General features: G+C 36.5%; 52 protein-coding genes, 1 pseudogene and 1 other annotated feature. Of the genes and pseudogenes, 11 read left to right on the plus strand and 42 right to left on the minus strand.

Features of this window, described 5'->3' with window-relative positions; genetic code table 11:
• Positions 1-864: 864 nt before the first annotated feature.
• The 10 genes from HMPREF2810_RS07665 to HMPREF2810_RS07715 form a co-directional block, all read right to left on the minus strand.
• A complete protein-coding gene (locus HMPREF2810_RS07665) occupies positions 865-1,299 on the minus strand; it encodes a RusA family crossover junction endodeoxyribonuclease (protein WP_002402491.1) in 435 nt (144 codons plus the stop codon).
• An 8-nt stretch (positions 1,300-1,307) separates the two neighbouring features.
• Positions 1,308-1,607, minus strand: a complete 300-nt coding sequence (locus tag HMPREF2810_RS07670) for a MazG-like family protein (RefSeq protein ID WP_002372047.1) — start codon at positions 1,605-1,607, stop codon at positions 1,308-1,310.
• Positions 1,608-1,910: a hypothetical protein gene (locus HMPREF2810_RS07675; RefSeq protein ID WP_002368214.1), complete on the minus strand. Its 303-nt coding sequence runs from the start codon at positions 1,908-1,910 to the stop codon at positions 1,608-1,610.
• Positions 1,907-2,767, minus strand: a complete 861-nt coding sequence (locus HMPREF2810_RS07680; RefSeq protein ID WP_002402489.1) for a helix-turn-helix domain-containing protein — start codon at positions 2,765-2,767, stop codon at positions 1,907-1,909. The genes HMPREF2810_RS07675 and HMPREF2810_RS07680 overlap by 4 nt, the downstream gene beginning before the upstream one ends.
• Complete coding sequence (locus HMPREF2810_RS07685; protein ID WP_010715320.1) at positions 2,767-2,967, minus strand: hypothetical protein; 201 nt, start codon at positions 2,965-2,967, stop codon at positions 2,767-2,769. Before HMPREF2810_RS07685 ends, HMPREF2810_RS07680 begins: the two co-directional genes overlap by 1 nt.
• 4 nt (positions 2,968-2,971) lie before the next feature.
• Positions 2,972-3,613, minus strand: a complete 642-nt coding sequence (locus HMPREF2810_RS07690; RefSeq protein ID WP_002402487.1) for a putative HNHc nuclease — start codon at positions 3,611-3,613, stop codon at positions 2,972-2,974.
• A 4-nt stretch (positions 3,614-3,617) separates the two neighbouring features.
• Positions 3,618-4,352: an ERF family protein gene (locus HMPREF2810_RS07695; RefSeq protein ID WP_002402486.1), complete on the minus strand. Its 735-nt coding sequence runs from the start codon at positions 4,350-4,352 to the stop codon at positions 3,618-3,620.
• Positions 4,345-4,662, minus strand: coding sequence for a hypothetical protein (locus HMPREF2810_RS07700; RefSeq protein ID WP_002402485.1), 318 nt, complete (start codon positions 4,660-4,662; stop codon positions 4,345-4,347). Before HMPREF2810_RS07700 ends, HMPREF2810_RS07695 begins: the two co-directional genes overlap by 8 nt.
• 195 nt (positions 4,663-4,857) lie before the next feature.
• Positions 4,858-5,196: a hypothetical protein gene (locus HMPREF2810_RS07710; RefSeq protein WP_002402484.1), complete on the minus strand. Its 339-nt coding sequence runs from the start codon at positions 5,194-5,196 to the stop codon at positions 4,858-4,860.
• A 36-nt stretch (positions 5,197-5,232) separates the two neighbouring features.
• Positions 5,233-5,442, minus strand: coding sequence for a hypothetical protein (locus tag HMPREF2810_RS07715; protein ID WP_002378465.1), 210 nt, complete (start codon positions 5,440-5,442; stop codon positions 5,233-5,235).
• A 54-nt stretch (positions 5,443-5,496) separates the two neighbouring features.
• Here HMPREF2810_RS07715 and HMPREF2810_RS07720 point away from each other — a divergent pair, with 54 nt between their 5' ends.
• Complete coding sequence (locus tag HMPREF2810_RS07720; RefSeq protein WP_002357001.1) at positions 5,497-5,685, plus strand: YegP family protein; 189 nt, start codon at positions 5,497-5,499, stop codon at positions 5,683-5,685.
• Positions 5,686-5,710: 25 nt separating this feature from the next.
• Here the strand turns inward: HMPREF2810_RS07720 and HMPREF2810_RS07725 are convergent, their stop codons facing one another.
• The 3 genes from HMPREF2810_RS07725 to HMPREF2810_RS07735 are packed head-to-tail and all read right to left on the minus strand — an operon-like array spanning position 5,711 to position 6,970.
• Positions 5,711-6,433 (minus strand): Rha family transcriptional regulator, encoded by a 723-nt coding sequence (locus HMPREF2810_RS07725; RefSeq protein ID WP_002387270.1) that lies wholly within the window; start codon positions 6,431-6,433, stop codon positions 5,711-5,713.
• Between the two features lie 22 nt (positions 6,434-6,455).
• Positions 6,456-6,767 (minus strand): hypothetical protein, encoded by a 312-nt coding sequence (locus tag HMPREF2810_RS07730; RefSeq protein ID WP_002403885.1) that lies wholly within the window; start codon positions 6,765-6,767, stop codon positions 6,456-6,458.
• 11 nt (positions 6,768-6,778) lie between these two features.
• The gene (locus HMPREF2810_RS07735) at positions 6,779-6,970 is read right to left on the minus strand and encodes a hypothetical protein (protein WP_002383936.1); all 192 of its coding nucleotides are present in this window, start codon (positions 6,968-6,970) and stop codon (positions 6,779-6,781) included.
• 295 nt (positions 6,971-7,265) lie between these two features.
• Between HMPREF2810_RS07735 and HMPREF2810_RS07740 the strand changes: the two genes are divergently transcribed.
• The 4 genes from HMPREF2810_RS07740 (at position 7,266) to HMPREF2810_RS07755 (ending at position 10,241) form a co-directional block, all read left to right on the plus strand.
• The gene (locus HMPREF2810_RS07740) at positions 7,266-7,607 is read left to right on the plus strand and encodes a helix-turn-helix domain-containing protein (protein WP_002387267.1); all 342 of its coding nucleotides are present in this window, start codon (positions 7,266-7,268) and stop codon (positions 7,605-7,607) included.
• A 4-nt stretch (positions 7,608-7,611) separates the two neighbouring features.
• The gene (locus HMPREF2810_RS07745; protein WP_002387266.1) at positions 7,612-8,262 is read left to right on the plus strand and encodes an ImmA/IrrE family metallo-endopeptidase; all 651 of its coding nucleotides are present in this window, start codon (positions 7,612-7,614) and stop codon (positions 8,260-8,262) included.
• Positions 8,263-8,357: 95 nt separating this feature from the next.
• Positions 8,358-8,987, plus strand: coding sequence for an SHOCT domain-containing protein (locus tag HMPREF2810_RS07750; RefSeq protein ID WP_002387265.1), 630 nt, complete (start codon positions 8,358-8,360; stop codon positions 8,985-8,987).
• Positions 8,988-9,092: 105 nt separating this feature from the next.
• A complete protein-coding gene (locus HMPREF2810_RS07755; RefSeq protein ID WP_048942184.1) occupies positions 9,093-10,241 on the plus strand; it encodes a tyrosine-type recombinase/integrase in 1,149 nt (382 codons plus the stop codon).
• A gap of 36 nt (positions 10,242-10,277) precedes the next feature.
• Here HMPREF2810_RS07755 and comGD read toward each other — a convergent pair.
• The 12 genes and pseudogenes from comGD to HMPREF2810_RS07815 form a co-directional block, all read right to left on the minus strand.
• A pseudogene (comGD, locus tag HMPREF2810_RS07760) lies at positions 10,278-10,712 on the minus strand (competence type IV pilus minor pilin ComGD); the annotation flags it as partial.
• Positions 10,709-10,984 carry a competence type IV pilus major pilin ComGC gene (gene comGC, locus HMPREF2810_RS07765; RefSeq protein ID WP_002366896.1) on the minus strand — a complete coding sequence of 92 codons (276 nt, stop codon included), beginning with the start codon at positions 10,982-10,984 and terminating at the stop codon, positions 10,709-10,711. The gene comGC and the pseudogene comGD, both read right to left, overlap by 4 nt.
• Complete coding sequence (comGB, locus tag HMPREF2810_RS07770) at positions 10,984-12,030, minus strand: competence type IV pilus assembly protein ComGB (protein ID WP_010715323.1); 1,047 nt, start codon at positions 12,028-12,030, stop codon at positions 10,984-10,986. Before comGB ends, comGC begins: the two co-directional genes overlap by 1 nt.
• Entirely contained in the window at positions 11,987-12,955 is a 969-nt protein-coding gene (comGA, locus tag HMPREF2810_RS07775) for a competence type IV pilus ATPase ComGA (protein WP_010715324.1), read from the minus strand. The genes comGB and comGA overlap by 44 nt, the downstream gene beginning before the upstream one ends.
• Before the next feature lie 241 nt (positions 12,956-13,196).
• A complete protein-coding gene (locus tag HMPREF2810_RS07780) occupies positions 13,197-14,525 on the minus strand; it encodes an APC family permease (RefSeq protein ID WP_002396609.1) in 1,329 nt (442 codons plus the stop codon).
• 290 nt (positions 14,526-14,815) lie between these two features.
• The gene (gene rlmN, locus HMPREF2810_RS07785) at positions 14,816-15,889 is read right to left on the minus strand and encodes a dual-specificity RNA methyltransferase RlmN (protein WP_002356987.1); all 1,074 of its coding nucleotides are present in this window, start codon (positions 15,887-15,889) and stop codon (positions 14,816-14,818) included.
• A gap of 124 nt (positions 15,890-16,013) precedes the next feature.
• On the minus strand, positions 16,014-17,843 hold the full coding sequence (locus tag HMPREF2810_RS07790; RefSeq protein WP_002419701.1) for an ABC transporter permease: 1,830 nt from the start codon (positions 17,841-17,843) through the stop codon (positions 16,014-16,016).
• Positions 17,833-18,582, minus strand: a complete 750-nt coding sequence (locus HMPREF2810_RS07795) for an ABC transporter ATP-binding protein (protein ID WP_002419702.1) — start codon at positions 18,580-18,582, stop codon at positions 17,833-17,835. The genes HMPREF2810_RS07790 and HMPREF2810_RS07795 overlap by 11 nt, the downstream gene beginning before the upstream one ends.
• A 117-nt stretch (positions 18,583-18,699) precedes the next feature.
• Entirely contained in the window at positions 18,700-19,401 is a 702-nt protein-coding gene (locus tag HMPREF2810_RS07800; RefSeq protein WP_002419703.1) for a GntR family transcriptional regulator, read from the minus strand.
• Positions 19,402-19,531: 130 nt separating this feature from the next.
• Positions 19,532-21,955, minus strand: coding sequence for a DNA translocase FtsK (locus tag HMPREF2810_RS07805; RefSeq protein ID WP_002419704.1), 2,424 nt, complete (start codon positions 21,953-21,955; stop codon positions 19,532-19,534).
• 171 nt (positions 21,956-22,126) lie between these two features.
• Complete coding sequence (locus tag HMPREF2810_RS07810) at positions 22,127-23,338, minus strand: NAD(P)/FAD-dependent oxidoreductase (protein WP_002419706.1); 1,212 nt, start codon at positions 23,336-23,338, stop codon at positions 22,127-22,129.
• A gap of 28 nt (positions 23,339-23,366) precedes the next feature.
• Entirely contained in the window at positions 23,367-24,272 is a 906-nt protein-coding gene (locus HMPREF2810_RS07815) for a prenyltransferase (protein WP_002419707.1), read from the minus strand.
• 121 nt (positions 24,273-24,393) lie between these two features.
• Between HMPREF2810_RS07815 and HMPREF2810_RS07820 the strand changes: the two genes are divergently transcribed.
• Positions 24,394-25,374 carry a polyprenyl synthetase family protein gene (locus tag HMPREF2810_RS07820; RefSeq protein ID WP_002360015.1) on the plus strand — a complete coding sequence of 327 codons (981 nt, stop codon included), beginning with the start codon at positions 24,394-24,396 and terminating at the stop codon, positions 25,372-25,374.
• 79 nt (positions 25,375-25,453) lie between these two features.
• On the opposite strand, the gene cydC is transcribed toward HMPREF2810_RS07820, so the two are convergent.
• The 8 genes from cydC to HMPREF2810_RS07860 form a co-directional block, all read right to left on the minus strand.
• The gene (gene cydC / locus HMPREF2810_RS07825) at positions 25,454-27,220 is read right to left on the minus strand and encodes a thiol reductant ABC exporter subunit CydC (RefSeq protein ID WP_002364246.1); all 1,767 of its coding nucleotides are present in this window, start codon (positions 27,218-27,220) and stop codon (positions 25,454-25,456) included.
• The gene (gene cydD / locus HMPREF2810_RS07830; protein WP_010715325.1) at positions 27,217-28,950 is read right to left on the minus strand and encodes a thiol reductant ABC exporter subunit CydD; all 1,734 of its coding nucleotides are present in this window, start codon (positions 28,948-28,950) and stop codon (positions 27,217-27,219) included. The genes cydC and cydD overlap by 4 nt, the downstream gene beginning before the upstream one ends.
• 4 nt (positions 28,951-28,954) lie before the next feature.
• Positions 28,955-29,968 carry a cytochrome d ubiquinol oxidase subunit II gene (cydB, locus tag HMPREF2810_RS07835; RefSeq protein WP_002419710.1) on the minus strand — a complete coding sequence of 338 codons (1,014 nt, stop codon included), beginning with the start codon at positions 29,966-29,968 and terminating at the stop codon, positions 28,955-28,957.
• Entirely contained in the window at positions 29,965-31,383 is a 1,419-nt protein-coding gene (locus HMPREF2810_RS07840) for a cytochrome ubiquinol oxidase subunit I (RefSeq protein ID WP_002356974.1), read from the minus strand. The genes cydB and HMPREF2810_RS07840 overlap by 4 nt, the downstream gene beginning before the upstream one ends.
• A 665-nt stretch (positions 31,384-32,048) precedes the next feature.
• On the minus strand, positions 32,049-32,912 hold the full coding sequence (locus tag HMPREF2810_RS07845; RefSeq protein WP_002419711.1) for an AraC family transcriptional regulator: 864 nt from the start codon (positions 32,910-32,912) through the stop codon (positions 32,049-32,051).
• Between the two features lie 84 nt (positions 32,913-32,996).
• A complete protein-coding gene (locus HMPREF2810_RS07850) occupies positions 32,997-35,078 on the minus strand; it encodes a DNA topoisomerase III (RefSeq protein WP_010715326.1) in 2,082 nt (693 codons plus the stop codon).
• 130 nt (positions 35,079-35,208) lie between these two features.
• Entirely contained in the window at positions 35,209-35,574 is a 366-nt protein-coding gene (locus tag HMPREF2810_RS07855; protein ID WP_002356966.1) for a DUF1033 family protein, read from the minus strand.
• A 97-nt stretch (positions 35,575-35,671) separates the two neighbouring features.
• Positions 35,672-36,241, minus strand: a complete 570-nt coding sequence (locus HMPREF2810_RS07860; protein WP_002356965.1) for a TetR/AcrR family transcriptional regulator — start codon at positions 36,239-36,241, stop codon at positions 35,672-35,674.
• A gap of 132 nt (positions 36,242-36,373) precedes the next feature.
• Here HMPREF2810_RS07860 and HMPREF2810_RS07865 point away from each other — a divergent pair, with 132 nt between their 5' ends.
• Together HMPREF2810_RS07865 and HMPREF2810_RS07870 are read left to right on the plus strand one after the other, a co-directional pair.
• Complete coding sequence (locus HMPREF2810_RS07865; RefSeq protein ID WP_002362073.1) at positions 36,374-36,889, plus strand: YbhB/YbcL family Raf kinase inhibitor-like protein; 516 nt, start codon at positions 36,374-36,376, stop codon at positions 36,887-36,889.
• Between the two features lie 16 nt (positions 36,890-36,905).
• Positions 36,906-38,144, plus strand: coding sequence for a multidrug efflux MFS transporter (locus HMPREF2810_RS07870; protein WP_010715327.1), 1,239 nt, complete (start codon positions 36,906-36,908; stop codon positions 38,142-38,144).
• 178 nt (positions 38,145-38,322) lie between these two features.
• Here HMPREF2810_RS07870 and mnmA read toward each other — a convergent pair whose 3' ends face one another.
• From mnmA to HMPREF2810_RS07895, 4 genes are all read right to left on the minus strand, one after another.
• Complete coding sequence (gene mnmA, locus HMPREF2810_RS07880) at positions 38,323-39,447, minus strand: tRNA 2-thiouridine(34) synthase MnmA (protein WP_002362075.1); 1,125 nt, start codon at positions 39,445-39,447, stop codon at positions 38,323-38,325.
• A gap of 225 nt (positions 39,448-39,672) precedes the next feature.
• The gene (locus HMPREF2810_RS07885; RefSeq protein WP_002356959.1) at positions 39,673-40,017 is read right to left on the minus strand and encodes a DUF1831 domain-containing protein; all 345 of its coding nucleotides are present in this window, start codon (positions 40,015-40,017) and stop codon (positions 39,673-39,675) included.
• A gap of 67 nt (positions 40,018-40,084) precedes the next feature.
• On the minus strand, positions 40,085-41,230 hold the full coding sequence (locus tag HMPREF2810_RS07890; RefSeq protein ID WP_002366913.1) for a cysteine desulfurase family protein: 1,146 nt from the start codon (positions 41,228-41,230) through the stop codon (positions 40,085-40,087).
• A 156-nt stretch (positions 41,231-41,386) separates the two neighbouring features.
• The gene (locus HMPREF2810_RS07895) at positions 41,387-42,361 is read right to left on the minus strand and encodes a ribose-phosphate diphosphokinase (RefSeq protein ID WP_002362076.1); all 975 of its coding nucleotides are present in this window, start codon (positions 42,359-42,361) and stop codon (positions 41,387-41,389) included.
• A 212-nt stretch (positions 42,362-42,573) separates the two neighbouring features.
• Between HMPREF2810_RS07895 and HMPREF2810_RS07900 the strand changes: the two genes are divergently transcribed.
• The 3 genes from HMPREF2810_RS07900 to HMPREF2810_RS07910 are packed head-to-tail and all read left to right on the plus strand — an operon-like array spanning position 42,574 to position 45,102.
• Entirely contained in the window at positions 42,574-43,323 is a 750-nt protein-coding gene (locus HMPREF2810_RS07900; protein ID WP_002425953.1) for a metal ABC transporter ATP-binding protein, read from the plus strand.
• The gene (locus tag HMPREF2810_RS07905; RefSeq protein ID WP_010715328.1) at positions 43,320-44,189 is read left to right on the plus strand and encodes a metal ABC transporter permease; all 870 of its coding nucleotides are present in this window, start codon (positions 43,320-43,322) and stop codon (positions 44,187-44,189) included. Before HMPREF2810_RS07900 ends, HMPREF2810_RS07905 begins: the two co-directional genes overlap by 4 nt.
• Entirely contained in the window at positions 44,176-45,102 is a 927-nt protein-coding gene (locus tag HMPREF2810_RS07910; protein ID WP_002356954.1) for an Mn/Fe ABC transporter substrate-binding lipoprotein EfaA, read from the plus strand. Before HMPREF2810_RS07905 ends, HMPREF2810_RS07910 begins: the two co-directional genes overlap by 14 nt.
• A 54-nt stretch (positions 45,103-45,156) precedes the next feature.
• Here the strand turns inward: HMPREF2810_RS07910 and HMPREF2810_RS07915 are convergent, their stop codons facing one another.
• The 5 genes from HMPREF2810_RS07915 to HMPREF2810_RS07940 form a co-directional block, all read right to left on the minus strand.
• The gene (locus HMPREF2810_RS07915; protein WP_010715329.1) at positions 45,157-46,695 is read right to left on the minus strand and encodes an ABC-F family ATP-binding cassette domain-containing protein; all 1,539 of its coding nucleotides are present in this window, start codon (positions 46,693-46,695) and stop codon (positions 45,157-45,159) included.
• A 369-nt stretch (positions 46,696-47,064) separates the two neighbouring features.
• On the minus strand, positions 47,065-48,258 hold the full coding sequence (locus HMPREF2810_RS07925; RefSeq protein WP_010715330.1) for an amidohydrolase: 1,194 nt from the start codon (positions 48,256-48,258) through the stop codon (positions 47,065-47,067).
• Between the two features lie 14 nt (positions 48,259-48,272).
• Positions 48,273-49,106 carry a MetQ/NlpA family ABC transporter substrate-binding protein gene (locus HMPREF2810_RS07930; RefSeq protein WP_010715331.1) on the minus strand — a complete coding sequence of 278 codons (834 nt, stop codon included), beginning with the start codon at positions 49,104-49,106 and terminating at the stop codon, positions 48,273-48,275.
• Positions 49,107-49,124: 18 nt separating this feature from the next.
• On the minus strand, positions 49,125-49,805 hold the full coding sequence (locus HMPREF2810_RS07935) for a methionine ABC transporter permease (protein ID WP_002381703.1): 681 nt from the start codon (positions 49,803-49,805) through the stop codon (positions 49,125-49,127).
• A gap of 18 nt (positions 49,806-49,823) precedes the next feature.
• Positions 49,824-50,894 carry a methionine ABC transporter ATP-binding protein gene (locus tag HMPREF2810_RS07940; RefSeq protein ID WP_002366919.1) on the minus strand — a complete coding sequence of 357 codons (1,071 nt, stop codon included), beginning with the start codon at positions 50,892-50,894 and terminating at the stop codon, positions 49,824-49,826.
• 85 nt (positions 50,895-50,979) lie between these two features.
• Positions 50,980-51,230 (minus strand) — a binding site (T-box leader).
• Positions 51,231-51,530: the final 300 nt, after the last annotated feature.

The raw sequence follows: 51,530 nt of genomic DNA on the forward strand, positions 1-51,530 counted from the left end.
TTCGCTTTTGTTTGTCGAAAATCTACTTCTTTTAACAATAGAATCAAGTGAAATCGCTCCTTTTAAGGTATAATAATTTATAATAAACATATCATCATTTAAGAATTGCCTAGCGGAAACTAAGTAGCTTTTTTTATTTATCCAAATATATATAAGAAATGCTTATTCTTTGCTCATCAACGACTCTATATGATATAAATTATACTAAGAATACTATTCCAATAGCTATTCACTTCTCAGCCAGTCGGCGGAAACCGACTGGCTATTTATTTATCAAAATATTCATCATCTTTCACATCATCTTTATTCATTTGATATTTTCCATCTAATAAATATTTTTGACATAGAAAGTATTTTCAAATCTATTTTTCAATGGTATAATCACTTTAACTTTCTTGGGGATTTTATTTATGAAATAAATTTCCTCCTTTTCTACATTAACTTCTGGTAAACAGTTAATAGTAGTACACGTCTCTGCAAGAGATTTATTGTCGATTTTTAATCGGCTATTTAATAGCACTTTATTTGGGGAAAGTGCTAACTCACACCTAAAGAACAACTGGCGGAAAACAGTTGTTTCTACCACATAAGTCAGCTAGTGGTCAGCTGGCTTTTTTTGTTGCCTTAAATTTCATAGTAATGTATTATTAATTGTCTCTATCTGAGATGAAAATGTATCTATAACTAGCTAGCGGAAACTAGTTAGTTTTTTTATACTATTTTTGTTGGTTTTAAAACTACTTAGCCTTTTTATATAAATGTGAACGTCGAATAATTGAATATTAAATTCTTTAAATTTAATCATCTTCTTTACTCGCTTTCTAACCGAATAATTCTCTTTGATCTGTTTACCCGTTTTACCCACTACACTTGTTCCTCCAAACTTGTAATTTCTAGTTCTGTTCGTGGTCGCATACTGTACAACTTTTGGCAAACCATCACAGCAATTTGACCATCGTTTTTATATAAAATACCTTCGGCAGCATCAGTGACTGCTTTGAAATAGTTGTCCAAGTCAGGTTTCTTATCGCAATATTTTCGCTCTAATTCCACTTCTAAGCGTTTCTGTTTATTACTTAAGGCAGATTTAGGCGGATGGATGTAAAACGTCACATGTGCGGAAATTGGCCCTTTTTCAATCAACTTTGCTCTTGATTTACGAAAATAATTCTTTACTTGATTTTTGTATTCTTTCATCGCTCGATCTTCGTAAGTTTGAACATAATTTCCACGCCTTGCAAATCTCGGGCGACTTTGTGGCTTGGGCTCAATCGGTAGAATAATTCGCATCTCTTCCACCTCGAACCTTACAAATCGGCTTCTTTGACGAATACTCCGTTTACCATTTTTCCTTGGCGGTTTTTAATTTCGCTATATGCTTGATTTAAGCATTCATATAAATCCATGTTATTTTGCATAGCGAGAATAATTAACGTCACAACCATATCCCCGATACCATCTCTTAAGTCGTTTTCGTTGTTTCTTGCCAATGCAGCGCCAACTTCTCCGACTTCCTCAATCACTTTTAGCATTTGCTTTTCGGGTTCCGCTTTATCTAAACGCTTTTCTTTCGCCCATTCTTCCACTAATTTAACTAATTCATTCATCTAAAATTCCTCCCCGAAATCTAATTCACGTTTTAGCTTGCTGTGAATCGATTCTAGCTCTTTTTTGTATTCTTTGACTGTTTGTATTGTTTTACCACTAGAAAGCACATAATCGCGTTCTATTGCGACGAGAGCCTTACTTAAATTGCCATAATAACCAATCAAAGCGAGTGATTCTTTTTGTGTACCGTCTTTATCAGTCAAAATGGTTAACTCTCCGTGTTCGTTTCGTCTCGCTTTATTTACGATTACTTGCTTATCATCACTAGTAATTCGATAATCAAGTACTCTCATTTCAATCATGACTTGCCCTCCAAAAATTCTTTTATTTGCCTATCAAGTTCAGCTTGCTTTTCTGGTGATAGTTTTTCCTCTTCTTGTTTTGGTTCATTTACCCAATCTGGTAATTGCTCTTGTCTAACTGGAGGATTCGTATATCTTGCTTGCGTTGTCGTTTCAGACAAGTCGTATTCATCGTTAAAACGTTCATCACGTATCCAGCGGAACAATTCTTGTGGATGATACCAGTCGTTTAATTTGATATACTTAAGATAAGCTTTGTATCCTGTTTTAAACCGTTCGAAGTCTTCATCTGACTTAATTTTCTTTAAGAATTGCTCTTTGGCTTTTTTCTTATTGGTTTTCTTCGGATATGTTTTCCAAACTTTTTCAAATAATTCAGACATGGTTGAACTTTGTTCAACACTATATATATTCTTTGTATTATTCTTTGTATTATTATTTAATGTATTATTCTCTGTGAAGTTTTCTTCACTAGGGGTAGTGAAATTTTCTTCATTCCCCTCCTGATGATTTTTTCCATAGGTGATGAAATTTTCTTCACTAGGGGTGTAAAATTCTGTATCAGTTGGATACGGTAAGATATAGATATGTCTCCGATCTACCATTTTGCTGTTTGGCTTATAAAAAATTTGTATTTTTATATAGTTTCTTTCTTCTAACTGTTTCAGCCATGAAATAATTGTTCGCTTGCTAACGTTATACAGATTTGCAAAATATTGATTCGTTGCCCAACAATAGCCTTTTTCATTTGCTAATGCCGTTAGCTCTCCATACAATAATTTTGCATTCCCATTTAAGTGGTTATCATAGCGAACAATCGCTGGGATAATGGCGTAATATCCTCTATGTTCATTCACTAGTTATCCTCCTCATCAACAACGACCGTATAAACATATTTATGCTTAATTTCTCCGTTAACGACTTTTTTTATTGTTTGTGTTTCAATAGCTATTCCTTTACCATTTCTTGAACCGATATAGACAAATGCTAATAGTTCAAAAAATAGTTTTTGACTCGATGTTAATTGCCTGTATTCTACAAGTAATTCCTTTACCAAACTGTTAACCTCCAATGTTCAACTTCTTACGTTCTTCAACGTTTAGTTTTACTGGTTTAATTTGATATTTGTTTAAAAAGTTCTTAGTTCCTATCTGATGTTCTTCTTGATGATGTTGACGGCAACCAGCGTAAAAAGTAAATGTTTCGTGATTAATCTTTTGACGATTTCGCCCCATACCGACTACCTCGATATGACAAACATCGGCATGTTTTCCACAAATACAACACTTACGATATTTTAGGCAGTAATAAAACCATTTGTTATTTTCTAGCAAGTATTGGTATCTCTTTTCTAGTGGTACATCGTTTTTCAAAATAAATTCGATTAAAAAACTAATCCATTCTGTTGCCTCATGTCGTGTAGCCTTACTGTGTTCAAAATACACACCGTTTTTAGCTTCGTAATAATACTTTAGAACTTCCTCTATCCATTTGGGTTCGTCATAACTCCAACGAGCTATATCAGCTATTAAAACGTGAGAAAGTGCATTCTGTTTTTGAGACATTTGTCGATTATCTAATAGTTCAACTTTTACTAAATTGTCATCGTTGTTAGCTAGGAGTTTGAGGAAATTCGAGTTGATCTCATCCTCAAACTCAATCGCCAATTTATTTCCTTTGTGTTTTATGATTTTTCCAATCATTCAATCACTTCTTATCTTCTTGAACCTTCTGCCTAGATTCATAAAAATTTATCCACTTCGCAAGCAATTTAGAAATAACACCATAATCATAAGCACTATATTCTTCAAATGCTTTTTTAGGATTCAAATCAGAATCATTTATAGCTAACGATTTCACAGCTTCAAATTCTTGCCCTGCCAGCTCGGCTACTCTACTAATTGATGCGTTCAACATATCAATTTGCCGTTCAGTAATTGCAGTATTTTTCAGCTGTTCTTTTTGGTATTTATCAGGATCATCATCATCTGTTGCGATATTAAAAAATTTCAATAAAAAATATTTTTCCGCATACGTTAGTGCTTTTCCTACACCCTTTTCTCCTTCAATATCTACTCCTTGGCTATACCATGAACAAGCAACAATCTCAGAAGGATTATGAATATTAATCCATGTCATCATTAACTCTAGCTCTGTAAAATACGTTGTACGTTTTTTGGCTACAGGCTCTTTCTTTACTTTATCCGCTTTCCATACCTCATCTTGTGATTCCCGAACTTGATGAGCAACAATTTCTGGCTTCAAAATTAATCCAACTTGATTTATGACTGTATTTAATGCGGATAGTACATCGCTTGACCCCACATAGCTGTATTGCTGGCCACGTTTACTTTTTTGAATATATGGTGCTTTTTGTCTCACATACGCTAATTTTTGATAAACATTCAACTCAGAAAAATCTGTTTTGGTTGCTTCAGCCATTCAATAAGCCCTCCTTATATCTTTTTCCTGAACTCACATATTCAATTAAATACACGTTTTCTTCGCCTAATTCTTCTATCAAATCAACGATTGTATCTTGTGTAGCAATTTTTTTACAAGTGAGTACTGGTTGTCCTGTATAAAGACATTTCATTGCAAAAGTTAGCTCAAACACACCGTCTTCATCAGCAATTTCATTTCCAAAACAATCAGTAGTGTCCACTGGATCATCTTCATAGGTTTCCTTATATAGTTTTTCAGTCGGCTCTGTTAAATATCTATCTAGTGTATTTGCTTCTCTACGATTCATTCACAAAACCTCTTTTCTGTGTTACAATTTTTCTAGTATAATTTTGTATGCGACTATTTGCTTGGCGGCGTAGTCGCTTTTTTCATCATGCAATCCCCCTGCGCTCTTTTTGTTGCGCAATGTATAATTGACTTTTTTGTTGCTTGTACCATAAATCAGCTAATCTTTTTGCTTGGTTTAACTTTTCTTTTCTAGTCATTTCAACTCACCTCGAAAAACCTTCGATAATATATCCATCAAATCGTTTGGATTATCTGTGACAAAAGTATGTGTATTTTTAGTCGTAGTTTCTGTTGCAATACCGTACATCTCCTTTAATAAACGATGTTTTGGACAATCACAATCTGATTGTTCCAGTTTTTCTTTTGTTAGTGTATATTGGCTATGTGCAGCAATGGCTACTATCGTGCCTTTTCCAACTTGAGATATTGCCATCTCTCCTTTTAAATCGATAGCTGCCAAAGATAAACCTACATCTTCTTTCTGGCATTCTTTTGCTAGTTTTTTAATTAATTTTTGAATTTTATCGTTCATTTTGATATACTCTCCTTAGTTCATTTTGTATGTGTCCTAATCGTTGGCAGACGATTGGGGCTTTTTATTTTGTCTTTTTTGAAAATGCTGATACTCCGCTTCATCCCAGTTGAAAAACCAACGGATAAAAAGAGGTACACTTATTGTTGCCAACACTGGAACTGAAAAGTGGCTTTTCAATAACACACCTAGCGCAATCATCAATAATAATGCGCCTATCAATCGTGCTTCACGTATTGCTTTCATATTTACCCTCCTATAATTTTTTTGATATAATTCAGTTGAAAGCGGGGTGTCAAAATGTTTTTTGTAATAAAGAAAGCTTCTAATAAAAAATACTATTTTGTAATTAAAACCGAAGAAAATGAAGTAATCGCATCAAGCAAGACTTATTACTATAAATCTTCTGTTTTAGAAATTATTGAATCCATCAAAAGTGATATGGATCAAAAAGCTATTATTGTTGACACTACTTTTAACTGGGGATAAGTTAAGGCTTATCCTTTTATCATTACTATCCTATTTCTTTAAACATATCTCCATTATCATTAGCCATATCAATTCTTGCTTGTAATTCTAAGTTAGGCTTCCATCTAGGAATTAGAGCTACAGCCTCTTCATATCGAACTTTTGGAATGTCTACATAAGATGCTACATCGAATAATGCTTTCAATTGTTTATAACAATTACTAAAGGCTGATTGCTTAATACTTGAATCCTGATAAGCCAATGTTTTTTTGCCACCTAATACTTTGATAACAGTTGATGAAACTAGTCCTTGTATCTTTCGTTGTTGGCTTCTATTAATTGTTGTTTCTGTTTCTAGCTTATCTAAACGTTGATTTACAAGAGTCAATCCACGTTCATGTTTTAACGCAGCTTCTAATAACAATTCTGTGTTATTAATCGGTAAGTTTGATTGAGTTTTAAGCAGTTCCTCCATTTGGTTAAAAGCTTCAATGTATTTCAGTTTAAACTTAAGAGCTTTTTGACCAGTGAATCCCATTGCTAGTAGCGTGAATCCGTCACGGTTCATAATGATTTGTCTATATTTTTGTTTGTTTTGTGGATGAATATAGCTATCTTCGTAAAATAGCCCTGCGTAATTTTCCGCAACCCCCTCTTTTAAATCATCAATCGCTGCTAAAACATCACGATGATTTTTATTAAACGTTTCTGCGACTTGCAAACTAGTTGTTACTGCTTGTTGGTTTTTCATAATTACTAAGTTGTCCATTGTTTCTGTATCGTCCTTTCCTTTAATCCCAATGATTCATGATGTCATTACAAATTTTTATAGCTTCTTTAGCAGGCCAGTATCTTTTTCCCTTGCTAGTACCAGGCTTTCTTTTTTCGATCATTTGCATACGTTTGTCTTTTACAAAATTTTGTTCAACTTCAGGAACAGACATTGAATACATAGACGATAATTGTTTGATGTCTAAATACTCAGCACGTTCATTTAATCCTTGACTAGCTTCATTTATGACTTGCTCAAACATTTTTCTCAGGATTTTTTCAATAATGTTGTATAGAAAGTTTTTTGAAGATGTATCTAGAAAATTTTCCATTCTAAACACTCCTATCTAATTTTGTAGTATTCAATAATAGCCGTTAGTGTTTCGTGAGCCTTTTTACTTTGATTTTTACCAGAAAGATAGTCGTTTAGATCTTGCTTATGAATATTGAAATACGTGGCTACAGATGTTAATGATATTTTCTTATCATCAAAGTACTCACGAATTTTCGCTCTGCCCGCTGTTGTGTCTGGCATATTAGTTTCTCCTTTCTTTAGTATTTTTTGTAAATTAATTAGATAGAATTTATAAAACTATTGACTTATGTATACAAATATTCTACAATCAGAACATAGTTAAATAAGCCTATAACAAAACCTTTATTATGCACTCGGTCGCCAAACTTAATGCTGTAAGGTATGTTTTTAGTTTGCTTTTTTTCTATCCAATTAACTTACAAGAATTATTATATACATTTTTTCTACATTGTCAACCATTTTGTAGATTTTTTGTATACATATTTTCTTTGTATTTCTAGAAAGGTTGATATAAGTGGATTTATACGAAAAAATAAAATTACTTGCTAGCGAAAAGAAAATGTCAATAAGACAATTAGAAGAAACATTGGGATTTGGAAACGGGGTAATTAATAGATGGCGTAAGAATACTCCTGGTTCTGATAAATTAAAAAAAGTTGCGGACTACTTCAATATATCTGTAGATTATTTACTTGGACGAACTGATAATCCAAATTCTAATAACTTAGAAGAAGATGAAATTACAACTTTCTTCCGTGTAAATACAGAAGATTTAACCGAATCCGAAAAAGATCAGCTCAGAGAAGAATTAAAAGAGTACTTAGAATTCATGAAATCAAGACTTAAAAATAAATGATTGGATGACCCCTATGTATTTAGACTACGATACTTATTTTGAATATCATGACCAGACATATATTATTATTGAAAAAGTTGCTAATTACTATGGAATTGAACTAAAAGAGTTAAGATGGAAACACTACAAAGATTATATGATTGACGTAGAAAATGTTGACATAATTCCCTATAGTTTCGGTGATGTTTCAAGAAAAATATTTTCAGGAAACATAATAAAATTTCACGATAAATGCGGAATTTCCTATAATCCAACAATGGTTAAAGGAAGGCAAAATTTCTCAATACTTCATGAATCTGCACATTATTTTTTTGATATGAATAAGGAATGCAAGTCTCAAAGTTTTTCAGATTTAATTACTGGAAAAGGATACACTAGCGAAGATGAACCAAAAGAAATAAGAGCTAATATATTTGCATCCCTTGCTTTAATAAACAATGAAGCATTGAAAGAATGTTTAAAAAAGCAAATGTCTTTCCGTCAAATTTGCGAAGAATTTGAAATGAGTGCTGCAGCACTACACGTAAGGTTATATGATTTCTTAACAAAAATATTCTTATTAAATCCATGCTTAGCAAGATCAGCTATTAATCAATATAGATATAACTATAATTCAACAAAATTAATCAGTTATATAAAAATGTGCTTGTGCTGATGAACTACAAAGAATTATTTTTGCGTAAAAAATCTCGTGTAAGGACACAGACTTAAAACTTATCTTGAAGTTTGTTGATAAAACTAACAACAAAAATGGAGGAATATAGTATGTTTTTATTTGGAAATAAAGAAGAAAAAAAGGTAAAGAAAGCAGAAGAAAAGCAAATAAAAGAATATTTTAAAAATAATCATGATATTGTAATAGGCGGTATTTATTTTAATGATTCAGACAAAAAAATATTTATCCCAAAAAGTATTTCTGAATCAAGAAAACAACAAGTTATCAACTATGATGATTTGATTAGTTACACAGATATTTTTGTTGGTGGCAATATAAAAAAACATCACGGAATAACTCGTGCAGTTGTTGGTGGCGTTTTAGCTGGTCCTGTTGGGGCTTTAGTTGGTGCTGGAACAGGTGGAAAAGAATTTACTTCCATTAAGCAATTAGGAGTTATGTTACATCTTCCTAATAATCAGACAGTAAAATATATGTTAATCACAACTGAAACAAAAACTGATTCTATGATTGGTAAAGGTTTAATGGATAAATACAACGAATTAATTGCAAAACTGGACCAAATACTAAAAACTAATTCAAGTAATAAAGATAACACTGTATTATCTTCTGCAGACGAGATAAGAAAATTTAAAGCCTTGTTAGATGATGGCATTATTACAAAACAAGAATTTGAAATAAAAAAACGTGAATTGTTACAATAAAAATAACGCACCCTCTCCGGCTAAGAAGTTAGTGCGTTAAAAATAGAACCAAAATAGGCTTATTTTGTTACGCCTATTTTACCACAAAGAAAAGGACGTGAAAATATGGCGAAACTAAATTGGTCCAAAAAATACAAATATGTTTTTTCTTACTCAAATAAAAAAGGAACTTTTTGGGGATATCGCTATCCTTATTACAACTCTCTAAAACACCGAAAAGAAGCTAGCAAACGTGGATTTGAAAGTGAAAGAGCGGCGAATAAAGCATTGCTAAAAATCCAATATGATTTAGAAACACAAAATACTTCCTTCGTCGAAAATAAACAACTCACCATAGATGAATGGATCAAAGTCTGGATACCTTACGCCCAAGACAATTGGAGTGTTTCAACAAAACAAAACATTGAATCCGCTGTTAAATTTCACATATCACCATTGATTGGAAATCAAAAGCTATCTTCTTTAAATAAGATTACTTATAAACGAGAATTTATTGACAAATTAAGACAAGAAAACAAATATACAGAATCAACTATTCAAACGTGGCATAAAATTGTAATGAGGATGATTAACGCTGCGGTACACAATCAAATCATCCCTAGCAACACGCTAACAGGCTTTAAATTTGATTTAAGTAATAATGTTCGTTCGTTCTCTAAAAAGGAATTACAGCGATTTGTGGCGGTTTTAGAAAAAGAAGATATTCAAACGCAAGTTATATTTTTAACTCTGCTAAAATCTGGAATGAGGAAAGGCGAACTGATGGGGCTGCGTTGGAGTGATATTGATTTAACCGAAAAATATTTCGATATCAATTCTACACGTGGTGATTACGGTGAAAATAAACCTAAAACAAAAACCAGCATACGTAAAGTTTATTTTGACAACTCGTTACTCACTTTAATAAAAAAATACAAAAATCATGAGAAAGAACGGCTTTTCAGAGAAGGGATAATTTTAAGCGATAAGGACTATTTTATTTTAAATTCTCGAAATTTACCTATCAAACAATCAAGAATTACGTATATGTTTCGCCTGTTATGTGAAAAAGCAGAAGTTCAAAACATAACCGTACACGGCCTAAGACATACCCATGCAACGTTTTTAATTGAAGCAGGAGCAAACATTAAGTACGTTTCAACTCGGTTAGGACACAAGAATATTAATATAACTTTGGATGTTTATAGCGATGTGCTAAAAGAAGAAGAAAAAGAAACAGCTGATATGATGGATAAACTTATTGAGAACTTGTGATTTGTGGTAAACCTGTGGTAAAAACATTAAAAACCATTGATATATAAGCACTTTACCACTCCCCATCTGAAATTGTAAAATAAGTTGCTGTTTCTTTTCAGTCCAAGTAAAAATATATTTCACTAAACGGCCATTGTTCCCTGACGAATGAAGAAAACTGAGCTTGTTTGGACCACTCACTGTCATTTTTTCAGGTACAGCTAGCGAAGTCCTTCCAGCTGATTGGTTCAATTTATCAGGAAATGAAAAGCTTTGTTGTTCTTCAAAAAACCAAACTTCTTGTGTTTCCTCTAAAACAATTGCTTGCTGTTGCGCAAAACGAAGTTGTTTTTCTACCGTAGCAAGAAACTGTTCAATTTTTAACGTTTCTTGCCAGCGGTGAATAGCGAGTGTTGGGAGCATAGTCATAAAGCAAACAATCGTCAAACTAGCAAGTGTTTCCATTAATGTGAATCCTGCTGACTTGTTCATTGCTTTTCTGCTGTATATTTATCTAACTGTTCTTTAGTAATGTAGCCTTCGTTGACTAATTCATTTAAGGAAGGCGTCCTATTTTTTTCTAGTGTATAGAGCTCGATTTGTGATTCCACAATTTTTACGATTGCTTCATTGCCTTTTTTATCAACTGTTTCTTTATGTTTCGCTAAGTTAGGGACAAAAAGTAAAATCAATACGGAAATAATCAATAAGACAATCAACATTTCTAATAATGTAAAACCTGCGTATTTTTGTTTCTTTTTCATTATAAAACTCCTTCCATATTGCCATAAATAGGCAGCAACATTGCCCCATAAACACCGATAATTAAACAAGCAATTATGATAAAAATAAATGGTTGAACAAGAGTAATGACTCGTTCAATTTTTTTGAAAAAACCTTGGAAACAGACATTACTATAAACCATCAACTCCTTGCCTAATTTTCCTTTTACTTCTCCTTGTTGAATCATTAAACCCAATGCTTTTGTAAAAAAAGGATAAGCAGCTAATTGTCTATGTAAGTTTTCACCAACTAGCAGACCTTCACTAATTGCTCCAGCTAATTCTTTCATTAAGGGGTAATTGGTTGTATGGCGCATCAAATCGATGACTTCTTTCATTTCTAATCCTTGTGCGAGCAACTTCCCCCATTCTAGTGCAAAAAAAGCACTGACGTATTCCCGATAAAGGCCACGGATAATGGGCAATTTCAGATAAATGAACGCTCGCTGAATAGCAGACTGATGCTTCAAATAACGGCTTAAAATAAAGAAACTAAATGAGAGGACAAAAACTAAGGTAACCAGAATGTACGGACTGTACACAATCATAAGAATCCCAATATTTTTAGAATAACTATTGGCATCATTTTCCATTAATTGGGGCAATAAAAATTGCCGAATACCAACAATGACGAGAATCAAAAAAACAATCAGGAGCAGCGGATAACTAATTATTTTATAGAACTGTTGCCGATATTTTTCCGTTTGAAAAAAATGTTCGGAAATCGCTTGTAGTGTCCCTACCAAATCCCCGTGTGCGGTAGCAAACGACAATTGTGCCGAGACCATTGTTGAAAACCCTAATTCTTCGACTAAAGCTTGTAAGGCAATGCCTGAGGAAAAACCTTCAACTAAAAAAGTTATACTGTGCTGAGGTAATGCGTTTGATTTTTTCATGAAGGAAAAACTTTCTTGTATATTAAAACCATTGGCAAGTAAATCCGCTAATAGTTTCAAAAAAAGCTGCTGTTGTTTTTTTGTTAGTTTATTCGATGGCTTGAAAATACGTTTTTTCTGTAATAAACCCATACGCCCACGCCTTTCTTAGATTCTTTTGCCAACTACTCTTTATAACAGCTTCCTTAAAGAAGAAATAATCATAAAGAATTCCCGCCACTTGTTCCTTATTAATCGTGGTTGTCAAAATCTGTTGGTAAATGATACCTTGCAAGCATTCAGCCAATTCATGCTCTGGGCCACCTAATTCTATCAAACGCCGTTGCACCCCCAATAAGTTACGGGCGTGAATTGTCGCAAAAATAGTATGACCCGTTAAGGCGGCTCGAATAACTGCTTGAGCCGTCTCGCCATCACGAATTTCACCAATAATCAAAATATCAGGATGATGGCGCAAGCAAACTTTGATCAAGGCTTCGTACGTTAACTGAATTTTTTCATTTGTTTGCAACTGTAAAAACTGCTTTTCCTCAATTTCAACAGGATCCTCAATTGTTATCACTTGTTGTTCGCCACTTCTTTGTTTAGCCACACGATACATGGTTGTTGTTTTCCCAGAACCAACTGGCCCACTGAATAAATAAAGTCCTCGTTTCTGACAAGATGCTTCAATTTCATTCAGCTGGTGGGGAAAGAAAAAATGTTCAGCTTGTTCACCAAATCGGTGCAAAAAACGAATCACTAAGCTCTCTCGATTCTGAAAATCTCCCACAGATGATAAACGCAAGCGTTGCTTCGTCTCGCCAATTAGATAAGTTGTCGCGCCTAATTGTGCTTTTCGTCTTTCTCCGACATCCATGCCGCCGATAAATTTAAAGTGGAAAATTAACTTTTCGCCTATTTCTGCGGAAACTTGTGTGTAAGGTGTCCGTTGCATCCCTGTCCGAAAAGAGATGGCTATTTCAGTATCATTAGGTAAAAAATAAACGTCTTGCGCTCCATGAAGAACGCCCCATTCAATTAATTGATGGGCTAATTTTTTTACATTTTCAGTCATTCATTTCCTCCTCTCACTAATAAACTACGCATTTATTTTATGATTTCAGCAAAAAAAAAGAACCTTCACCAATAAGATGAAGGTTCTTTTTTTGAAGTTTGCGCTGTCCATCTATCTTCCCCAAAATAGTGGAACTCCTAGACACTTAGTATTATACTAAAAAAATCTTGCGTTTAGTTTTCAAAAATTTCTCTGAATCACAAAATTTTTGAGAAAAACTATGATAATCCGATTGGATCGTTTACGTTTTTGGCTTCGTTTTTTGTTTATTAACTAAATAAACTGGAATTCCTAGAAGCGTAATCCCTATACCAATCAATGCAAGAATAGGCTGTGTAATACTCGTTGTAACCAAGATAAAGATACCACCTAGACTTGCGATAATTGGAATAATTGGATAGCCAGGAACTTTATACGGTCGTTTTAATTCAGGTTCTCGTTTTCTTAAAATAAAAACGGCTAAGAAAATTAATAGATTAAACAGCCACATAACAAAAACTAACATATCCGTCAATAAATCGAAGGTCCCGAAAAACATCATAATAATGGCCACGGCTAACTGAAAAATTCCAGCAACGTAAGGAACAACAAAACGTTTAGACAACTTTTGAAACTGACGACTAAAAGGCATCAGATTATCTAAGGCTAAGGCATAAGGAATCCGAATCCCTGTCATTGTGTAGCCGTTTAACGCACCATATACAGAGATTAAAATCCCAATAGTTACGATTTTGCCGCCAATTGGTCCAAAAATAGCCACAGAAGCATCCGAAGCTGCATTCAAATTCCCAGCGATTTGCTCAATTGGTAATGTTTTTAGAAACACAAAATTAATTAAAGCATAAATTAAAGTAATCAATAACAAACCAAAAATAATGGCTTTAGGCAAGTCTCTTTCTGGTCGCTTCATTTCACCAGCCACGTTACCCACACCTAGCCAGCCATCATAAGCAAACATGGTGGCAACTAAGGCGCCACTAAAAGCAACTAAAAAGCCAGTATTCGCTGTTGTTTCAATGGGAAAAAGCGAAACAGCTACTTGTCCTGGAGTAAATAACCCCACTAAAGAAATCAAGGCAATTGGAATCAGTTTTACTACCAATGTTGTTGATTGGACCAAAGAAGCAATTTTTGTTCCTAATAAATTAATTACGGTGATACTAGTTCCCGCAAGAATGGCAATCGGGATCAATAAATTTGCCGATAGATGAAACAAATTGATTAGTTGTGTACTAAAAATAATGGATAACGCCGAAATGTTGGCAGGATAATAAATGATACTTTGTGCCCACCCTAAAAGAAAACCAGCTAATTTACCATATGTATATTCAATATACTTCACGGCGCCACCTGTTTCAGGGATTGCTGTAGCAAGTTCGGCGCTGGTTAATCCTGCACAAATGGTTAAGGCACCACCTAACACCCAAGCAAAGATAGCTAAACTAGCTGACTGTGCGTGTCCAACGACACTCGCAGCTTTAAAGAAAACACCAGCGCCAATCACCGTACCCATTACCGTGGATAACGCACCAAACGTTGTGATCTCTCTTTTTAATTGCTTTTTCTCCATAGACTCCCTCATTTCATTTAAACTAAACAAGCGTAACAAAATTTTCACTTTCTTGAAAAGATAACGAAAATAATAGCTGTTTTCATGAAAAATTCTGTAACGATCTCTTTTCAGTATAGCTATTTCTTTTAGAATTTCAAGTTTGAAAACCACAAAAAGAAAATTTGTCATAAAAGTTTTAGAGCATTCATCTTTTGTTTATAAACAAGAACTGAGAAACCGACGATTTTTCATTAAATAAATGAAAAATCGAATCAAAAAGAAACCTTTCTGATCCGATTTTAACTACGTTATTGGTTTTTGACTTTTTCTTTTTTCATTTGTTTGCTGCGTAATTGTCCGCAAGCCGCATCAATATCTGTTCCGTGCTCTTTACGAATAACACAATTGATGCCATTCTTTTTGAGTACATCATAAAATTTTAATACCGCTTCTTTAGAGCTTCGGCTATATTGATCGTGTTCACTCACTGGGTTATACGGAATCAGATTAACATAAGAAAGTTTTTTCTTATTCCGTAGTAAATCTGCTAATTGTTGAGCATGTTCTGGTCGGTCGTTCACTTGACTCAACATAATATATTCAAATGTAACACGCCGGTTGGTTTTTTCAATGTATTCATCAATTGCTGCCATTAATTTTTCAATTGGAAAACTACGATTAATCCGCATAATTGATGTACGGACTTCATTGTTAGGAGCATGTAATGAGATTGCTAAGTTTACTTGTAGTCCACTGTCTGCAAATTCACGAATTTTTGGCACTAAACCACTTGTTGAAACTGTAATATGGCGGGCACCAATAGCCAACCCTTTATCATCATTAATCGTTCGTAAAAAGTTCATGACATTGGCATAATTATCAAATGGTTCACCAATTCCCATCACAACGACATGGCTAACACGTTCATCCAACCCACGTTCATCGAAATAATGTTGTACCCACATAATTTGGGCGACAATCTCGCCAGCAGTTAAATCTCTTTGTTTTTTTAATAGCCCGCTAGCACAAAATGTACACCCAATATTGCAGCCAACTTGAGTGGTCACACAAACAGATAATCCATATTCTTGACGCATTAAGACTGTTTCAATCATATTTTTATCTGGTAATTCAAATAAATACTTCACAGTACCATCCTGCGCTTCTTGCACAATGACTTGTTTTAATGGATTTAATGAAAAATTCTCTTCTAATAAAGTCATCAGCGATTTAGAAATGTTCGACATTTCACTAAATGAAGCAACACGTTTTGTATACAACCATTCCCACACTTGTGTTGCGCGAAATTTCTTCTCGCCATGGGCTAAAAACCAGTCCACAAGCTGTTCTCTCGTCAGTCCATAAATGGATTCTTTCTGCATTTCTTTTCCTCATTTCTGCTATTACATTCGCTTCATAACTATAACGTATTCTCACTTTGAATGCAATATCACGAAGAGCATCAAAAAAAATCGTTAAGCGTGTATACTTAACGATTTTTTATAATTAATCTTTCACTAAGTGATAAACTTTTTTGAAGTAGAACGTTCTGGCAATTAAATAGTAAACGACCTGAATCAATAAGAAAACACCTAAAACTTCCCAGCCAGCTAATTGCATTGGCTGATCTAAGACAGCATACATTGCTTTCAAAGCAACAGCTCCATGAATAAATGAAACAACAATTGGGGTAAAGAATAAAATACCTACTTGTTGGTAAATCATTTTCTTCAATTCTTTTTTCGTCAAACCAAGTTTGTAAATCATCTTGAATTTTTCAACGTCTGTATTCATATCACTGTATAAACGGAAGTATAAGAAACTACCCGCAGAGACAAAGAACACGATACCGATAAATAGCCCGACAAATAGAACTGGCGTATAATGTTGCGTAATGGCTGCCGACATTGCAGCTGTTCCTACTAACATGGGATACTTGTCACCAATGATATTTTCTGCTTTTATCAATTCTTCACGATTGGTTCCTGCTTTGGGCTGCCAAATTGTTTCTGTTTCCGCTTTGATTCCATCAGTTGAGGTACTATCTGGGATAACAACCACACCGCCAAAAGTCGGTAATACATTGGTTTCTTCTGTTTTATCAATGTTTAAAACTTGATCATTTCCCAATTGAACAGATTTGACATCTACTGATGCAGCAGAAGGAGCATCTTTTTGTGATAAATTAACTACTTTCTCACCTGTTAAAGTTGGTTCATCTATAAATTTTGCAAGTTTATTATATTCAGATGTTTTAATCAATTGGATACCGGCACTTGTTTTGTACATTGTGTAATCAATCTGATCAAACTGAATATTTTTTTCTTGGAATGTTTTTGTCGCAAATTGTTTCATTTCTTGATTTTCTGGGTTGGTCGAATCAGACAATGTCAGTTCGTACGGTACAGAACTTATTCCTTTAAAAATCATCTCGTTCACGCCGTATAACGTTCCAATGGCAGCAAAAGCGACCGTTGAAATCACCGAAACCAAGAAGAACGAACGTGCATTATCTTTCATACGGAAAGCCAAATCTGATAAAACGACCATATTGGTTTTTTTCCAAAAGATTTTTGGTTTCCGTTTTAAACGTTCAATGACAGAAACACTCAATTGGTCAAATAAGAATTTTGTCCCTAAAATAACTAAGAAAATTACTGGGAACATCACCATTAAAACTAACTGTCCCTTAGCAACTAAAGCAATTCCGTAACCGACAATTAAAAGTAACACGGCTAAGAAAGATTTAACTTTAGAGCTTTTGATTTCACCTTTACCCATTTCTCCTGCTTTTAATAGCTCTTGAAGTGTCGCTTTTGGCAAGCGGAATTGAATAAAGAAAGAAATTACTAAAAACAAGACCGCAAATGAAATGACAGTAATGATAAACGGCATCACTGGCAAATAAAAACCTAAACCTAGATGCATCAATAAATTGCTAATCCATAAAATAAACTGTGAAAATCCAACACCTAAAATGCTACCAAAAATTGTAGCAAAGAAACCAATCACTAAGTTTTCAATAAAAATCATTTTCTTTAACTGTTTTGGACTCATCCCTTGAATCATCAAGGTTCCAAACTCTTTTTTTCGAGATTGTATAAAGACATCCATCGAGTATAAAACAAATAAGAAAGAGAAACCATAGATTATAATAGCCGCAGCCGTCATTCCCATTTGTGCTTTAGGATTTAAACCATTAGCTAAGGCTGGGTGAAAGACAAAACCAGTGAACGTAAAAAAGATCATCACAGAAAACATTGTACTTAGGAAATAAGCCAAGTATAAATGCTTATTTCGAATCGTGTTTCTTATAACAAACTGATTAAAATTCATTATCGACACCTTCAATCTCAGCCAGTTTCATCATGATTAAATCGTAGAACTCTTTTTGATTGCCATTTTGGACAATTTCATCAATTAATTCACCATCTTTAATAAAGACGATGCGCTTGCAATAACTTGCGGCTAGCGGATCATGGGTCACCATTAAAATAGTCGCCGCTTCTTCTTCGTTTAATTGTTGTAACAAACCCATCACATCCTTAGATGATTTCGTATCTAAGTTTCCTGTTGGTTCATCAGCCAATAATAATTGTGGATGATGAATCATTGCCCGCGCAACGGCGACCCGTTGTGCTTGTCCACCAGAAATTTCTGCAATTCGTTTTTTCAACAGATGATTGATACCTAAACGCTCACTTAATTCTGCTAATTGTCGTTTCATTACAGAGACTTTTTCTCCATCAAGCGTCAATGGCAAAACAATATTTTCTTCAACGGTTAATGTTGGCATTAAATTAAAGCTTTGAAAAACAAATCCTAATTCTGTACGACGGAATTTAGCAATTTGTTCTTGATTCAAATTGTTTGGATTTTTTCCATTTAAAAGTATTTCACCGTCTGTTGGACTATCGATTGTTGCCAATAAATTTAAAAGTGTACTTTTCCCACTTCCAGAAGGTCCCATAATACCAATAAATTCACCATCTTGGACAGTTAAATTAATCCCTTTTAAGGCTTCATATTTAATTTCGTTTCCGTAAACTTTTTTTAAATTTTGTACTTCTAACATATTTTCCACTCCTATTCTTCTCACTCATTTAGTGTATCGAAAACGAAAAAAAACGACAATAGAAAAGAATAACAATGAACTTACATTACTGTAAGTGCACTGTTATTCTTTTAAAAGTTATGCTTCATATTCAATCACATAAGGATGAATCTTCGTATTATAAATAGCTTCTGAATATTCTACGCAACGACCTGTTGGGCTTAACGAACGCCGAATTCTTTTTAAGCCCGTTGTTTCAGTTGTTTGCAACATCTTTTGCTCTGCTTCTGTCAAAGTTGCAACTTCAAAACGGTCTTCAAATTTATAAATTTCAATGGCATGGCGATCCATCAAACGATACAAGGATTCTTCCTTGTATTCAGTCAATGATACGTCTTTCATGGCAGCTGGCAAATAGTAATTAAAATAAATATAGGGTTGTTCATCGATTAGATATAACCGTGAAAGGTGAACCACTTCTTCTCCTAAAAATTGATAAGCCGTCATCTCTTTTGACAACGTCAAGTTTTCAACTTGTAAAACTTTTTTAGTTACTTTCTGACCTGATTCATTCAAAAATTCAGTGAACGTCCCTGCTTTTGATAGTTTATTATAGGGACGATTGCTTAAAACAGTTGTGCCCCGGCCACTTTTTTTCTCAACAAATTCTTCCGTTGCTAACATTTCGATTGCCCGCCGAATCGTAATTTTACTAACGTTAAACATCTCTTCCAATTCTGTTTCTGTTGGTAAAAACGTTCCTACTGGATACTTGCCACTCAAAATATCTTCTTTAATCTGATCTGCTACTTCTAAATAAAGCACGCTCTTTCTTCTCATGATACGCTCCCTCCCAACCGCACTATTCCTTTCTATTTTACCAGAAAATGATGATTATAACATGATGCTTTGCTGAAATTATAAAAAAAGAACAAAAATAGATAAATTTATCTATTTTTGTTCTTTTTGTTTATTGTTCTGGCGTTTCAGTTGCTGCCTCTTCTGATTCCGCTTGTAGAAAGACTTTTCTTGGTTTGCTACCTTCTGATGGTCCAATAACTCCGTGTGCTTCCAATTCATCCACTAAGCGAGCCGCACGATTATAGCCAATTCTAAAACGTCTTTGTAGCAATGAAATACTAGCTGTTTGCATTTCAACCACCAAGTTTTTCGCTTCTTCAAACAACTCATCTTGAGGAGCTTCGCCACCGCCTGAAGTGGTCGGTTCATCTGTTGGCATCATGCTTTCTTGATATTCAGCTTCTTGTTGGTCCGTTACAAACGCAACCACTCGTTCGACTTCTTGATCAGAGATAAAGGCCCCTTGGATACGAATTGGTTTATTTTCTCCCATTGGTAAGAAGAGCATATCGCCTCGACCTAATAGTTTCTCCGCCCCGTTGGTATCAATAATGGTACGCGAGTCTGTCCCACTTGAGACCGCAAAAGCCATTCGAGAAGGGACATTTGCTTTGATGATTCCTGTAATGACATCCACACTTGGCCGTTGTGTCGCTAAAATCATATGAATACCCGCTGCCCGTGCCATTTGGGCTAAGCGGATAATCGCATCTTCTACTTCGTTACTTGCCACCATCATTAAATCAGCTAACTCATCAACAATGACAACAATAAATGGTAGAATCGGACGATTTTCGCCATCTTCCGCATTTTTCTGTTGAATTAGTTGATTGTAACCAGTAATATTTCGGACGCCTGTTGCTGCAAATTTTTCATAACGAAATTCCATTTCTTGAACTACTTTTTGTAGGGCTTGGGCCGCTTTTCTCGGATTAGTAACCACTGGCGTTAATAAATGAGGAATCCCGTTATACACATTCAATTCCACCATTTTCGGGTCAATCATCATTAATTTTACTTCATGGGGTTTCGCTTGCATCAAAATACCTGTGATGATGCCATTAATAGCAACCGATTTCCCACTCCCTGTCGATCCTGCAATTAATAAATGCGGCATTTTTGATAGATCCGCAGTTTGAACCATCCCTGAAATATCTCGACCTAAAGGTACTTCTAGTAGTTTATCTGGATGACTTGGTTGTGCCTCAACAATATCTCTAAAGGATACTGTACTAATTGCACTATTAGGAACTTCAATCCCGATTAGTGATTTGCCAGGGATTGGGGCCTCCATACGAACGTCTTTGGCCGCAAGCGCTAAAGCAATGTCATCCGTCAAGTTAACAATTTTGCTAACTTTTACCCCAACAGCGGGTTGAACTTCAAATTTTGTGACAGATGGTCCTAAACTAGCTTTGACTACTTTAGCATCAACACCAAAGCTCTTGAAGGTTTGTTCTAAGACGCCAATATTTTTTTCGATTTTTTCATATTCACTACTTTGATCCGTTGCTTGAATTGTATCTAACAAATCAGTTGGTGGTAGTTGATAATCACGATCTTCCGCTTCTTCAGAAATTTCAAATTCGAGAACACCAGCTTCATCTGACGCCTCTTCTTCCTGCTCTCGTTGCGGTTTTGTTGCTGCGATTGGTGGTACAGGCATCGCCTGATTTTGCTGTTGAAACGAATCAATTTGAACAGGCGTTGGTGCAGCCGGTTCTTCCACCATTGGTTGGTGGGTTTCAACTGGTGTTTTTGTTAAGCGCTCGGCTGCCGCTTGTTCCATGCGTTCCCGCTCTTGTAATTTTTGTTGGGCAGCGGCTTCAATTTTTGCTTGGCGTTCTGCAGCTTTGGCTTCTTTCTTCGCTGCTCGCTTCGCCTCTTTTTCTTCTTGTCGCGCCTGTGATTTTGCCGAAACATGACTTAGGCGATCTTGAATACTTTGGAAATGATCAACAATTTGCTGAAAATCCCACATACTCATCAAGAAAATACCCGCTAACAGTAGCAATGTGGCAATTAAATAGCTGCCAAATTGTGCCACCAAAAAGTACGTTCCTTGATAAAGCAGCGCGCCAATCATACCGCCCCCTACGTTTTGCGTCACTTGGTTGGCTTTTAAATCGCTTTGCAAAAATTCCCAAGTGTTACCTAAAATATCTGGTTGACTACCACTAACATTTCGAAACATAAAGGCATGGAAAAATAACAAAACACTAATATAAATCAGAGCAGCTCCAAAAATAGGGCGCCCTCTTTTTAACGGAAAATCTTTCCCATAAATCATGACTAATAAGCCATACAGGATTAGTAAAATCGCTGCAAATGGAAAGGTATTACCTACAACTAAGCGTAAACAATTTGCTAATAACGTGCCTAAAAACCCTAAGCGAAAGAGTCCAAAGACACCGAATAAAATAAAAATCAGGCCAAGAAACATATAATTTAAACGTTCTTGTTGTTGCTGTTGTTTTTTGGTCTTTTTCTTTGTCGTACTTTTTTTCTTATTTGTTGCTCTTTTTTGTGCCATTTAACTTCCCTCTTTCCATCACTTCTCATTATACATAAAAATGGAATCGAACAAAAGTGCCCACCTCATTTTACTTGAAAAATCATGGAAATTTTTTAAAAACTTTCATTTAAGAAAAATGGAACAATGGTCTCTCAACCACTGTTCCATTATTTCTTATTTTGCTGATTCTTAATGGTATAAGTCGAAACGACCTTTAGCCATCATTTCTTTGGTACCACCTGTTTCAAAGAGCGCTTTGTTCATGATAATTTTTTTCATGAATGAAGCTGGGTATCCTTTAATGTCTGTTTTACCAACAATTCCTAAAGCACGTGTATTTCCGACAGAACAAACAGAACCTTGTGATTTAAAGCTGAAAGGTTTAGTTGCTTCCCCTTTCAATTGTGCTTGAATATTTTTAGCAGCATGAGCGCCCATCTTCAAGGCGATTTGTGCTGTTGTTGGGTAAGGTCGATTAGTTTCTGAATCCATAACTGCTGAGCAGTCACCAATAATATAGACGTTGCTATGGTTCGCATCTGTTAAATCTGGTTGAACCATGACACGACCACGACGAGCTTCAAATCCAGAATCGCCTACAACGTGGCTTCCACTAACACCCGTTGTCCAAATAATTGTTTTAGCAGAAAGTTCTGCCAAGTCGCCTGCTTCGTTATCTTGATAAACAACTGCGCCTGGTTTGATTTCTTTAATCGGTTTACCTAATAATAAATGAATAGCTGAATCTTTTAATAATTGCACACCATAGTTCGCAAGTTTTTCGTTAAACATCGGCAATAGGCGAGTAACTGCTTCGACACAATAAATTTGGATTTGATCTGCTGAGACACCTGCGATTTCAGCAAATTTTGGTTTGTTTTCAACAAGAGAACCTAATAATTCAATCCCTGTAAAGCCTGCTCCGCAGACAACAATTTTTAAGAATTCTTCGTTTTGAGTTGCTTTGTATTGACGCATTTGTTCTTGGATATGTTCATACACGTTTAAAGCCGTTTTCACATCTACCATTTGTAGAGCATGTTCTTGCACACCAGGGATACCAAATGATTCTGATTCAAACCCAAGAGAAACAACTAAGTAATCATAATTGATTGTTTGGCCACCTTCTAAAGCAACTGTTTGTGTTGCAGCATCAATTGTTTTAACTGTTCCTTGGATAAAGGTGGTCATTTTTTCATTGACAACATCCATAATATTGTATGTGATTTTTTCAGCTGGTTGTGTTCCAGCAGCAACTTCATGCAAGTCCGTTGCTTCGTAGTGATAGTTATTACGATCCACTAAAGTAATTTCGACGTCTTTGGCGCCTTTTTGTAATTCGCGTAATGTTTTTAAGCCTGCGTAACCAGCACCTAAAATAACAACATGTTTCTTATTCATTTTGATTCCCTTCCACTCTATAAAAAATTTACAGCCACCACAAACCTATGGCAAAAAATAGCACTTGTGCAGTTGCTCCCACAGCTAAGATTTTCACAGCACAAACAAATGTTTTACTCTTCACTTGTTCCTTCAGTAAGGCTTGGGTTTGTTTCCGTACAAAAGGTAAAGTTAAAAGCATGAGTAACATTGTTGGCGGGGTTAATCCTAAACCGACAGCTAACAAAATGGCTAACATTGCTATTGTATTTAATCCGACGAATAATTTCAAAGAACTTGCTTTGCCAAGGTAATGAACTAATGTATATCTCTTGTTATTTTCATCTTCCTCTAAGTCACAGATATTATTTGCTAACATTAAGTTAGCAATGTAACAAGTGTTAGGTAAGGCGACTAAGAAAATCCCCCATAAATTAGCTGCTGACCAATTGAAAACTTCAAACGTATTAATGTAGACACAAATAAGGGTAATCATGAACCCCATTGTAAATCCTGAGAAAACTTCCCCTAATGGTAAACTGGACAAAGGTTTCGGTCCTGATGAATAAAAAATACCAATTAAGTAACAATAAAGACCCATAATTAATAACGGCCAGCCGACAATAAATGACAACCCAATCCCCATCAAAGCAGAAACGAGAATCATCCAAAAAATCATTTTGCGTATTAATGGCAAAGATAAATTTTCTCGACCGATAATGTTCGTTTTTTCCTTATAATCATGAACTTCTGTGGCATGATGGTAATCATTATAATTATCTAAAACATCGACCGCCATATTAAAAATAAACATCGCAATGAAAAAAATTAAAACATAGCCGACATGGAGCCGCCCATATTGGTACCAACTAAAACAAATTCCTAACAAAAATGGCAAAACACTAGCCGTTTTTGCTTTTAATTCTACTAATTCAAAAAATACTTCTCGATTCAAACTATCCCTCCGCTACTTTTTTACAAACTTTGTTACTTTTAAAACTTAATTACTGTATTTCTGTCGCCAATTCGTATACAATCAAATAGTATTGAACCACTGAAAGGATCGTAGTATATTTATGAACACATTTTGGAAGTCGTTTCCTGACGTTGAACGTTCTTTAACGGAAACATGTGAATTAATTGAACAAACGTTGCATACACGCAACGAAGACATTGAAGAAGCCTTAGTAACTTTGGCTCGTTCTGGCGGCAAATTATTACGCCCCGCTTTTTTCTTTCTTTTTGCTCAACTGGGTGATGAAGAAAAACAAGAGAAACAACAACTATTAAAAATAGCTGCATCTTTGGAAATCCTACATATGGCTACGTTGATTCACGATGACATTATTGACGATTCTCCATTGCGCCGAGGCGCTGTGACTATTCAATCACAATATGGTAAAGACGTGGCTGTTTACACAGGTGATTTACTATTCACTGAATTCTTTACTTTGATTGCAGATGCCATGAATGGCTCTGAATTTATGAAAATCAATGCACAAGGAATGAAACGGTTATTACTTGGTGAACTCGATCAAATGAGTCATCGATTTGACCGCCGCATGTCGATTCCTGCTTATTTAAGAAGTGTCAACGGAAAAACAGCCGAACTTTTTTCACTAAGCTGTCTTGAAGGGGCCTATTTCGGTCATAGTTCAAAAGAAGTCCAACGTTTAGCTAAACGAATTGGCCGTCATATTGGCATTGCTTTTCAAGTCTATGACGATATTTTAGATTATACTGCCGACACGGAAACTTTGAAAAAGCCCGCTTTAGAAGACTTGTCACAAGGTGTTTATACGTTACCCCTTCTCTTCGCTTATCAAGCAGCACCTGACGTATTCAGCCCTTATTTGGATAAAGGACGCGCCATTACCTTAGAAGAGGCAGCTGAAGTTGCGGCGCTAGTAAATGACTATCATGGCGTTACAGAAGCACAAGCTTTTGCTAAAAAAGTAACCAACAAAGCAATCACTGATATTCAACAATTGCCTGATGGCACAGCAAAAGAAACCTTACTTTCCTTAACTGAGCTCTTATTACATCGTTCATTTTAAACGTTTTATGGAAGAATTGCCATTAATTGAAATAGAAAAACGACTGATTGTTTGCTTTAATCAACAACCAGTCGTTTTTTTATTCCTCGAAAGAACTAATGCCACGATCAATTCGGTAAAGTTTTTGATAATGCGCATTGGTTGCAAGTAATTCTTCTGGTGTACCACTCATCTCTAATTGGCCATCTTCAATAAAGATCACTTGATCCATCAAAGTTACGCCTTGCAAATGGTGGGTAATCCAGATGACGGTTTTATCTTTTAATGCCTCAAAAAAGGTTTCCAGCAATTGCTGTTCTGTAATTGGATCTAAACCAGTAGTTGGTTCGTCTAATAACACAATCGGTGTATCTTGCAAAAGAATCCGCGCTAGTGCCAAGCGATGTCGTTCGCCACCAGAAAAACGCAAACCTGCTTCATCCACCATTGTTTGTAAACCTTCTGGTAATTGGGCAACCATTTCTTTTAAGCCAACTTTTTCTAAAACCGCCCAAACTTCTGCTTCGCTCGCTTCTTCTCTACCAATCCGAATATTATTTAAAATGGTTGTTCGAAATAGGTACGGTGCTTGGTGCATAACCCCAATATATTCAGTCATCGTCTCTCCAAATGCCTCAGTTGGGATGTTTCCTAAAAGGATTTCTCCCGAAGTAGGCCGTAAATCACCACGAATGAGCGAAGCCAACGTACTCTTTCCGGAACCACTGCGCCCTAAAATCGCTAATTTTTGTTTTTCAGGAATTGTTAACGATAAGTCATTTAATACCTTTTTCTCTTGATTTTCATATGCAAAAGACAAATGTTCTATCGATAAACTGGTACCATTTGGCTGAACAGGCGCTTCTGTTGAGTCATCTTCCCCTTCAGGAAGCTCATTAAAACGACGAATGGAATCCTTATAAATCGTTGTTTCCTGTGCTGCAGCAGGTAGCGGAGCAAAGGCATCAATTAACGGAAAAACGGTTAAAACAAAGGCACCAATCCAATTGGCTGCGCCCCCATGATTACCTGGAAACCGTACACTAGTCCAAGCTAAGACAGCAATCGCAATCACGCCAAACAGAAGTTGTAAAACAAAGTCTCGGCCACGGTTAAATTGCTTCATTTTTTCATCCAATGCACGAACGTTTGCTTCATCTGTCTCATAACGAGCAACGAATTCAGAGCCTCGTTGACTAAATACCCAATCAGACACACCTAGAATATTGTCGGTTAGTGTTTGATATAACTCATTTTTGGCATATTTATGTTTTTCTTGACGCGCACCATTCACTAGAACTGAAACAAGTGGCAATAGAAAAACAACCACTCCTAACATCAGTAACATACATAAAGCAAACCACCAAGAAAAGAAACCTAATGCAATCACTAAAAAGATATACAAAATCCAAGCAATAACGGTTGGGAAAATCGTTCGTAAATACAAGTTTTGGATATGATTAATATCCTCTGAAAGCAAACCTAAGATATCCCCAGTGCGATATTTTGTCTTAAAGAAAATCGCATCTTTTTCTAGCACATTATAAAGTTTTAAGCGCAGATCAGAGGTCATTTTTAACACCCAGTTATGACTCGTTAGACGCTCCACATAACGAAAAACAGGACGGCCAATCCCAAATGCTCTTGTTAAAACAATGGGAATATAAATTAATAAAATATTCTCTGGTAAGGAAGCCGCACGACTGATTAAGTAACCAGAAGTAAACATTAATGCCCCTGCGCTAAAGAACGTCAAGAAGCCTAAAAGTAAGGCAAAATACAAGGTTTTTTTATAGCGTTTTAAGAAAGGACGAACCCATTGATCGTTTTTCCAAACGTCTTTCGTTGTCGGCTGTTTTTCCATCATTGGCGTCCTCCTCTCATTTGCTTCATTAATTGAACATAGTAGCCATCTTTTTCAATCAACTCTGCTAGCGTTCCTTGTTCCACTAATTGACCTTTTTCCATCACTAAAATGTAATCCATTTCTTCCATCCAATGCAGACGATGTGTCGCAAAGAAGACAAGATGATTGTTCATTAATGGCAACATGCGCTCTTTCATTTCAACTTCTGTTTCAATATCCAAATGCGCTGTCGGCTCATCAAACAGCAAGACGTGGCGTTTTTGATCAACAAAGGCGCGGGCCAACGCTACTCGTTGCGCTTGTCCCCCACTTAACATTCGACCGCTTTCCCCAATCAAGGTATGAATTCCTTCGGGAAGATCTTTAACCAGCTCGTCTAAGCCAACTAACTGAATCGCTTGCTGAATCGCCTCATCTGTTGCTTCAGGTGTATAAAAGCGAATATTGTTTGCCAAAGTATCCTGGAAAATATATGGCGCTTGCGGAATATAAAGGATTTGCTTTTGCCAGTCTTTTTGTAAAAAATGTGGAATCGTTTGGCCATTTATTGCCAATTGACTCGTTTCTTCTGTTGGTAATAAAAAGCCACTTAATAAATTAATTAACGTTGACTTACCAGAACCACTCGCCCCGATAATTCCAATCTTTTTACGACCATCAACAGAGAATTGCAACGATTGAATTGCTTCTTGCGTTGCATCTTCATAGGAAAAATTTAACGCTGTGACTGACAACTGACTTTCTTGATGCCAATCATCTAACGTGAGCACATCGGTCTGTTCTGCTTCTGGCAATGCTAATACCGATTGGATCGCTTGAAAAGAGTTTTTTCCATCTAAGGTTGCGTGATAATCACTTGAAAAATCACGAATCGGTAAAAAGAACTCGGGTGCTAAAATTAAAGTAACCAAGGCAGGAAATAATAAAATCGTGCCGTTTAATAAACTTAATCCAAGGAAAACTGCCACAACAGCTACCGATAATGTCGTAAAAAAGTCTAACGCAAAAGTTGATAAAATAGCAATTTTCAACGTACTCATGGTCGCTTTTCTGAATCGTTCACTTGTATGGTAAATACTCCCAGCATATTTTTTACTCAACCCAAACAGTTTAAGCGTGTCAATTCCTCGCAAGGAATCAATAAAATGATTGGAAAGCATTTGAAACGCAGCATATTGCTTGTCCGCTTTACTTTGTGCTGCATAACCTAACACAATCATAAAAATAATAATAATCGGAAAAACAATCAGCAATGTTACGCCTGAACGAATATCTTGTGTAAAAACAAAGGCCAAAATAATCCAAGGAATAATCATCATATTCATCATTTTTGTCAAAATCAATTGTAAATAATTTTCGGTTTGACTGATGCCTTCTAAAGCCATGGTAACCATATTTCCAGTCCCATTTTTTTGAACAACATTTGGCCCCAAACGGAAAATTTTGGTTAACAATTGTTCGCGTAATTCTTTTGAGCGTTCATAACTAAATGTATCGAGCATTCTCTCACGAAAATACGTAATAACATGTCGACCAAGATAAAAAATAAAAAAGAGTAAAATACTCTGTAGTTGTTGGTTAAGATGCCCGCCACTCCAAAGGCCGACAATGGCTTTTGAAAGAAAAAAAGCTTGCCCAATTATAAAGACTGCTTGCAGGAAAGAAAAACCTGCAAGCAAGACAAGAATTTTTTTGATTTTAGGCATCTGTAAGATGTCTTTATCAATCATAGTTTTAATACCCCTCTGGTACGGCTGTCTGTGAAATACGTTTTCTGAAAATATAATAGGACCAAGCAGTATAAGCTAAGACGAATGGTAAAATGCTTAAAGAAATCCACGTCATAATTTTTAGTGTATATGGTGTACTTGTTGCATCTTTAATCAACAAATCAAAACCTTCACTACCAATCATAACACGTGGGAACAAGCCACTGAACAAGAGAGCAACTAGTACAACTAATGTTAAACCACTCGCTAGAAAAGCTAACATCTCTTTGCGTTTAAACACCCCAACATTGGCAATGACCGTTAAGACCACAATTGCTAACGTTAAAATTAAAGTGACCGCAAAGTTCTTTTCATAAAAGTCCGTTTTGAAGTACATCAACACTGCAAAAACAACTAAACCGACATATAAAACGCCGTATAAGATTTCTGCATAATTTCGAGCACGTTCGCGAATTGGGCCTTCTGTTTTTAAAGCAATATAGTTCATGCCGTGTAAGTAGCAAAGTAATGTTAAGGCTACTCCACCAACAATTGAAAACAGATTAAAATAATCCGTAAATTGCGCATGCATATTGCCGTTTGCATCTAAAGGCATTCCTTGGACTAAGCTGATAAACAAAATACCAAAGAAGAACGGTACAAGGAAACTACCAATTGATAGCGTCCAGTTCCACATCCGACGACGTTTACCTTCCGGCATTTTGTGGCGGAATTCAAAGGAAACTCCGCGAATAATTAAGCCAAATAAAATCGTAAATAGAATTAAATAGTAGCCACTAAATAATGAAGCATACCAATATGGGAAAGAGGCAAACATTGCGCCGCCCGCTGTTAATAGCCAAACTTCATTTCCATCCCAAACAGGTCCAATTGTTGCAACGACTTGATCTTTTTCGTCGTCATTGTGTGCCAACGTTTGAACGGCCATTCCAACACCAAAGTCAAATCCTTCTAAGAAGAAGAAACCTGAGAACAAGACGCCGATAAGGACAAACCATAATAATTGTAGTGTACTCATTCGCCAAATACCCCCTTATCAAATGGATCCAACGCTGGTTCATTTTCTTTCGCTAATTTTTTCGCTTCATAGTCTGGTCCTTTACGTAATTCTAAAATAACCAAGTAAACCATGACACTACCTAAACCAGCAAATAATAAGAAATAAATGACATTTGACGTAATTAATGAAGCAACCGATACATTTGGTGAAACACTTTGTTCAATCGTAAATAGTCCATAGACAGTCCACGGATAACGACCTAATTCAGTGACTAACCAACCTGTTGTATTCGCAAGGAATGGCGCGAACGTACATAAAGCAACAATCCACAGCATCCATTTCTTCTCGTACAGAGATGGTTTTTTCTTCCTTGTAAAGAATAGTCCTAAGGCAGCAACCAATAACATTAAGGCACCAAAACCAGCCATGATACGGAAGCTCCAGAATAAAGTGTTAACTGGTGGATAATAATTTTTATCATCCCCATATTTTTCTACCAAACGCTTGTTGACTGTATCCATTCCATCAACCGAACCTGATAATTTGTTATACGATAAAATACTTAGCATATATGGAATATCGATACCAAAAACTTGTTTATGTTCTCGTTCATCTGCCCAAGCAATCAATGTCCAAGCAGCAGGATCATCAGAGTCTTCATAGGCCCCCTCCATCGCCGCAAATTTCATTGGTTGTCCTTCAATTAGAGCTTTCATTTGCAAGTCGCCAGCTAATAAAACGCCGATTGAACCGAACAAAGTAACCCATAAGCCAATGCGCATAGATGCTTTGTGGAATGAAATATCCCGTTTTTTCAACAATTGGAAAGCAGCCATACCAGCTACTGCCATGCCGCCCAATGTAAAGGCGCCCATGATAACGTGTGAAAATTCATACCAAACTTTTGGATTGCTGATGACAGCTACAAAGTCCACCATTTCAGCACGGCCATTATTGATGACATAACCTACTGGATGTTGCATAAAACTATTGGCAACTAAAATCCAGAAAGCAGACATCATTGAACCGAATACGACTAACCAGATAAAGGTTACGTGAACTTTCGGATTCATTTTATCCCAAGTAAAGATCCACAAACCTAAGAATGTTGACTCTAAGAAGAAAGCTAAGAGCGCTTCTACCGCCAACGGTGCACCAAAAATATCTCCGACGAATCGAGAGTAATCAGACCAGTTCATCCCAAACTGAAATTCTTGAATAATCCCGGTTACAACCCCAACAGCGAAGCTTAATAGGAATATATTTCCCCAAAACTTGGCCATTTTACGATAACGTTCCTCTTTTTTCACAACGTACATTGTTTCCATAATTGCTACAACAAGTGCTAATCCTATTGAAAACGGTACGAAGAAAAAGTGGAAAACTGTTGTCATCGCAAATTGGATTCTCGCCAATGTTACAATATCAAACATATTATTTCCTCCCTGATTTGCCTCCACACAAAGAAACAAGCTTACCTGAATTGTTCATTTCCATTAGCGATGACTCCTTTTATCTACGAAACTAAAAGAAAATTCAAGTGAACTTTTCCAAAAAGTGTGAAAATGCATGTAATATAGAATAATTCCAATCTAAGTATACAACTTTCTGATGCAGAAACCAAACAATACAGAAGCATTTCTCACAATTTTTTTAGGTGCTACCAAGATTTCTTCCCTTTCTTCTATCAATAAAAAAAGCCCTTCCTAAAAAAAGGAAGAACTAATCTCAATCTATCAACATTTTGACTTATCACTTGATTAGTTTTCGAAAATTGAAGCAGCTCGTCTTTGATGATAAAAATTCTAATCTTGTGATGAAAATTACGGATTGCTTGAGGTGATAGTTTGTTTTTTAACAACATGACTCTAAAACAGGCAGCTCATCCGCTCTGAAATCTGGCAGGTTTTGGTACCATTCTAAACAACATGACTCTAAAACCTCGGAGAATTATTTTTTCTCCATGATTCCGTAGTCGCATCACTTATCCATAGCTAGATTTCAGTTTAGAAGGTCTGATTTTTTTCTTCACGTTTATTATACCAAACTTTCTCCTTCTTGGCGGAAAAACCCACCATTTTTCAATGGTGGGTTTTCTTTATTTAGTAGCTGTAACAGCGAGCCAGATTTCACTGTACTTAGCTTCTGCTGGTCCTTGATATTGCGTAAACGAAATTTCTGGTGCTGCAACGACTTGGTAACCAGATGAAGGCAACCATTCAGAGAATATCCTTGCCCAGGTTTCTTGTAATGTTTGTGGGAAAGGACCTTCATTAGGAAAAACCGCCCATGTATGAGCAGGTACGCTTAGTTGCTCCAAATCTTCATAGATATTTTCTTGCAAAGTGGCAAAGCCAATCATGTGTGTCATTTCTCCACCTTCTGTTGTTCGTCCCTCTTGAAAGTCAAAAGAAGCATTTACTACTTGATGAGGATATACATCATCAAATGTATGCATTTCCGCTCGTTGTTGTGGTGTAATGCGCTGTGCTAATTCCATGATTGCTTGATTTTCCCCTTGATACTGCAAGGGAACCTTCTGACTAACTCCGACTATTTGAAACGCTGGTTTTTCAATCAATTTAACATCCATTGATTGTCCTCCTTTAATATCAATATAGAAAGAGAATTTAGGGAACGTTTTTTGGATTTGTGTTTTCATTACTTCAGAAGGGGCTTGTCCTGACCAATCGCGAAAGGCTCTTGAGAATCCTTCAATACTTTGATAACCATATTTAAAAGCTACATCTGTCACTTTTTCACCAGCAAGTAATGCTAAATTTGCTTCCGCCAAACGTCTCTTTTTAATATACTCAGCCAGACTCATCCCCGCAATAAACGAAAAAGTTCGTTTAAAATGGTAAACAGAAATCCCTGTCTTTTTCGCCAATTCATCGAAGGATACTTCTTCCGTTAAATGTTCTTCAATATAATCCATTGCTTGATTTAAATTTGCGAGCATCCGTGTCCCTCTCTTTCTATTTGAAAGTTTACTAAAGACCAACAAGGATGACTTGATTATTTAGAGCCAACATTCGTCAAATCGCTACTCTTGGTTCATAGCGGCTTTTAAGGCCTGTGCTAAAGCACTTTCTTCTGGTTCGTCTGGTTGTGAATATTTTTTCATCAAACGACGTTCTTCATGTTTAGTCATTTTTTGTTTTCGTTCTTTTTTATCGGGAATTTTTTCAGTAATCGAACAGAATTTACATTTGAAAGAACGACCATTTTTTCCTTCTATGATGACCATTTTTTTATGGCATTGTGGGCAACGGTGATTGGATACTTTAGGATCTTTTCGCCGACGATAAGAACATTCTTGGTTTGTACAAACGTAAATCTTCCCATCTTTTGTATTTTTTTCCCGTAAGTTTGAGCCACAATCTGGACATTTTTTTTGCGTAATGGAAAAATCTTGATATTTTTTCTCGCTTTGTTTAATTTCACGGACTAATTTTTTCGTATCCTCTTCAATATCCTTTAAGAAAAGTTGACTCTTTTGTTGACCCGAAGCGATTGCTTCGAGCGATTTTTCCCATTTTTCCGTTAGTTCAGGTGTCACAAGTGATGGATTCACCAAGTCTAATAGTTGCTTTCCTTTGGCAGAGACACTTAAACCGCTATTGGTTCGTTCCATCAATTCTGATTTAATCAGTTTTTCAATGATTTCAGCTCGCGTTGCCGGTGTGCCTAAACTGTGTTTCTCCATTTTTCCTAACAACGTTCCTTCGGTTAATGGTTTTGGCGGCGACGTTAATTCTTTGTTAATGGTAAAGTTTGGCGCAACGGTCATGCCTTTTTGCCATTGGACAATGGACAGCGGCTGTTCGGCTGTTGTTTTCCAGCCAGCAACAACTACTTTATTTTGATGAAAGACAAATGTTTCTTTTCCAAAAGCGACTGTAACTTTTGTTTGTTTGGTTTGATTTGGCTCAGCAAACAAACCTAAGAATCGTTGAACAATCATTTGATAGATTTTTTGTTCATCATTACTTAGCTTTTCATAACGAGGACGTTGTTCAGTTGGAATCAACCCATGGTGATCTGTGACTTTTGCATTTTGGAAAACTTTTTGTTGTTTAACAACGGCCCCATTTTTAAGGTAGCCTTTCACTTCTGGTGAAAAATCAGCAATGGCTTGAAGTCGTTCTTTCATCGTTCCTTTCATATCCGTCGTTAGATATTTGCTGTCAGTTCGAGGATAGGAAACAATTTTATGGGTTTCGTATAAACTTTGCACAAGAGACAACGTTTTCTTTGCAGAAAATTGGAATCGCTGATTGGCTTCACGCTGGATTTCGGTTAAATCATATGGTAACGGCGCATTTTCTGTTTTAACTTTTTCTTGGATATCGGTAACTAAGCCCTTTTGTTTTGAGAGTTCTTTGACTAATTGTTCTGCTTCCTGCCGTTCTTTTAAAGCGTATGGATTTTTTTGGGTCATCTTTGCTTTTTCTGATTCAACAGATAACGAGATAGTAAAATAAGTTTGAGGCTTAAATTGTTCAATCGTTTTTTCTTGTTGGCGTACCATTGCTAAAGTTGGTGTTTGAACACGACCTGCGGATAAGTTATCTTGATATTTCACTGTCAACGCCCGTGTGACGTTTAGCCCAACTAACCAGTCAGCTTTTGCGCGCGCCAAGGCAGAGTAATACAAATTATCGTAGTCTTTCGCTGGGCGAATTTTCTTAAACCCGTCTTTAATGGCTTTGTCTGTTTGAGATGAAATCCATAAGCGTTTGACTGGTTTGTTAAAACGGACATATTCTAAAATCCAGCGGGCCACTAATTCACCTTCACGACCAGCATCGGTGGCAATCACGGCTTCAGAAACATCTTTACGATTGGCTAATTGTTTAATCGCTTTTAATTGATGTCCCGTTTTCGGTAACGGTTTAATCCCTAAATTCTTAGGAATCATCGGTAAAGTTTCCATTTGCCACGTTTGCCATTCTTTGTTTAAATCTTCTGGCATTTTTAGTCCTAAGAGATGGCCTAAAGCCCAGGTGACAATCACGTTGGGTCCTTCATAATAATTCTTATTTTTTTGATTTGCTCCTAAAACGCGGCTTAAATCTTTTGCTACGCTAGGTTTTTCGGCAATAATTAATTGTTTTGCAACCACTAGTTTCGCTCCTTTTTGAGTGCTATCTTTTCGTATTATACCAAATATTAGCTCGATTTTCTCTAAATTCCGAGAATAGAAAAAGAGTTTAAAGAAAATTCCCTGAGGTTTTTCTTTAAACTCATGCGTTTCAAATAACTTTCCGTTTGCAGAATTTTGTTTTGCCAAAATGATTGGATATTGTGGTAAACTCAGCTTTATTTTCAAAAGTAACTGCATGATGATTTTCTAGTAATGCTAAACCGAAGTATTGTTGTAAATCTTCATCGCATTCTTCACACCAGCGTTCTTCCCCATCATTCCAGAAAGCCGTTAAATAATTAGGCTTTGTGTTGACGTATGTATAATTCTGAGAAAGTTTTTGCCAAACTTCCACATAATATGTCTCTGCATCGGTCAAGTTATCGAAGGTTTTTTCTTGAACAATGTCCTCTTGCCAATCATCAAAAAACCACCAAGGTTCATTGTCGCCATACATTGTAATTACTTGATACATTGAACCGCTCCTTTTTTTGCTACTGTAGGTATCATAGTCACTTTCTGAAAAAGTTGCAAGGATTTGGTTTCGGACTGAGAAATTTTTGAAATTTATTTTATCCTGCCACTTCTAAAGAAGCAATAAAATCTTCAATCATGCGACGATAACTTTCTTCTGGCGTGGCTTCTTCGCGTTGAAAATAACCTAAAAAACGTAAGGTAATATAACCATGGATTAAGCTACGTAATTCTCGACTTTTATGCAGTCGTTCTTCATTATTAAATGGATAAAAAGCTAAAAGTTGTAAGATAATTTGATTGGTTTCATGGATGCCTTCAATTAATTGTTGGTTTTGCGTTTTCGGCACACTGATAAGTAATTCATAGACTGCAGAATTTTCAAAAGCAAATTGTTGGTACGTTTCAGCATATATCCGAATTGCTTCTGCGCCACTCTTACCCACTAAGGCTCGTCGCAATGCATCATTTAATTCTTGAATTAACAAGTCCACTAGAGCATTTTTTACTTCAGCAATATTTTTAAAGTGATTATAGAGTGAAGGATACTTGATGCCTAAATCAACGGCTAAATTTTGAAAGGTTAATTGTTGAACGCCCAATTCTTCCGCTAGGTTGCGGGCACTTTCAAGGATTTTGGCTTTCGTTAAATTCCGTTTTTTTGCCATCTTTCTGACGCCTCCAATTCTTAAATTTTGGACAAGTATTAGTTTATCATATCTATTGACTATTTTTAAACTATAAATTATAGTTTATAATAATAATTTGTAAACATCATTTTTGAAAGAAGGCTGTTTGGCATGCATATTACCAACCGTTCTCATTTGGCCGATCGTTATGGCAAACGAACCAGTGCAGAATTTTTATTACACGAACGTCCTATTTTATCTTTTCCTATTTCTTTAGCGGCCATTCCTAAAGAAGCCCGCTATTTATCCTGGGAATTAATTGATTATGACACGATTCCTCTAATCGGTTTCCCTTTTATTCATTGGTTAGCTGCCAATGTTCCTGTAACCAATGAGATTCCTGAAGACTTTAGTCGAACAGCACTCAAGCCTACCATTCAAGGAAAAAATAGTCTTGCTTCTCCTTTGGGGAAACAGATGATTCCTGCGCTTGCCACTGAAACGTTACCTGAGTTAACCGAACGTTATCTGGGGTTAAGTCCTCGCTCTGGTGTGCACACCTATACGTTATATGTATACGCTACAAAAAATCCACTAAATTTAAAAGAAGGCTTTTTTGCGAATGAATTGCATCAAGCATTGAATGATCAACGACTCGCCAAAGCCAAATTTGAATTTCTTTACTAGAAAGTGAGGAAATAGAATGTATGAATTAATTAAAAGTAAAATTTTCCGTCCAAGACAACCTTGGGAAAAAAATCTGCTTGTTTTATGGTTTGGCACATTTATGGCTGGTATTGGCTTTAGCTTAGTGATGCCATTCATGCCTCTTTACATCAACACATTAGGTACTTTTACCCACCAACAATTGAATTTTTGGAGCGGAATCACGTTCTCTTCCACTTTTTTAGTCACAACCATTGTTTCACCTTGGTGGGGCCGTTTAGCCGACCGAAAAGGACGCAAGTTAATGTTATTACGCGCTTCATTAGGGATGGCTATCGTCATTAGTTTAATGGGCGCAGTCACAAGTGTTTATCAATTGATTGGCTTACGCTTATTACAAGGTGTTTTTTCTGGTTATATCAGTAATGCGACTGCGTTAGTTGCTACAGGCACACCTAAGGAAAAAAGCGGCCAAGTGCTTGGTACTTTAGCCACTGGTTCTGTTACCGGCACGTTGCTTGGTCCTCTTTTGGGCGGTGTCACTGCGTCTATTTTCGGTTATCGGCCAACCTTTTTTATTACTGGTACGATTTTATTACTCGTTTTTGTTTTGAGTCTCATCTTTGTCCATGAAGAGTTTGTGCCAATTGAAAAAAATCAAGCCGCATCTGGGAAACAAATTTTAAAAAAACTAGAACATCCCCACGTGATTCTTGGAATGTTTATTACGACATTAATCATTCAAGCTTCCAATAATTCAATTAGTCCCATCATCAGTTTATATATTCAACAATTGTTGGGTGGTCACGGAAATGTCACCTTAATTAGCGGAGTCATTGCTTCTATTCCAGGGATTGCAACGTTAATAGCCGCCCCACGTTTCGGCCGGTTAGGCGATCGTATTGGCAGTGAACGCATCTTGACAATTGGTTTAATTTTAGCCATTTTCGTTTACCTACCAATGGCCTTTGTTCAAAATGTCTGGCAGCTTGCCATGCTTCGTTTCTTAGTTGGGATTTCCGATGCCTGTTTACTACCAGCTGTTCAAACGTTGATTACTCGTTATTCCCCAAGTGACGCTGCAGGTCGTATTTTCAGTTACAATCAATCTTTCCAAGCGACAGGAAATGTGATTGGTCCTATGATTGGTTCAAGCGTATCTGCCGCTTTCGGTTATCGTGGGGTCTTTATTTCCACTTCTTGTCTGGTTCTCATTAACCTTCTATGGGTTCGTCGAAGCACCGCCGAATTAAAAAAAGAGAAAAATGATGCCTGAGTTATACACAGAAAAGTTATCCACAATTTTAATTTTTAATTTTTCTCCTTTTTCTTATTTTAAAAAAATAGGTATATAAAATAAAAAAGAAAAGCGGATATTTACTGGTTTTATGACCAGCATATCCGCTTTTTTTTGGTTGACTTCATCCTTTTTGTTTCACAACTCGTGAAACTTTTTAGACGTATTGTAGTTCTTTTTCATCTTGGTAGGCGCGATCAATTAAGCCGCCCCCTAAGCATTCCATCCCATCATAAAAAACAACAGCTTGACCTGGAGTGACTGCGCGCGCTGGTTCCTTAAACGTAACGGTTGCTTTTGTGCCATCTTCAGATAAGGAAACATGCACTGGAATATCTGCTTGACGATAACGGAATTTAGCCGTACAGTCAAACTCTTTTGGCATTGGTGTATCAACAGTAAAATGAACCTCACTAGCTTCTAAATGTGTTGCATATAGTTTTTCATGGTGAAATCCTTGTCCCACATATAATGTATTGGTAGTTAAATCTTTCCCAATTACAAACCATGGTTCTTGTGTTTTACCGCCGCCACCAATTCCTAAGCCTTGGCGTTGACCGATAGTATAATACATCAGACCATCATGTTGTCCTTTGATTTCGCCATCTTCTGTCACCATGTTGCCTTTTTTAGCTGGTAAATAATTACTCAAAAATTCTTTGAAATTCTTTTCACCAATAAAACAAACGCCCGTTGAGTCTTTTTTCTTGGCTGTGGCTAATCCAGCACGTTCAGCAATTGCACGAACTTCTGATTTTTCCATGCCCCCCAATGGAAACATTGTTTTTGCTAATTGGGCTTGTGATAATTGGCTTAAAAAATAGGTTTGATCTTTATTATTATCAATTCCACGTAACATATGCACTACGCCATTTTCATCCGTTTCTACTTGCGCATAGTGGCCAGTTGCAACATAGTCAGCGCCTAGTTGCATAGCATAATCTAGGAATGCTTTAAATTTAATTTCTTTATTACACATGACATCTGGATTTGGTGTCCGTCCTAACCGATATTCTGCTAAAAAATATTCAAACACACGGTCCCAATATTCTTTTTCAAAATTGACCGAATAATACGGAATCCCAATTTGATCCGCTACTTTTGCGACATCTTTATAATCCTCAGTTGCGGTACAGACACCATTTTCGTCTGTATCATCCCAATTTTTCATAAAGATCCCAATTACATCATAGCCTTGCTCTTTTAAAAGCAACGCTGTGACAGATGAATCGACACCGCCACTCATGCCTACCACGACACGCGTTTTGCTGTTATCTGCCATTTTATCACCATCATTTCAATTAGATTCTGAAATCATCCACGATTTGAAGGTCGTAACTTTTCAGTGCTTTTCATTATACTATTTTTTTGAAATAAGTAAAGCAAGCCGGGCGTATAATGAGAAAATACTTGGAACAAAGGCACAGCGAACAAGCTATTGCTTTCAAATAAACAGAAAACCTGAAGGAACAAGCTACTTTCACTTGTTTCTTCAGGTTTCTCTAAATTATTCTACTTTCTCTAATACACCTCGACTAATTAAGCCATCCATTAAGAAAAAGTATTTTTCTTTACTCATTTCATGTTGTTCATTCTTGAAAATATTCATTGGTTTTAAACCATTTGCCGTTGTAATGGACATTTTCAACTCTTTTAGATCAGCAGTGATCGTAATTTTCAATTTGAAGCCTTCATTTCTCTGAGGCGTTGGATCTAAGGAACGAATCAATTGAAAGTTCCCTGATTTTGTTTCAGTAAAGCCGTTATCTTTTAATGTATAGCGTTTTGCACTAGGATGTACTTTGTAAAAAACTGTTGAGCCTTCAACAGCAGCCGTTGTTGTAAATGCCATGGGTTCCACCTCGTTATTTTCATTGTTATCTTCATTATAGCGAAAACCTGTAGCTGCCGCAATCAGATTATTTTTTCAATTGTTGAATCACTGCAACTAGTACTTCAGAAAAAGTCGCAATTTCTTCTGGTGTGTTCCCGTAGCCAAAACTAATCCGGATTGATTCTTTAATAGCTGAGGAATTTTCTCCATACATCGCTGTCAACACGTGCGAAGGATCCACAGTTCCCGCTGTACAAGCCGAGCCTGTTGAAATCGCAATACCTCTTAAGTCCAAATGCATTAAGAGCAAATCACTGGGAATTCCTTTTAAATGAAGATTTAAGACATGCGCTAAACGATTGGTTGGTTCACCATTAATTGAAAAATCAATATTGGCTTCTTCTAACGCTTTTAAAATAATCGTTTGAAAACTTTGATAAGCTGTTTTTCTTGCTTGCTTTTCTGTAGAAGTTAGTAATGAAACGGCAGTACCCATGCCAATAATTCCAGCTAAGTTTTCCGTGCCCGCACGTCGTTTTTCTTCTTGTTCCCCACCATGTAAAAGAGGTGGTAATTGGATTGCATCGCTTTTAAATAAAAAACCTACGCCTTTTGGACCATTGATTTTATGAGCGGAAATACTTAATAAGTCGATCCCTAATTCATGAGGTAAAATGACTTCACTTCCATAAGCTTGGACGGCATCTGTATGAAAAATCGCCGAATGATTTTTAAGAATTGCACCAACTTCAGCAATTGGTAATCGATTTCCAATTTCATTATTGCCATACATCATTGAAACCAAGATCGTTTCTTCGCGTAAAGACTTTTTGAATTGATCCATTGAAATCTGACCATTTTCATTCACAGGCAAGTAAGTCACTTCAAAGCCTAACGTTTCTAAGTATTCCATCGTTCGTAATACAGCGGGATGTTCAATTGCCGTAGTAATAATATGTTTTCCTTCCTTTTGACGAGAAAAAGCAACTGCCAAGATGGCTGTGTTATCCCCTTCTGTGCCACCACTATTAAAAATAATTTCGTGGGGTTTGGCTTGTAAGCTCTCGGCAATCGTTTGACGCACTTCTTCCAGAAGACCGTGTGCCTTTCGTCCAAACTGATGAATACTTGATGGATTGCCAAAAGTCGTTTGCATATTTTCAGTCATCGCTTGAATGACCGTTGGATGAAGCGGTGTTGTTGCCGCATGATCTAAATAAATGGGTTCCAAATGACTCGTCCCTTTCCTTATGTTCTGGCGTTATTCTAGCATAAAAAGCTTAAAACACAAAATCAGAATACTTTCTCTTCTATTTATAAAAGAGATAAGAAAAATAGGCCCAACACTATTAAAGTTGTTAGACCTATTTCTAGTTTAAGGAATCACTTATTCTCCTTTTGGTTCTAAACGGAATAATGGACTCATTGGTTTATTTTCATGAATACGAAGTAACGCTTCCCCCATTAACTCAGCGCAAGAAATAATATTCAAGGTTGCTGGTTGGCGGTCTGCTGTCGTATAAACAGAGTCAGTAATACTAATTTCCTTAATTGGCGCATTTTCTAAGGTTGCTTTTGCGCCTTCTGATAACAAACCATGCGAGGCGCAAGCATACACTTCTTGCGCACCATTTTTCATTAAAACTTCCGCCGCTGTGGCTAACGTTTGACCAGTATTCAAAATGTCATCAACAAGAATACATTTTTTCCCAGCGACATTCCCAATAACGTAACCTTCTTGACGCACCCCATCAATCTCTTCATGGTCTACAATTGCTAAGGTCGCATCTAAGTACTCCGATAAACTACGTGCGCGTTGAACGCCACTGTTTTTAGGCGAAACAATCACAATTTCTTCCCCTACTAATGCTTGTTGACGATAATAATGAGCAAACAAAGGCATTGTAAATAAATTATCTACTGGGATATCAAAAAATCCTTGGACTTGAACAGTATGCAAGTCTAATGTTAACAAACGTGTTGCGCCTGCCTCTACTAACATATTAGCAACTAATTTCGCAGTAATGGGTTCTCTTGGTTTCGCTGTGCGGTCTTGGCGAGCATAACCATAGTAAGGCAAAATAACATTAATTGTTTTTGCGCTAGCACGTTTTAATGCATCAATTAAAATAAGCAATTCCATCAAATGATCATTTACAGGGGCATTCGTTGCTTGGATGATGTAGACATGATCGCCACGAATACTTTCTTCAATATTAATTTGAATTTCGCCATCACTAAATTGGCGCACGGTGCTTTTTCCTAATTCTGTTCCTACTGATGCTGCGATTTTTTCAGCAAGTGGTCGATTTGCATTTAAACTGAAGATGCGTAAGGTGTCATCTTGATAGTTTTCGGTCATGATATCCTCCGTCAATATAAAATAATAGTCGTTTTCATTCATATTCTACCATTTTTTGTCATAAAAATCATGGGATCCTCCTTAATTTATTGAAAGAAACGGTTTTCTTTGTGAAAAAAGCGCTTGTATTTAGGTGCGCCTAAAAATTATTTGCATTTTCTTAAACTATCCCTTATACTGATTTTAAGGCAAACCTAAAAAGGAGGAATTTCATGAGAAAAAGCTTTAACTTAGCTGTTCAAGCGTTAACCGTTCAATATCAAGGACGGACCGCTTTAAATAATATCCACGTTACTATTCCCTCCGGTAAAATTACTGGAATTATCGGACCAAATGGTGCTGGAAAGTCAACATTTATTAAAGGGTTATTAGGCTTGATTAAAACAAAGGAACGTGATGTTTTGTTAAATAATCAAGCGATTGACCAACAAAAAACAACCATTGCCTATGTAGAACAACGTAGCGCCTTGGATCTTAGTTTCCCAATTAGCGTTTTTGAAACGGTCTTGCTAGGAACCTATCCAAACTTGGGACTATTAAAACGCCCAGGAAAGAAAGAAAAGCAAGCAGCCATGGCTGCATTAAAAATGGTGCAATTAGAAGACTATGCGCAACGCCAGATTGGCGAACTTTCTGGTGGCCAATTACAACGTGTGTTTATCGCCCGTGTTTTGGCCCAAGGTGCTGAGGTGATTTTTTTAGATGAACCTTTCGTCGGCATTGATATGTCTAGTGAAAAAGTGATTATGGATATTCTCAAATCATTAAAAAGTCAAGGTAAAATGATTATCATTGTTCACCATGATTTGCACAAAGTATCCCACTATTTTGATGAATTAATCGTTTTGAAAAACCGGCTAATTGCTGCGGGTCCTGTTGAACAAACGTTTACTGCAGAAACGCTCCAAGAAGCATACGGTGATTTGTTAGGTGATTTATTAATACAGGGGGTTGCAAAATGATTGCTGCATTTATTGATGGTTTATTCCGTTATCAATTTTTACAAAATGCCCTTTTGACGTCTGTAATTGTCGGACTCATTTCAGGGGTAATTGGTTCATTCATTATTTTACGTGGGATGTCTTTGATGGGTGATGCGATTTCCCATGCTGTTTTACCAGGGGTCGCTGTTTCTTATATGTTTGGTTTCAATTATATTTTTGGCGCTTCTATTTTTGGCTTACTAGCTGCATTATCGATCGGCTTTATTACCCAAAAAAGTCCACTAAAAAATGATACTGCCATTGGTGTTGTCTTTAGTTCTTTTTTTGCTTTAGGGATTATTTTTATCTCTTTTGCAAAAAGTTCCACCGATTTATATCATATTCTGTTTGGAAATGTATTAGCGGTCGCAGATACCGATATTTTAATTACTTGTGTCGTCGGCGTGATTGTTTTGATTTTTGTGGCATTGTTTTATAAAGAGTTGCAACTCACTTCTTTTGATCCCACAATGGCTCAGGCCTATGGTTTAAATATTCAATTTTTCCACTATGCATTGATGTTTTTACTAACATTAGTCGCTGTTTCTTCTTTGCAAACCGTCGGAACTATTTTAGTCATTGCCATGCTGATTACGCCAGCGGCAACAGCTTATCTATTAACAAATCACTTACAGACAATGATTGGCTTAGCCTCTACTTTTGGGATTTTAAGTTCAGTGATTGGCCTATTCTTTAGTTATTCTTATAACTTAGCTTCTGGTGCGACGATTGTTTTAACCGCCGCCTTATTCTTTTTATTGGCTTTCTTTTTCTCACCAAAGAAAGGCCTAGTATTTGTAAACCGTCAGAAAGAAATGGAGGAATCAACGAATGAAAAAATTTAGTTTATTTTTTTTAACACTTTTAGCAGGGTTAACGTTAGCTGCTTGCGGGAATCAAGCCGCTGAAAAGAAAGAAAAATTAGCAATTGTGACAACGAACTCGATCTTATCCGATTTAGTGAAAAATGTTGGGCAAGACAAAATTGAGCTGCATAGTATTGTGCCAATTGGGACAGACCCTCACGAATATGAACCGTTACCAGAAGACATTGCGAAAGCTTCTGAAGCGGACATTTTATTCTTTAACGGCTTGAACTTAGAAACAGGCGGAAATGGCTGGTTTAACAAATTAATGAAAACGGCCAAAAAAGTTGAGAATAAAGATTACTTTTCTACAAGCAAAAATGTTACGCCACAATATTTAACAAGTGCCGGTCAAGAACAAACAGAAGATCCGCATGCTTGGTTAGACATTGAAAATGGCATTAAATATGTAGAAAACATTCGTGACGTGTTAGTAGAAAAAGATCCAAAAAATAAAGATTTCTATACAGAAAACGCAAAAAATTATACCGAAAAACTTAGCAAACTACATGAGGAAGCCAAAGCTAAATTTGCTGATATTCCTGATGATAAAAAATTATTAGTTACAAGTGAAGGTGCCTTTAAATATTTCTCCAAAGCTTATGATTTAAATGCCGCTTATATTTGGGAAATTAACACAGAAAGTCAAGGAACACCTGAACAAATGACCACGATTATTGATACCATTAAGAAATCAAAAGCACCTGTGTTATTTGTTGAAACAAGTGTCGATAAACGTAGTATGGAACGGGTCTCAAAAGAAGTGAAACGACCAATTTACGATACACTTTTCACAGACTCTCTTGCCAAAGAAGGAACAGAAGGCGATACGTACTACAGCATGATGAACTGGAATTTAACAAAAATCCATGATGGCTTAATGAGTAAATAAATAATAAAGAAGAAAGAACCAAGTTGACTCCCCCTCAACTTGGTTCTTTCTTCTTTATTTAACTAATTCCTCAATATCAATTACTCGATCCACAATTTCCTCATAAAAATCTGCTTCATGGGAAACCAGAAAAACCGTTCCTGGGTAAACGTGAATTGCTTCTTGTAAACTTTTTTTGGCCGCTTCATCAATATGATTGGTTGGCTCATCTAAAAATAACAAATTACTTGTTTGCATCATTAGTTCCGCTAGTTTTACTTTTGTTTGCTCACCACCACTTAACAGGGCTAACGACTGCATTGCTAACTTATCTGGTAAACCTGCTCTAGCCAAATGACTTCTTCGCTCTTTAATCGTTGTATCTGGAAAACGATCTGATAAATAGTCTAGCGGCGTTAACTGCTCATTAGGCCACGCCAAGTCTTGGGTAAAATAAGCAATTTTTGTATTCAGCGGATAATGAAATTCTCCATCTAATGAAGGAATCACTTTCGTCAACGTTTTAATTAATGTTGATTTGCCAATCCCATTAAAGCCTTTCAATGCGACTTTTTCACCGACATGAACCATTAAATCTAACGGTTCTAACAAAGGTTCCCGATAGCCGACAACTAACTTCTGGGTCGTTAGTGCTTGCGTTGCAACTAACCCTTGATAAGGAAATTCAATCGCTGGCTTAGTCAAGGAACCTGGCGGAGTCAATCGTTCCAACCGGTCCAATTGTTTTTGTCGACTTTTAGCCATCGTTGCTCGATTTCCAGCTTTGTATTTACGAATATAGGCTTCCATTTTTTCAATTTTTTCTTGTTGGGCCTGATACTGTTTCAAATAGGTTTGTTTATTCTGCTCTTTTTGTGCAAAAGATTTTTCTACATTTCCAGTATATTTGGTTAATTTGCCAAACTCAATGTCTGCGATGCAATTCGTCACTTCATTTAAAAATTGATAATCATGGGAGACTAATAGAAAGCTTCCTTCAAAATTATTCAGATAGCGAATAAGCCATTGAATATGTGTATCATCTAAATAGTTGGTGGGTTCATCTAAAAGTAACACATCAGGGGCCTCTAACAATAATTTTGCTAAAATCACTTTTGAACGTTGACCACCGCTTAGCTCCCCTAACTTTTTATCCAAACCAATTGCTTGTAGTCCTAACCCATTGGCTAAATCCTGAATAATCGTGTCGATTTGATAAAAATTACTTTCATCTAAATCTGTTTGTAATTTGCCTGCTTGTTCTAAAAGTTTTTCCGAAGCCGTTTGACTGTATTCTTCATAAAGTTTTGCCAGTTTCGCCTCTTTATCAAAAAGTTCTTGAAAGGCTTGTTTCAAAAAATCAACCATCGTTAGTGATTGTTCTACAGAAACGTGCTGATCCAAGTACCCAATCTTACAATTTTTTTGCCACTGAATCGTTCCTTCGTCTGGCAATACTTCCCCCGTTAAAATTTTAATTAAGGTGGATTTGCCGACCCCATTTTGGCCAGTTAAGCCTAAATGATCCCCTTTATTCACTTGCAATGAAGCCTCTTCATACAAGACCTTTTCGCCAAATCGATGCGTTAAATGTTCAATAGTTAAAATACTCATTTTCGTCACTTCTTTCTTGTTAACTGATTATTTTGGGACAACAAAAAAAGAACCACGTCTGCACGTCGTCCATCCTGACAGAAATCCCGACAACCGCTTGTACGTACACTCAAATAAGACTAGCTTTTCTAGTCAAAAAATGTGCTATCAAGCGATGAAGAAATTAATTGCTCGGCTCCACAACAGTGCTTCATCTGTTCTTAAACTATCGGGAGCTACTTTTCTTGTTAATTTATCAGTTAAAACAAAAAACATGTGAATCACCTTTCTTATGCTTGTATTCTACCATAGAATGACAAGAAAGCAAGCCACGTTAGTTTATAACGAAAGGAGCCCACAAACCATCATTTTGTCGGCTCCCTATCCCTATTATTCTGATAAATAGTTTAATGCATAGCGTACGTGGTACTCTGCTGCTAAAAGTAAGGCACGTTCATCAATATCAAATTGTTCATGATGGTGTCCAAAATGAGTAGCAGGATTTTCAGGGTTTCGTGAACCGACCCGTCCATAGATACCAGGAATTACCGCTAAGTAATCAGCAAAATCATCCGCCCCTAAACTTTTAGGATGATTGGTCACAACATTTTCAAAACCAACAATTTCACTGGCTACCTGCTGTGCACGGTTGGTTGCTTGTTCTTCATTAATTAATGGATTCGCTGCCGCATAAACAGAAAAATCAGCAATTTCTGTGCGATGAGACTGGGCAATTTCATGGGCAATTTCTTCGACTCGTTGTAAAACAAATTGGCGCGTTTCCTGACTAAGTGTTCGAACAGTGCCTTCAATGGTTGCATGGTTTGCTACAATATTATAGCGTGTTCCTGCTTGTAAAACGCCAATTCCTACTACGACAGAATCTAAAGGATCAATCTCGCGCGCTACAATTTTTTGTAATTCCACAACGATACTGGCCGCTGCTAAAACAGCATCCCGGCCATTCTGTGGTTGGGCGACGTGACTACTTTGACCACTGACTTCAATTTTAAAAATATCACAAGAGGCGTTGGTAGCACCTTTGGTAGCAACTAATTTTCCGACTGGCACACTGGAATCTAAATGAATCCCAAACACTTGGTCGATTGCTTCTAAATAATTTCCTTCCACAAATTGTCGAGCGCCTGCACCAATTTCTTCCGCTGGCTGGAAGGCCAGTTTAACCGTTCCTGAAAAGGTATCCTGATGTTTTTTGAGCACTTTAGCTGCACCTAGCAATGCTGCCGCATGACCATCGTGTCCACAAGCATGATTGAGTCCTGGATTTTTAGAAGCATAGGCAGCGCCTGTTGCATCTGGCAATTCCAACGCATCAATATCTGCACGTAACAAAATCGTTTTGCCAGCGCCAAGACCTCCTTCAATGGTTGCTAAAACACCCGTTTCCCCTACTTCTACAAAAGGAATAGCTAAGGCTAGTAGTTCTTCTTTAATGCGCTTAATCGTTTCATATTCTTTTAAACTTGCTTCAGGGTATTGATGAAAATGACGTCTTAAATGGATTATCCATTCCTTTTCCGTAGCAATAGCTTCTTGGATTGTTTGAATCGTTGTTGTACTCATTATAAATGCCTCCTTTATTTTTTACCAAATGTTTCCCAGGCTGGAACATTGGCGCCTTTTGATGTTTCTGCAATGACCTTTTTCGTTTCTTCTTGTTGATATTCTTCTACAACTTTTTGATAAAGTTTATTCTCTTGATCTTCTTCTCGAGCCACGACAATGTTCACATAAGGTTTCGCTTTTTCGTTTACCGGTTCTAAGAAAATAGCATCTTTATCTGGTGTATACCCAGCATCGACAGCCATGCCGCTATTAATCACTGAAGCATCGACATCTTGTAAAGCACGCGCTGTTTGCGTAGCATCTAATTCAGTTATTTTCAATTGGCGTTTATTTTCAGTAATATCACTGACAGTCGGTAGTTGCTGTTTCGCAGGATCAACTTTTATCAGTCCCGCAGTTTGTAATAAAATTAACGCCCGCCCGCCATTCGTTGGGTCATTAGGAATAGCAATTTCTCCGCCGTCTTTAATTTTCGTGATATCTTTCAATTTATTAGCGTAAATTCCCAATGGTGCATTGACTGTATTGCCAATTGATACTAATTTCGTCCCATGCTCTTTATTGTAATTGTCTAAAAAGATTTGATGCTGAAAGGCATTTAAATCAATTTCTTTTTCTGCTAATGCTGCATTTGGTTGCGTATAGTCTGTAAATTCTACCAATTGTAGATCAATATTTTTCTTTTTCAAACGGTCTTTGACCGATTCCCATTCATCATTTTTTGTTCCTACAACCCCTAGTTTAACGGTTTCTGTCTTAGTATCCTTCGCAGACCCCGATGCACAACCTGCAATCGTAAAAGCTAATACCCCAATAAGTCCAATTAATTTACTCAATTTTTTCATTTGTCATTTCTCCTTTTTCTAATGTGATGTTTTTTTGATTAATTGATTACTAATGGCTTGACTGATAAATACCATAATTAAAATAATTAACGTGGCCATAAATGTCACATCGGTTTGAAACCGATTGTAGCCTCGAGTAATCGCTAAGTTGCCCAGACCACCTGCCCCAATAGCTCCTGCCATGGCTGTTAATCCAATTAAATTAATAATTGTCACTGCTGAAACACGAATAATACTTGGTAACCCTTCAATTAGATAAACCCGAAAAATAATCCCTAAGGGACTCGTCCCCATAGCTTCTGCCGCTTCGATAACGCCAGGATCCACTTCTAATAACGCATTTTCAATTTGGCGCGCGAAGAACGGGATTACGCCAATAACTAATGGGACTAACGCTGCGGTTGTACCAATTGTTGTTCCTGCCAAAATTCGTGTTAATGGTTGAATCAGTGCGAGCATAATGATGAAAGGAATAGAACGGCAAACATTAATAATTTTTTCTAAGATACTATACAGGGGTGGATTTTTCAAAACACCACTGGGGCCAGTACTGACAAGCACGACACCCAATAAGACTCCTAACACGCCAGCAATCAATGCTGTCCAAAAAACCATGTATACTGTTTCCCATGTACTTTGAAGAAATTCTTGTTTTAATTGGACAACATTCGGAAAATATTTCTCAAATAATTGATACATTCTCAGTTCACTCCTTTTTTAAATCACCTGTAAATTCTTCTTTTGCTTCGTTTGCTGATAGGTTTTCAAAACATTGGTTCGCACGCCTTGTTTCGCTAAATAAGTAAGGGCTTGTTGACGCTGGGCCTCATCACCAGAAAGCACCACAATTAAATGGCCAATAGGAACGTTTTGAACAATTTCGACATTGCCATAAAGGATATTTGTATATACCTGATATTGGCTATACAATTGTGCAATTAATGGCTCGTTCGTTTGATCTCCCACATAAGAAAATTCAATTAATTCTTGATTTTTATCTAAATCAGCTAATTTAGGATGTTCAAGAATCGTGGTTAATGCTTGGTCAATATGAGTTGCTGTCCGAATAAAATCTTTGGTTAAAGGTTGTTGGGGTTGACTAAAAATCGAAACAATATCGTTTGATTCGACAACGCAGCCATTTTCCATCACCGCAACTTTATTACAAATTTCTTTAACCACTTGCATTTCATGGGTGATTAAGACAATCGTCAAGTTCAGTTCTTGATTTAACTTTTTTAACAAAGCTAAAATCTGTCCTGTTGTTTTTGGATCTAACGCACTCGTCGCTTCATCACAAAGTAAAATTTCAGGATCATTTGCTAAAGCGCGGGCAATCGCAACCCGCTGTTTTTGCCCTCCTGATAGTTGACTGGGGTAAGCGTCCCGTTTTTCACTTAGTCCAACTAGCTCTAATAAGTGGCTGATTTTTTGACGCCGCTCAGTTTTACTTAGCCCAGAATATTTTAATGAAAAATCGATATTACTAAATATGGTCCGCTCTTTCATCAAATTAAAATGTTGAAAAATCATTCCAATCTTTTTTCGTTGTTGTCGTAATTCCTTTTTAGAAAAAGTTAAAATATTTTCTTTGTTAATAATAACGGTGCCCGCTGTTGGTCGTTGCAATAAATTAATTACCCGTACTAACGTACTTTTTCCAGCACCGGAATACCCAACGATTCCGTAGATATCCCCTTTATCAATTGTCAAAGAAACATCTTGGACAGCCTGAATTTCTTGTTTTTTTTGTTGAAATGTCACACTGATATTTTTTAGTTCAATCATTCTTTATCCCCCTTCATTCTTACCAACCTGCATTTTTTCACAAAAAAGAAAAAAGCATCCTCAACGACACAACTCAAGTTGTATCGTTGAGGACGCTTTTTTGCGTGTTACCACCTCATGTTCAGAATTTGCTCACACAAATTCCCTTTTCAAGTACGGAACAATATGTTCGATACCCTAGCTCGATAACGGGAGCCCCCGTCGCCGCCTTGTGTTTAACACTCGGAGCGCTTGCTCAATAGCCATTTTCCAAAACGTCTTTGTCACCTATTCTCAGCTACCTAGGCTCTCTGTTAGACAAATAAAGTCTTGTACTTACTATATCACTGCTTTTTTATTTCTATTCATTCTAAACTGATTTTCGTTTATTTTCAAAATCAAACAGACTAGTGTTAATGTTCTCTTCGAACATCTTGTACTGTTCATCACTTACAAAGGCCATACTGCGTCGAGTAACCGCAGACATCATCTACTCTGTCGCTTCGCGCCAGTCGTAGTGCTCAACAGGATTTGACTGTGACGAGAATCACAGCCTTGGCGAGAATCGTAGGAACACTTTCGTGCAAATGACACAACTTGCCCTTCGGTCACCTTGTACTGTTCATCATCTACTCTGTCGCTTCGCGCCAGTCGTAG

The sequence above is a fragment of the Enterococcus sp. HMSC078F03 genome (assembly GCF_001811595.1).
GTDB classification, from domain to species: Bacteria; Bacillota; Bacilli; order Lactobacillales; family Enterococcaceae; genus Enterococcus; species Enterococcus faecalis.

Coding starts and splice junctions, on each gene's coding strand:
- HMPREF2810_RS07670 (WP_002372047.1), bottom strand. CDS start 1,607: ATGAATGAATTAGTTAAATTAGTGGAAGAATGGGCGAAAGAAAAGCGT.
- HMPREF2810_RS07675 (WP_002368214.1), bottom strand. CDS start 1,910: ATGATTGAAATGAGAGTACTTGATTATCGAATTACTAGTGATGATAAG.
- HMPREF2810_RS07690 (WP_002402487.1), bottom strand. CDS start 3,613: ATGATTGGAAAAATCATAAAACACAAAGGAAATAAATTGGCGATTGAG.
- HMPREF2810_RS07695 (WP_002402486.1), bottom strand. CDS start 4,352: ATGGCTGAAGCAACCAAAACAGATTTTTCTGAGTTGAATGTTTATCAA.
- HMPREF2810_RS07700 (WP_002402485.1), bottom strand. CDS start 4,662: ATGAATCGTAGAGAAGCAAATACACTAGATAGATATTTAACAGAGCCG.
- HMPREF2810_RS07710 (WP_002402484.1), bottom strand. CDS start 5,196: ATGAACGATAAAATTCAAAAATTAATTAAAAAACTAGCAAAAGAATGC.
- HMPREF2810_RS07715 (WP_002378465.1), bottom strand. CDS start 5,442: ATGAAAGCAATACGTGAAGCACGATTGATAGGCGCATTATTATTGATG.
- HMPREF2810_RS07720 (WP_002357001.1), top strand. CDS start 5,497: ATGTTTTTTGTAATAAAGAAAGCTTCTAATAAAAAATACTATTTTGTA.
- HMPREF2810_RS07725 (WP_002387270.1), bottom strand. CDS start 6,433: ATGGACAACTTAGTAATTATGAAAAACCAACAAGCAGTAACAACTAGT.
- HMPREF2810_RS07730 (WP_002403885.1), bottom strand. CDS start 6,767: ATGGAAAATTTTCTAGATACATCTTCAAAAAACTTTCTATACAACATT.
- HMPREF2810_RS07735 (WP_002383936.1), bottom strand. CDS start 6,970: ATGCCAGACACAACAGCGGGCAGAGCGAAAATTCGTGAGTACTTTGAT.
- HMPREF2810_RS07745 (WP_002387266.1), top strand. CDS start 7,612: ATGACCCCTATGTATTTAGACTACGATACTTATTTTGAATATCATGAC.
- HMPREF2810_RS07750 (WP_002387265.1), top strand. CDS start 8,358: ATGGAGGAATATAGTATGTTTTTATTTGGAAATAAAGAAGAAAAAAAG.
- HMPREF2810_RS07755 (WP_048942184.1), top strand. CDS start 9,093: ATGGCGAAACTAAATTGGTCCAAAAAATACAAATATGTTTTTTCTTAC.
- comGC (WP_002366896.1), bottom strand. CDS start 10,984: ATGAAAAAGAAACAAAAATACGCAGGTTTTACATTATTAGAAATGTTG.
- comGB (WP_010715323.1), bottom strand. CDS start 12,030: ATGGGTTTATTACAGAAAAAACGTATTTTCAAGCCATCGAATAAACTA.
- comGA (WP_010715324.1), bottom strand. CDS start 12,955: ATGACTGAAAATGTAAAAAAATTAGCCCATCAATTAATTGAATGGGGC.
- HMPREF2810_RS07780 (WP_002396609.1), bottom strand. CDS start 14,525: ATGGAGAAAAAGCAATTAAAAAGAGAGATCACAACGTTTGGTGCGTTA.
- rlmN (WP_002356987.1), bottom strand. CDS start 15,889: ATGCAGAAAGAATCCATTTATGGACTGACGAGAGAACAGCTTGTGGAC.
- HMPREF2810_RS07790 (WP_002419701.1), bottom strand. CDS start 17,843: ATGAATTTTAATCAGTTTGTTATAAGAAACACGATTCGAAATAAGCAT.
- HMPREF2810_RS07795 (WP_002419702.1), bottom strand. CDS start 18,582: ATGTTAGAAGTACAAAATTTAAAAAAAGTTTACGGAAACGAAATTAAA.
- HMPREF2810_RS07800 (WP_002419703.1), bottom strand. CDS start 19,401: ATGAGAAGAAAGAGCGTGCTTTATTTAGAAGTAGCAGATCAGATTAAA.
- HMPREF2810_RS07805 (WP_002419704.1), bottom strand. CDS start 21,955: ATGGCACAAAAAAGAGCAACAAATAAGAAAAAAAGTACGACAAAGAAA.
- HMPREF2810_RS07810 (WP_002419706.1), bottom strand. CDS start 23,338: ATGAATAAGAAACATGTTGTTATTTTAGGTGCTGGTTACGCAGGCTTA.
- HMPREF2810_RS07820 (WP_002360015.1), top strand. CDS start 24,394: ATGAACACATTTTGGAAGTCGTTTCCTGACGTTGAACGTTCTTTAACG.
- cydC (WP_002364246.1), bottom strand. CDS start 27,220: ATGATGGAAAAACAGCCGACAACGAAAGACGTTTGGAAAAACGATCAA.
- cydD (WP_010715325.1), bottom strand. CDS start 28,950: ATGATTGATAAAGACATCTTACAGATGCCTAAAATCAAAAAAATTCTT.
- cydB (WP_002419710.1), bottom strand. CDS start 29,968: ATGAGTACACTACAATTATTATGGTTTGTCCTTATCGGCGTCTTGTTC.
- HMPREF2810_RS07840 (WP_002356974.1), bottom strand. CDS start 31,383: ATGTTTGATATTGTAACATTGGCGAGAATCCAATTTGCGATGACAACA.
- HMPREF2810_RS07845 (WP_002419711.1), bottom strand. CDS start 32,912: ATGCTCGCAAATTTAAATCAAGCAATGGATTATATTGAAGAACATTTA.
- HMPREF2810_RS07855 (WP_002356966.1), bottom strand. CDS start 35,574: ATGTATCAAGTAATTACAATGTATGGCGACAATGAACCTTGGTGGTTT.
- HMPREF2810_RS07860 (WP_002356965.1), bottom strand. CDS start 36,241: ATGGCAAAAAAACGGAATTTAACGAAAGCCAAAATCCTTGAAAGTGCC.
- HMPREF2810_RS07865 (WP_002362073.1), top strand. CDS start 36,374: ATGCATATTACCAACCGTTCTCATTTGGCCGATCGTTATGGCAAACGA.
- HMPREF2810_RS07870 (WP_010715327.1), top strand. CDS start 36,906: ATGTATGAATTAATTAAAAGTAAAATTTTCCGTCCAAGACAACCTTGG.
- mnmA (WP_002362075.1), bottom strand. CDS start 39,447: ATGGCAGATAACAGCAAAACGCGTGTCGTGGTAGGCATGAGTGGCGGT.
- HMPREF2810_RS07885 (WP_002356959.1), bottom strand. CDS start 40,017: ATGGCATTTACAACAACGGCTGCTGTTGAAGGCTCAACAGTTTTTTAC.
- HMPREF2810_RS07895 (WP_002362076.1), bottom strand. CDS start 42,361: ATGACCGAAAACTATCAAGATGACACCTTACGCATCTTCAGTTTAAAT.
- HMPREF2810_RS07900 (WP_002425953.1), top strand. CDS start 42,574: ATGAGAAAAAGCTTTAACTTAGCTGTTCAAGCGTTAACCGTTCAATAT.
- HMPREF2810_RS07905 (WP_010715328.1), top strand. CDS start 43,320: ATGATTGCTGCATTTATTGATGGTTTATTCCGTTATCAATTTTTACAA.
- HMPREF2810_RS07910 (WP_002356954.1), top strand. CDS start 44,176: ATGAAAAAATTTAGTTTATTTTTTTTAACACTTTTAGCAGGGTTAACG.
- HMPREF2810_RS07915 (WP_010715329.1), bottom strand. CDS start 46,695: ATGAGTATTTTAACTATTGAACATTTAACGCATCGATTTGGCGAAAAG.
- HMPREF2810_RS07925 (WP_010715330.1), bottom strand. CDS start 48,258: ATGAGTACAACAACGATTCAAACAATCCAAGAAGCTATTGCTACGGAA.
- HMPREF2810_RS07930 (WP_010715331.1), bottom strand. CDS start 49,106: ATGAAAAAATTGAGTAAATTAATTGGACTTATTGGGGTATTAGCTTTT.
- HMPREF2810_RS07935 (WP_002381703.1), bottom strand. CDS start 49,805: ATGTATCAATTATTTGAGAAATATTTTCCGAATGTTGTCCAATTAAAA.
- HMPREF2810_RS07940 (WP_002366919.1), bottom strand. CDS start 50,894: ATGATTGAACTAAAAAATATCAGTGTGACATTTCAACAAAAAAAACAA.